Source organism: Streptomyces sp. NPDC002838 (assembly GCF_040295365.1).
In the GTDB taxonomy this organism is placed as follows: Bacteria; Actinomycetota; Actinomycetes; order Streptomycetales; family Streptomycetaceae; genus Streptomyces.
In genome coordinates this window covers 110708-152535 of the sequence record NZ_JBEOVF010000024.1, presented here as the reverse complement: position 1 = coordinate 152535, position 41828 = coordinate 110708, and the positions used below count along the sequence as shown (strand labels likewise).

Genomic DNA, 41828 nt, shown 5'->3' with positions numbered 1-41828 from the left:
CGGCACCAGCCGACGAGGCCCCCGGTGTAGCCGCCGTCGGCCCAGACCAGGGTGATGTCACGGTGCAGGCGGCGCAGCCGCCTCAGCAGGCCCGTTGCGGCGTCCCGGTCGCCGATGTTCGCGGCGGTGACGCAGACGACCAGGAGCAGGCCGAGGCAGTCGGTCACGATGTGCCGCTTGCGCCCGGGCACCTTCTTCCCGCCGTCGTAGCCGCGTGAGGAGGCCGGCACCGTCGCGGCGGCCCGCACCGACTGCGCGTCGATGATCCCCGCCGTGGGCTCGGCCTCACGGCCCTCGCGCTCACGCACCCGTCCGCGCAGCCGGTCGTGGAACTCGGCGATCAGCCCGTGCTCGCGCCGGCGGCGGAAGAAGGCGTAAACCCGGCCCCAGGCGGGGAAGTCCGCGGGCATCGCCCGCCAGGAGATCCCGCCCGCGACCAGATAGCGGATCGCGTCCAGCAGCTGGCGGTGGCAATAGCCCTCGGGCTGCCCGCCTCTGCCCTGGAGCCAGGCCGGCACCGGCAGCAACGGCCGGACCTCCGCCCACTCCGCGTCCGTCATGTCCGACGGATACCGGCGCACCCGATCGGGATGATCGGCCGCGTTGCCGTACACGTGCGCGAGACAATCGCACGACACAGCGGACGAGTTGAAGCGGGCGGGCTCGGGCGCGTACAACAACGACAACAGGGCCTCCGGGAACCGCTCGGAATGGGATCGCACCCCCGAGCTACCAGGAGGCCCTGCCTTCATGCGCGTACCCCTGGAAGATCACCCGACCAGGAACTCCGTTCGATCCACACGTTCCAAGATCGGTTGAGATACGGCTTCTACGCCCTGGAAGCCGACTCCGCGGGCGCGCGGAAGGCGTCGTGGCTGTACTGCTGGGACAAGGCCGGCAACCTCACCTCCCAGGACGGCACCAAGAACGCCTGCCCTGGCGGCACCACCTACACCTACAACGACGCGAGCGAAGTGACCGGCAAGAACGGCACCACTACCGGCTGGTCCTACGACAAGCTCGGCAACGAAACCGCCGGCGCGAGCGCCACCGCCCGAACCAACGAGACGTGGACGGACTACAGCCAGCTCTCCGGGATCACCACCGGCGGCAAGCGCTACGACCTGGTCCACGCGGGCACGGACAACTCCGAGCGCACAAAGCTGGGTTCGACGTGGTTCCACCACACCGCGCTCGGCCTGGCGTCCACGACGACCGACGGCGTCGACACCGGATTCATCCGCGAACCGGCGGGCACGTTGAACTCCATGACGACTGGGGGGAAGTCCTACTACTACCTCACCGACGCCACCGGCAACGTCCTCGGCCTGGCGACGACGCGGGCAAGCGCACCCACACCTACGCCTACGGCCCCACCGGCCTGCCGCGCGGCACCACCACCGAGGCCGTCCCCCAGCCGCACCGCTACACCGGCGCCTATCTGGACCCGTCGGGCCTGTACAAGATGGGGCACCGTTACTACGACCCCACCCTCGGCCGCTTCACCCAGCCCGACCCCTCCGGCCAGGGGAAGAACCCGTACCTTTATGCGGGCGGCGATCCCATCAACAATATCGATCCGTCCGGACTCGGACTCATAGACGCTCTGGGTCTGGTCGGAGATGGCATTACAGGTATCGCTCACCTGGTACAAGGAGATACTCGAGCGCTGTGGGGCGACGTTGCTGGAGTAGTAGTGGGTGGACTTGCTGGGGCTGCGTGCGGAACGGCAGTCGCTGCGTCAGCCCCAGCGACGGTGGGAGGCTCGTTGGGAGCCACCGCTGGATGCTACGCGATTTCATGGAGTGCCGGACAGATTGCCTCCAACGCTGTTAGCGGAGGCTAGAGAGATCGGGATCCTGCGGCGGGGCGTGCCAGCGCCCCGCCGCAGGGCCGAGGAAGAAGGGGATCGTAAATGCCAAAGGTTGGATGGTCGCTGGAACAGCGCGCAGCAGTGAAGAGGTGGATGCTATTTTCCGCCCTTTTCGCGGCAGCTGGAGTAGTTCTGTCAGTATTCCTCATCGTGACAGGAAATTCCGGCGGCTGGGTCGTTCTCGTTATGACGCTATGCATATTCGGGGCCGTCTACTTGTTCGTCAGAAATGCCAAAAATAGGCAGCCCCGGTGACCGCTCGTTTTGGTTGGACGTCGGTATTGTCAGTGCCCAGCTTGTGGTGGAGGCGCTGACGGCGGAAATCGTTAGATCAACAACACCCTGGGCATGCCCAAAGCGGACCAACGTGGTGGGAACGGGCGGCTAGTGCTCTGACCGCATAGGTTCGCCGGGGTGGCGGTTGGATGTGCGGTGACGTCCGATCCAACCGCTGGAGGCGCGGTGGCCGAGCCTGTCCGTGTGCGCAGACTGACTGACCAGGAAGGGCAGCGGCTGCAGCAGATCGTGCGCCGGGGCAGCACCAACTCGGTGCGCTACCGGCGCGCGATGATGTTGTTGGCCTCGGCCGGCGGGAACCGGGTGCCGGTGATCGCCCAGCTGGTGCAGGCCGACGAGGACACCGTGCGCGATGTGATCCACCGGTTCAATGAGATCGGCCTGGCCTGCCTGGACCCTCGGTGGGCGGGAGGCCGTCCCCGCCTGCTCAGTCGTGAAGACGAGGATTTCGTCGCCCAGACGGCCACCACCCGCCCCACCAAGCTCGGCCAGCCTTTCACCCGCTGGTCGCTGCGCAAACTCGTCGCCTACCTGCGGAAAGTCCACGGCCGGGCGATCCGTATCGGCCGCGAGGCGTTACGCGGCCTGCTCGCCCGCCGCGGTGTCACCTTCCAGCTCACCAAGACATGGAAGGAATCCCCCGACCCTGACCGCGAGGCGAAGCTGGACCGGATCGAGGAGGTCCTTGACCGCTTCCCGGACCGGGTGTTCGCCTTCGACGAGTTCGGACCGCTCGGAATCCGGCCCACCGCAGGCTCGGGCTGGGCCGAACGCAAGCACCCCGACCGGGTGCCGGCCGCCTACCACCGCACCCACGGAGTCCGGTATTTCCACGGCTGCTACTCGGTCGGCGACGACCGCCTGTGGGGCGTCAACCGCCGCAAGAAGGGCACCGGAAACACGTTGGCCGCGCTGAAGTCGATCCGCGCCGCACTCCGACGGCGCACCGATCTACGTGATCATGGACAACCTGTCCGCCCACAAGGGCGCCGACATCCGGCGCTGGGCGAGGAAGAACAAGGTCGAGTTGTGCTTCACCCCGACCTACGCCTCGTGGGCGAACCCCATCGAGGCGCACTTCGGACCGCTGAGGCAGTTCACCATCGCCCACTCCCACCACCCCAACCACACCGTGCAGACCCGGGCCCTGCACGCCTACCTGCGCTGGCGCAACGCCAACGCCCGTCACCGCGACGTCCTGGCCGCCGAACGCAAGGAACGTGCCCGCATCCGAAGCGAGAAAGGCATCCGCTACCCGAGAGCACAGATCGGCAGGCGGGCTCCATGCGAGACCGAGCCCTTGTGCCAGGTCGTGCGTGTGCACCAGGGTCTCCACGATCCCCATCGCGGCAAAGCCCTCGGGGTCCGAGACGCCGAAGACGTGATGAGCGCGGGTCTGCGGAGGCGTCGTGCGCACCATGGCGACCAGCAGCGCGCCGCTCGCTTCCAGGACCTGCAGCAGGCCGACGGGCCCCGCCTTGCGGTTCGCGTGAATGGCGTTCGCTGGGCCGCCGGGACGTCGGCTCTCCCATACGAAGGGAACCTCGCCATCCAAGGGCGGTGTTTTGGGGCCCAGTTGCGCAGCGTAGGCGAAGAGGTCGTCGCTGAGGTGCTCAACGGTTTCCCAGCAGTCCCGTTCCAGCGAACCGGCCTTGCCTTCCCACGCGACTGGGGGCGCCTCGCGAAGGACTGCCACGGCGAGTTGCACGGCAAGGTCGAGGTCGTCCGCGGTGACGGGGGGCCCAACGGGACGGGCGGCATCGTGATCACGATGCCGCCCGTCCCGTGTTGTTAATCGTTGCGGCGCCCGGGCAGCCCCGAGCGGTGGTCCGCAGGCGGAAGACAGCCCAGGCACAAGCGGCCCGCGCCTCTACACCCGCTTCGATCCCGAGCCCCGCAGCAGCGAGCCCTCCGCCCTGTCATGGGGAGAGCCGGTACTGTCCATCTGCCTCCAGGCCGGAAAGATCACCGGGCACAGCGTGGCGAGCAGATACACACCGCCAACCGTCAGCAGCGTGGAGGGCAGGCCGGCCGAATCCACGAGGAAGCCCGTGGCCAGTCCGAAGCGAAGTGGTCAGCGTCTGGCGCGCATGGCGAGGCGCACCGCGATGCGGTGTTCACAAGCAGCGCCTCCAACACTTCGCCGGGATGACCACCCGGCACCTCCACGCATTGTCACCTCGGACACCGGTCCTCCGCAACGACGATCCGTTCGCAACGGGCGGCTCGAACAGGCAAACTGGTGATCGCGCCCCGTCGCGGGTCACTATCAACAGCTCATGCTCAAAACGGTGCTGCGCGGCTTGGCCGCCGCCTCCCTCATTGTCCTGCCCCTCACCGTCCCAGCGCCCGCCTACGCGGCCGAGACGCTTCCCCTGAGCGAAGCCGTCGCTGGCCTGCCTCTTGGGACGGAGTCCCGGGACGGCTACGACCGGGACGCCTTCCGCCACTGGAACGCCGGCGCCAACCCGTCCGACGGCTGTAACACGCGCGCGGAAGTCCTGATCTCCGAGGCCGTTTAACCTCCAACTGTCGGCCCCAACTGCCGTCTGACGGGTGGGAGCTGGTGGTCGTACTACGACCAGGTGTGGGTGACGTCAGCCTCCGGTCTGGACATCGACCACATGGTGCCCCTGGCCGAGAGCTGGGACAGCGGTGCGTCGGCGTGGACGGCGCAGCGCCGCGAGGCGTACGCCAACGACCAGGGCGCGGCCGTCAGCCTGGTCGCGGTCACCGCCCGCTCGAATCGGTCCAAGGCAGACCAGGATCCTGCCCAGTGGCTGCCGCCTGCCGGCGACGTGCACTGCCGGTACGCCGCCGAGTGGGTCGCAACGAAGCTCCGCTGGAGCCTTACGACCGATGAAGCCGAGGCGGCAGCCCTGCGCGACGTGGCGGCCGGCTGTCCGGACCAGACCGTGACGTACGAGCCGGTCGCGTAACCGACCTGCTCAACCGGCCGTTTCCGGGCGGCGGAGCCGCTGGTCGGCGCCGGTCGCTGGTGCGGTGACACCAGACAGGGGGCAGTGGCCCGTGTGCGGCATGGCCTTCGAAGGAGCCGATGCCGGCGCATCTTCAGGAACACCTGACCACAGCGGTGGCGCAGTGGCGTGCCCGCCGGCTGATTGAGCGTAGGACGGAAGTTCGCGGGTAGCTGACGTGGGCTGGTCGGGAGCGGCGCAATGCCTGGGGAGGTCGAGCGCCGCTCCCCAAGCGCCCGTCATGACGCTTGCATAGCCAAGAGGCAGTATTCCGGGGGTGCGCTATTCGGTGACCCACCGCCCGGAGATGGGTGTCGGTGCACCGGCCTGCTGAGTGCAGGAGTGGCCAGAAAGTGGCGCGCGGTGACGGCACCACAGCCGCCGTGGATGCGGTGATCTGGTCAACCGGCTTCCGCCCTGCCCTGTCCCACCTTGCCCCGCTGGGCCTGCGCGAAGGACGCGGCCACATCGCCACCCACGGCACCCGCGCTGTGGCTCTGTGCACGAGATCGGGTTCTGGCTCAGGTTCTGTGATCTGGCCACAGTGAGTAACGGTGGGGGCGGTGACAGGTGTTGGCGAAGTCGCCCGAAAAGAATTCTCGGTCCGCGTGCGTGGGCTGACAGTTCGGAGCCGTGGATGACCTTGCAATTCGGTTGAAGGATCTGCTGTTCCCGTCGGTGGCGGACGTGGTGGTGCTGTCGATAGCGGTGAACATCGCGATAGTGCGCGTTGACGTCCAGGGCTCGGCGGTAGGCGCGTCGTGTCCGTTGTGCGGGACATGGTCGGACCACGTTCATGGGTCCTACTGCGGTTTCCTACGGACGTGCCGAGCGGTGGCAGGAGTGTGGTTCTCCGGTTGAGAGTGCGGCGGTTCACCTGCCCGAATGCCTCCTGTGGTCGGCGGACGTTCGTCGAGCAGATACCGGGGCTGACACGTCGCCACGGCCAGCGGACGGAGCGGCTTCGCTCGACGCTGTCCGACATCGGTCTGGCCTTGGCCGGCCGGGCCGGTGCCCGCATGGCCAGGGCGGTCGGAGTCGACGTCAGCCGGAGTACGGTCCTGCGCCTGGTCGACGCACTGCCGGAACCGGAGTCGCCCGCCCCGCGGGTGGTCGGTGTCGACGAGTACGCGACTCGCAAAGGACGGCACTACGGGACCGTCCTGGTGGACGTCGAGACTCGCCAACCGGTCGACCTGCTGCCCGACCGGGAATCGACCAGCCTCGCAGCCTGGCTCGCGAAGCGGCCAGGGATCGAGGTGATCTGCCGGGACCGGGCGCCCTTCTTCGCCGAGGGTGCCACCGTCGGCGCACCCCAGGCAGTCCAGGTCGCCGACCGATGGCACCTGTGGCACAACCTCAGCGAGGCCGCAGAGCGAAGCGTCTCCCAGCACCGCCGCTGCCTGCAGGTACTCGTTCCCACTGCCCCGCAGCCCGACACGGAACCGGCTCCGGCAGCCGAGCCCGCGACCTCGCCGTGGGCGACCAGCAGCCGCTACGCGGATCGCACCAGAGCCCGGCACGCCACGATCCATGCCCTGATCGAGGCCGGGCACAGCCGGCGCTCGATCCAACGCCAGCTCGGCATGACCTACCGCACCGTCCAGCGTTTTGCCGACGCCGCACGGCCGGAAGACCTCTTCACCGGTCAGTGGCAGAACCGGTCCTCGGTCCTGGACGAGTACAAGCCCTACCTCGATGACCGCTGGAGTGAGGGCTGCACCAACGCTTGGAAGCTATGGGAGGAGATCGTCCCCCTTGGCTACCAGGGAAGCTACGGACGCGTCCGGGCCTACCTGCACCTCAAACGGACATCGCCCCGTCCGGTGGCGGCCCGGCCCCCCTCACCCCGCTCAGTCGCCGGATGGATCCTCCGCCGCCCCGAGACCCTCACCGAACCCGAGCAACTCCAGCTCAAGAACATCTCAGCCAACTGCCCCGAGATCGGCGCCCTCACCCGCCACGTCCGGTCGTTCGCGACCATGCTGACCGGGCGCCAAGGCGAACAGCTGCCGGACTGGCTCGACGCCGTCCGACAGGACGACCTCCCCAGCCTCCACACCCTCGCCACAGGACTCGAACGCGACCGGGACGCCGTCATCGCCGGCCTGACCCTGCCCTGGAACTCAGGCGTCGTCGAAGGACACGTCAACAGGATCAAAATGCTCAAGCGCCAGATGTTCGGTCGCGCGGGCTTCGCCCTTCTGCGGAAACGGGTTCTCATGTCCTGATCACCGAACACGCAGGAGGAACTCGATGGCAGCACCGTCTGGAAATGTGCGAGTCTCCTTCTCCCAGATGGCCGATCGAGAAGACTGTGATGACCCGCGACGACGCTCTCAAGCAGCTCAGCCACATCGCGCGCGAGAGGGCATTCGGTAGGCACGTCGGGTCGGACCGGCTCATCCAGGCTGGGTTGAACGCGCTCATCGCCGGAGTCGAGAGTCCCGCGCCATCCCCGCAACTACCTGGCCTTTCTCGGACTGGCCGCCGCCCTCTGCTGCTACAAACGGCTCCTCAGACTGACCATGTAGGACACGGTCTCAGTACCCCTCGACTTCCGCGCCGGTACGGCCGGCCTGTGACCATGATCGACCTCTCGAGGGCGGGACGAAAATAATCGGACAATCACCGTCCGCCAATGGGTAGCTATCCCGTCAGGCGCATGTCAATCGCTCGTCAAGTGCGTGTCGGTAGGGCGTCACCTTAGAGGAGTGAGCGTCCTCTTTCCGGCCGCCATCGGCGCTCCACTGCCGTCCAGGTGCGACGCACCCTTGGGTAAACGGGGAAGCGGCGCCTGTCGCGGGCTTGATCGCTTCCGGCTGTCGGAGACTGAGGGCTGCCACTGTTGCTCATGGCGGACACGGCCGACTCCTGAGGAAGCGGTCCTGGACGACTATGCCGACGGACGATGCCTGATCCTTCAGGACGAAGCTTCTACCGGTGGGCGCACCATGTCACCGGGGTAACTGCAATTCCCTGACATTTCGTCGGGTTCAGGGACGTAAGTAAATCCGAGCTTAAGCCACACTCCGTACAGGTCCCGGTCCCACGCAGACAAGATGATCTCTTGATCGGGCACCCGAGCGAACAACTCATCCACCAAGGCTCGTGCCACTCCCGTTTGACGATGCTCGGGAGAAACGTGGAGCTCATAAAGCCTGACGTAGCCGGGCTCGCCGCCTGCCGCGCGCTGCAGACTGGAGTGAAGCCATCCCATACGCACGCCTTGGTCGGGATCCTCTGCGATCAGGGCGTGCAGCGCCTCCGCCAGGGAGGCGGCCCCCTCCTGCTTCTCGACGGTGACCGTCCAGCCCTCGGTGTTGTTGCTCATCCATTCGACGTCGGCTGGATGAGCGTCACGGACCCTGATCTTCATGCTTCATAGCCTACGACTGCGCCTCTAGTGGGCATCATGGCCGTGTGAGCCTGACCAAGTGGCCGACCTCTCGGGCAATAGCGATCGAGACGCATGTGACTGTCTCGCGCGGGTTCCCGATGCGGCGTTCGTAGTAGTTACGGGACTACGGATCGGCGCCCGCATGGACGTCACCCGCGACAGTGATGCAGCCGTGGCCCGACCACAGGCCGGGATGGCCAGTTCAGCTGCCGGTGGCCAGCCAGTCGATCCGGCCGTAACCGCTCCCGCACTCACGCGACCCGGTCGCGCTGGGAGGGAAAGGCACCCCGGTACTGACGGATGAGCGGGTGCGATCGCAAATCAGGCACACGGACTCCTTCGAGGCACCGACCGCATCGTGCGCGCCAGCGCGTTCGACCTCACGTCGAAGCCGCACCGGAGCGCTCCGGTGCGGCTTCGACGTCTCACGGATCCGGGCAGAGACCCCGCCAGGACGGACCTCGGTGGGGCCTCGCCATATCACCCGCGTATCACACAGCCATCACCAACTGGGCAGACGCTCTCGAACCAAGAGGCTCCGACCTGCAATTTCATGCCCGCAGTGGACTGGCATAGACGCCCCTGGACGGCCCCTACAACCTGTGCCACGTGGTACCGAGCGAGGGGCCGAGGATGAGGACCGGGGCGTCTTCCGGGCCGTCGAAGCGGTACTGGAGGGCAGGGGTCTTCGTCTCACTCACCGCTCCACGCTAACCGCCGTTTCTTACCTTGCCACCTCTGGGCCCCCAGTCCTCACACCTGGCTCCCGCACATCAGCGGGAAACTCTCACACCGCCTTCACTCGGGGCGGGCATCAGGGCCGGAGATCTGAGGTGGAGTTGCGGGGCGGAGATCCGGAGTGGAGATGCGGGGCGGAAATCGGCGCGGTCGGGGATCACAGGTCGTCCGGGGTGCCGAGGCCGGTCAGGGCGCCGACCGGGTCCAGGTCGGGGGTGCCGCGGGGCCACCAGTCGTCGTGGCCCGGCTCGGACTCGTAGGCGTACCACAGGCCGTCGCGGCCCAGGCGGAGCTGGACGTGGCCCTGCGGGTGGGTGAGGCGGTTGCGCCAGGGGCGGAAGGCGGGCAGGTCGGCGGCGAGGAGGAGGGGGCGGGCGCGGTCGAAGCGGCCGGCCGGCGGGTCCCAGGGCTCTTCGAGGACGGCGAGGCCCTCCGGACCGCCCTGGCGCCAGGCGGCGACCGCGCGCGCCAGCTCGGCCGGGGTGCGGCCGGCGGCGGAGGCGAGGGAGGAGTAGAGGGCGCGGCTGCCCGCAGTTAGTCCGGAACCGGGTCGGGCCGCTGCGAGCCGCACCGCGTCCTGCCACAGGGTCAGCTCGCCGACCGGGTCGCGGCCGGTGCCGAGCAGGGCGTGGGCGCGGGCGGCCGCGTCGGTCGCCAGCTGGTCCAGCGCGAAGGGGTCCGGGCCGCCCGGGGCCGCCGGGTACACCGGGGGCTGCTCGGGGTGCGGGGGCATGGGCAGGGGTGCCGGGAGGGGCGGGAGTTGGCGGGTTGCGAGGGCGTCTGTGGCCCGGACGCCGGGCAACTGCGTCGGCCCCTTTTCCTGGGCGGCGCGGGCCGCGCGGGTGGCACTCAGGCGGGACAGGGCGTCGAGCAGGTCGCGTTCGCCGCGGCCGCGCAGCAGGAGCAGGACGAAGGGGTCGGCGTCGAGCAGGCGTGCGGTCTGGTAGCAGAGGGCGGCGGCGTGCTTGCAGGGGTGGCCGCGGTCGGGGCAGCTGCAGTGCGGTTCTAGCTCGCCGGGGCCGGGGAGCAGACGGACTCCGCACTCGGCGAGGGAGTGGGGCATCTCCTTGTCGAGGAGCGCGGCGATGTGCCCGGGACGATCGGCGGCGCTGTCCAGGAACCGCGCCCAGTCGGCGTCGTCGAGTGTGCGCAGCCGGACCTGCACGCGGTAGGGCCTGGGGCGGCTCCCCTGGACGTAGGCGAGGACGAGTCCCGGCGTCACCGTGATGGCGTCCACGTTCCCCTGCTCGGCGTAACTCCGCCCGCGCGCCAGCCGCTTGGCGTCCAACGCGCCCTCCTCCAACGCCGCCACCCACGCGTTCCCCCACCATGTCGCCGCGAACCCCGCGGCTCCCGTCCGGGGAGGGAAGGCGGGGAACGTGCGGCGCAGCTCGCTGTCCCGGCCGGGGGCTGCCATGGAGTGGGGGACGCGGGGGGTTGCGGGTGGGCCGGGGGTGGGGGTGCCGGTGGGAGGAGGTGGCGAGTGCGGGGGCGAGTGGTGGGGCTGGGCCGGGGTGGGACTCGCCGGGCCGGGTTGGCGCGTCCGGGCGGAGACGGGCTCCGGCTCCGCCGCATCGCCCCGGCCCGGCCGGGCCGGTGTGGACTGAGTCGTGCCCTGGTGGGCCGATCGAGCCGATGCCGGCCCCGCCGTGGCGGTCGGCTCGGTGTCGGGTGGGCTGTCTGCCGCGGCTTCGCCGGATGCGGGAATGTCGTCAGTCGAAGTCGGCGTGCCCGGACCGTCGTTGTCGTTCCGGCCCTGTGCCGGGTGCTCCCCGGCAGGATCGATCTCTGACCCGGCCCACCCCTCCCCCGGCAAACCCGCCACGACAGGCATACGGAAGGCACCGCCGATTGAAGGCGGGACGTCAGCCGAACTCGGGCCGTCCGGACCGTCGTTGCCGTCCCCGCCCCCTGCCGGGTACTCCACAGCAGGATCGATCTCTGACCCGGCCCACCCCTCCCCCGGCAAACCCGCCACGACAGGCATACGGAAGGCGTCGGCGAGGAACTGCCGTACGTCACGCGCCCTGGCGTCGGCGGCGTGGCCTCGCGCACGGCCGCTGTCCCCGGAAAGGGGCCGAGCTTGGCGGCGCGGCCGACGCGGGCGCTCTGCTTCCTCTCCCTCGGCGTCCGCCCGATCCCGGTGGCCTTCGCCGCGAGCGGCGCGCAGCGCTTCGCGCGCGACATCCGCGGGCCGCCCGCCCCGCCGGTCGGCTTCGCCGCCCCGTGCCGTCGCACCAGAGCCCGCTGCCTGGCCCACTTGGCCTGCGTTGTCCCTGGGCGTGTCGGCCGATACCTCCCGTACGCCGCCGGAGGCGGCCGCCGACGCGTCCGGACCCGCGTCGCCCGAACCGCCCGGCTCGACGTCGGAATGGCCCGCCTCGCGCGACCGGCCCGACCTGACGTCAGAACAACCCGCCTCACCGAAGCCCGGCGATCCGCCGCCGGGACGACCCACCTCATCCAACCCGTCCGGCCCGCCGCCGGGACGACCCACCTCACCCGACCCGTCCGGCTCGCCGCCGGGAGGACCCGCCTCACCCGACCCAACACCCGGACGACCCGCCTCGCCCCACCCAACGCCATGAGCCGGGCGCTCCCCAACAACCTCGCCGGCGTCCGTGTCAGGCCCCGTGCCGTCGTCGATGCCCGCGTCCGTCCCCCTTCCACGCTCCCGCGCCTCCCGCAGTGCCGCGCGTGCCACGTCGGCCGGTCGTGCCTCGTGTCCCGTGGGCTCCTGGGGTACTGCCCGGTCCGTGCCAGGGGCGTCGGGCGCCCCCGGCCCCCGGCCTCCGCGCTCTCGCGCCTCCCGCAGCGCCCGGCGGGCCTCGTCGGCGGGGCGGGGGGTCACGATGTCCTCCGGAGGGAGACCAGGTCGGCGAGTTCGCGGTCCGTCAGTTCTGTGAGGGCCGACTCGCCGGAGCCGAGGATCGCGTCGGCGAGGGCCCGCTTGGACTCCAGCATCTCGGCGATGCGGTCCTCGACCGTGCCCTCGGTGATCAGGCGGTGGACCTGGACCGGCTGGGTCTGGCCGATGCGGTAGGCGCGGTCGGTGGCCTGTTCCTCGACGGCCGGGTTCCACCAGCGGTCGAAGTGGACGACGTGGCCCGCGCGGGTGAGGTTCAGGCCCGTGCCGGCCGCCTTCAGCGACAGGACGAGGACCGGTGTGGCTCCGCTCTGGAAGCGGTCCACCATGCGTTCACGCTCCGGCACCGGCGTACCGCCGTGCAGGAGGTCCACCGGGACCGCGCGGGCGGCCAGGTGGGAGGTGATCAGGCGGGCCATCCCCACGTACTGCGTGAAGACGAGTGCCGAGCCGTCCTCGGCCAGCAGGGTGTCCAACAGTTCGTCGAGCAGGGCCAGTTTGCCGGAGCGGGCGGCGAGTCGGTCGCCGGCCGTCGGCGGGACGTCCTCCTTCAGGTACAGCGCGGGGTGGTCGCAGATCTGCTTCAGCGCGCCCAGCAGCTTCAGCACCAAGCCCCTGCGGGCCATGCCCTCCGCCGTCTCGATCGTCAGCATCGACTCGCGCACCACCGCCTCGTAGAGCGCGGCCTGTTCGCGGGTGAGCGGGACCGGGTGGTCCGTCTCGGTCTTGGGCGGCAGTTCGGGGACGATGCCGGGATCGGACTTCTTGCGGCGCAGGAGGAAGGGGCGGACCAGGCGGGCGAGCCGGGTCACCGCCTCCTCGTCCTCGCCGTTCTCCACCGCGCGCGCGTGGCGGGCGCGGAAGGACTTCAGGGGGCCCAGGAGTCCGGGTGTCGTCCAGTCGAGGAGCGCCCAGAGTTCGGAGAGGTTGTTCTCGACCGGTGTGCCGGTGAGGGCCACGCGCGCGGGGGACGGGATGGTGCGCAGGGCCTTCGCCGTCGCCGAGTACGGGTTCTTGACGTGCTGTGCCTCGTCGGCGACGACCATGCCCCACGGCTGCTGGGCGAGCGTGGGCGCCGCCGACCGCATGGTGCCGTACGTCGTGAGGACGAAGCCGCCGTCGAGGTCGTCCAGTGTGCGGTCCGGGCCGTGGAAGCGGCGGACGCAGACGCCGGGCGCGAACCGGGTGATCTCGCGCTGCCAGTTGCCGAGCAGGGAGGCCGGGCAGACGACGAGGGTCGGCTCGCTGCGAGCCCGGCGCAGGTGCAGCGCGATGACGGTGATCGTCTTGCCGAGCCCCATGTCGTCGGCCAGGCAGCCGCCGAGACCGAGGGTGGTCATGAGGTCCAGCCAGGCCAGGCCCCGGAGTTGGTAGTCACGCAGGGTGGCGCGCAGGCCGGCTGGTGGCTCGGCGGGCCGCACTCCGGCCGTCAGACGGTCGCGCAAGGTGGCCAGGGCGCCGACGGGGACCGCCTCGACCGTCTCGCCGTCGACCTCCGCGCTGCCGGTGAGAGCGACGGACAGCGCGTCGACCGGGTCGAGCAGGCCCAGTTCGCGCTTGCGGGCCTTGCGGACGAGGGCCGGGTCGACCAGCACCCACTGGTCCCGCAGGCGCACGACCGGGCGGTGGGCCTCGGCGAGCGCGTCCATCTCGGCCTCGCTGAGCGGATCGCCGCCGAGCGCCAGCTGCCAGCGGAACTGGAGCAGTTCCTCGCTCTCGAAGAAACCCGTGCCGTCGGTCGCCGAGCCCGGTGCGGGCCGGACCACCGCGGCCGCGGTCAGGTCCTGTGCCAGGTCACGGGGCCAGTGCACGGCGACTCCGGCAGCGGCGAGCCGCGTCGCCGCGACGCCGAGCAGGTCGCCCAACTCCTCGTCGGACAGGGCCAGTACGTCGGGCACGTCCTGCTCGGAGAGCCGGTCGAGGGGCGGCCAGACGCGGGCCGCACGGCGCACGGCGAGGGCCGCGTCCACACGCGCGCGGGGACCGAACGCCGCGTCCGCGTCACCCGCCCACAGGGCCGCCGCGTCGGCCACGAGGGTGGGGTCGGCGAGGCTGTGCACCTGGACGACGGCCGCGCCCGCGCGGTGCACGCCGTCTTCACCGTCGGCGTCGAAGAGGTCGTGCGCCGCCAGGTCCAGGCGGAGCGAGATCCGCACGCCCGCGTCCATGCCGGCGGCGACCTCCGCGGCCCAGTCGTGTGCGGCGGGCAGCCGCTGGGGCTCACGCGCGGCGAAGGGCTTGCCGGAGGCGTACGGAGCGGCCGGGGTGCGGGGCAGGGTGTCCGCGACCGCGTCCAGGAAGGAGCGCATCAGCGCTTCCGGTTCGGGCAGTCGGAGCGGGCCCGGGCCGGGCAGCGGGACCGCGTGTCCCTCGTACGGCAGGGCGGCCGCGACCGCGCGCAGGTGGGCGATGTCGTCCGGGTCCAGGGGCCCGGCCCGCCAGGCGTCGTGACCGGTGGCCGTCAGACCCGGCAGCAGCCGGCCGCGGGCGGTGAGCCGCAGGGCGTGCAGCGCGGCCGCTCCCCAGCAGGCGGTGGCCGGGTGGGCGGCCGGGTCGCGCCGGGCGCGGACGAGCAGCGGCAGGGCCTGGTCCACGGGGAGCGACAGTGCGGGGGTGGTCCTGCGGCGTACTCCGGCACCATGGTGTCGTACGACAGTGAGCTCGGTGGGAGCGGCGGGCAGCGGTCCGCCTTCCGGGTCCCAGAAGGCCATCCGCCCCTCGCGCGGGACGGGCCCGGGCACGAACACGGCCGCGAGTCGGACGGGGACGGACTCCGCCGCTCCCCCGGTGGGCACCGCTTCCCCGGTGGCGGGCGCTCGTCCGGTCTCGCCCTCCCGCTCGGCCACCGCGGTCCTGTCGCTCATACGTCCTGTCACCTCCCGCCCGTGTGTCGTGTCAGTCGTCTTCGACTCTACGGGCGGGGTCTGACAATCGGCCCCGGCGACCGGCTGGGGCCCGGCGTCTAGGGAACCGTGCGCGAGACGACGTACACCATGGGGTTGGCCGGGTCGGCCAGGTTCACGACGATGTCCTGGGTGGGGGCCGGGTTCTTCTGCCTGTGGGCCAGGCCCGCCCACGGGCCGGGGCCGGTGAACTTCCAGCCGGTGACGCTCCGGTCGCGGGCTCCGATCGTGAGGTCGCCCTGCTCGAGGTCGTCGCGGTTGACGCCCACGCCCGTGAGGAAGGCGTCAAGGCCGGCGTCGGTCGTCCGGAACTGGACGTACAGGCGGCTGGTCTTCCAGTTGTTGGTCTCGTAGTACGCGACCTGGTCGGCCGGGTGCGGGACCGGCACCTGGTAGAGGCGGCGCTGGACCTTGGACGGCCAGGCGGCGGTCAGGCCGGTCGCCGAGTACTTCTTCTGCTTGTCCTTGCCGCTGTCGCGGCTCTGGTTGGCGGAGATCACCAGGTAGCCGGCCGGCACGCCGATGAGCAGCACGATGATGAGCAGGGTGAGCGCCCTGCGGCGGATCATGTGACGCCGGTCCTCGGGTGGCGGCTCGTCCGGGAGCGCGACCTCGCCCGGCAACGAGGCCGTCATGCGGAGTCCTGAGTCGTGCGACGGGCCTCCGCATACCGCGCATAGCGCTCGTAGCGCTCCACCCGGCGTCGGTTGGCGCGGCGGAAGCGGCGGGCGACGAGACGGGCGAGGTCCGCGGCACCGACCATGCCGGCCTCGGGGCCGAGCTGGGCGCGGGCGATACGGGCCTCGGGGCGGTAACCGCGGCCGGTCAGGTTGCGCCGGAAGGCGTCCCGCGCGGGGCCGATGAGCAGGTCGTCGGCGGCCGAGACGCCGCCGCCGATCACGAAGCAGGAGGGGTCGAGGGCGGCGGCCAGGTTGGCGATGCCGACGCCGAGCCACTGGCCGATGTCCTGGAGCAGCTCGATGCACATCGCGTCGCCCTCGCGGGCCAGCTCGGTGATCATCGGGCCGGTGATGTCGCCGATGTTGCCCTTGACGTGCTCGATGATTCCGTAGGCCACCGGGGAGTCGGCCGCGGCGAGCTCGCGCGCCTCCCGGACCAGTGCGTTGCCCGAGCTGTACTGCTCCCAGCAGCCGCGGTTGCCGCACGGGCAGCGGTGGCCGCCGGGGACGACCTGCATGTGGCCGAACTCGCCCGCTACGCCGTACTTGCCGCGCTTGACCTGGCCGTCCTCCAGGATCGCGCCGCCGATGCCGGTGCCCAGCGTGATCATGACGAGGTGGTCCTCGCCGCGTCCGGCGCCGAAGCGCCACTCGGCCCAGGCGGCGGAGTTGGCGTCGTTGTCGACCAGGACGGGGACGGCGAGCCGCCCGGAGATGCGGTCCCGGAGGGGCTCGTTGCGCCAGGACAGGTGGGGCGCGAACAGCACGCGGTTGCGGTCGGCGTCGACCCAGCCGGCCGCGCCGATGCCGACGGCGTGCACGTCGTGCCGGTCGGACAGGTCCAGGACCAGTTCGACGATGGTGTCCTCGACGACCTTGGGGCTCTTGGACTTGTCCGGGGTCTCCGTACGGAGCTTCTCCAGGATGTTGCCGTCGGCGTCGACGACGCCCGCCATCACCTTCGTGCCGCCGATGTCGATGCCGACCGTCGGCACGCGGGGTGCGGTCAGATGCGAGCGGCGCTCCCTTGTGCCCACCGTGCGGAGCGCTGGCGCGCGGCGGGAGCCGATGGGGGCGCTGAAGTTGCCGTAGGTGCTCATCAAGGCCCGATTCTGCCTCACGCTCACGCTGGGTGCCGAACAGGGGAGCAAAGAGGCGGTTACTGCAATTTGCCGGATGCGCGTGTGTTTGGGGCTGGTCGCGCCCACGCGGCGGAGCCGCCCATCGATACAGCCCCGCGCCCCTTGGGTCCACTGCGGCGCGGGTGGGTCGCAATGTCCTGACAATGGGATGAATGCGACCTCGCCACAGAAGGCCTCAAGGCCGTACGAGCAGCTGGAACTCGAAGGAGTAGCGGGACGGGCGGTAGGTATGGGTGCCGTACTCGACCGCGCGGCCGGTGTCGTCGAAGGTCGTGCGCTGCATGGTGAGCAGCGGGGCACCCTCCTCCTCGGCGAGCCGCTCGGCCTCTACGGCGGTGGCCGCACGGGCGCCGATGGACTGGCGGGCGCTGTGCAGCGTGATCCCCGCGGCGCGCATCATGCGGTACAGGCCGGTGGACTCCAGCTGCTCGGTGTCCAGGTCGAGCAGTCCGGGCGGCAGATAGTTGCACAGGTACGCCATCGGCTCGCCGTGGGCGAGACGCAGCCGCTCCACGCGGTGTACGTCGCTGTCCTCGGAGACGCCGAGCGCGGCCGCGATCTCGGCGGGCGCCGGGACGAGCGTGTTGACGAGGACCTTGGTGGCGGGGCGCTGGCCGGCCGCCTCCAGGTCGTCGTAGAGGCTGCTGAGTTCCAGCGGGCGCTTGACCTGGCTGTGCACGACCTGCGTGCCGACGCCGCGGCGGCGCACGAGCAGGCCCTTGTCGACGAGCGACTGGATGGCCTGGCGGACGGTGGGCCGGGACAGGCCGAGCCGGGCGGCGAGTTCGATCTCGTTGCCCAGCAGGCTGCCGGGGGTGAGCGCGCCGTGCTCGATCGCCGCTTCGAGCTGCTGGGACAGCTGGAAGTACAACGGCACCGGGCTACCCCGGTCCACACTGAGCTCGAGCGTCACGGTCGGGTCCACTTCTGGTTTCGGCACGGGCTGAGCGTAGCTCCGTGACGGGTTGACGGGAAGTTGTGTAGTTCGGTTGTCCGGACATATACATTGACAGCGTGCCTGGTCCGGCCGCAGTTTGGTCCCATGCGCATCGGAGTCATCGGTACGGGCCGCATCGGCACCATCCATGCGAACACCCTCAGTCGGCACCGTGAGGTCGGCTCCCTGATCCTCACGGACGCGGACCCCGCGCGGGCCCAGGAACTCGCACACCGGCTGGGGGAGACGGCGGCGCCGGGGGTGGACGAGATCTACACGTGGGGCGTCGACGCCGTGGTGATCACGACGGCGACGTCGGCGCACGCCGAACTGATCGGTCGGGCAGCACGCTCGGGGCTTCCGGTGTTCTGCGAGAAGCCGATCGCCCTCGACCTGCCGGGCACGCTGCACGCGCTCGCCGAGGTCGACGCGGCCGGCACCGTCCTGCAAATGGGGTTCCAGCGCCGCTTCGACGCGGGCTACACGGGCGCGCGCGAGGCGGTGCGGTCGGGGCGGCTCGGGCGGCTGCACACCGTGCGGGCGCTGACCTCGGACCAGGCTCCGCCGTCGGCCGCCCGCCTGGCGCTGTCCGGGGGCCTGTACCGGGACACCCTGATCCACGACTTCGACATCCTGCGCTGGGTGACCGGGCACGAGATCGTCGACGTGTACGCGGCCGGGTCCGACGCCGGGCCGGCGACGTTCCGCGAGGCGGGCGACGTCGACACGGGCGCGGCGCTGCTCACCCTCGACGACGGCACGCTCGCCACGGTCACGGCGACGCGGCTGAACGGGGCGGGCTACGACGTCCGTATGGAGCTGGCCGGGGAGCTGGACCAGATCGTCGTCGGCCTGGACGACCGTACGCCGATCGCGTCCACCGAGCCGACGGGGCCGCCGGCGGCGGACAAGCCGTGGACGGGCTTCCTGGAGCGGTTCGGGCCTGCCTACGAGACTGAGCTGGCCGCCTTTGTGGAGGTCGTGCGGGGTGAGCGGGCCAACCCGTGCGACGGGCGGGAGGCGCTGCAGGCGCTGCGGATCGCCGAGGCCTGTGAGGTGTCGCGGCGCGAGCGAAGACCAGTGCACCTCGCGGAGATTCCCGGTGGCAGCGGCGCTGCCGCCCTGTGAAGGGGCTCCGCCCCCTGGACCCCCGCCCCATGCGCACCCACCACCCGACTCGGTGGGGCAAAAGGTGCCCACTTCGCACCGCCTCGGTCGGCCGAGAGGTGGACGCCGAAAACCCACCGCCGGCCTACCAGCGCACCGGCAAGCTCCGCAGCCCCCGTATCAGCATGCCCGGGAGCCAGTCGCCGGGTGGGCCGTCGAGGGTGAGGGCGGGGGCGCGCTCCAGCAGGGAGCGGATCGCGGTGCGTGCTTCGAGGCGGGCCAGCGGGGCGCCGAGGCAGTAGTGGATGCCGTGGCCGAAGGCGACGTGGCCGCGGGTGTCGCGGCGGATGTCGAAGCGGTCCGGGGCGGGATAGCGGGCCGCGTCGCGGTCGGCCGCGGTGAGGCCGATCATCACCGGGTCACCCTTCTCGACGGGGGTGCCGGCGATCTCCAGGGGCTCGGCGGCGTACCGGAAGGTCGCGTTCTCCACCGGGCCCTCGTAGCGCAGCATCTCCTCCACCGCGCCGTCGACGAGGGCCATGTCCGCGCGCAGGGCGGCGAGTTGGTCGGGGTGGGTGAGCAGGGTGTGGACGCCGTTGGTGATGAGGTTGACGGTCGTCTCGTGACCGGCGATCAGCAGGACGAAGGCCATGCCGCGCAGTTCCCGCGCGGAGAGCCGGTCGCCGTCCTCGGCGGTCGTGCGGACCAGGTCGCCGAGCAGGTCGTCGCTCGGTCCGGCGCACCGCTTGTCCTCGATCAGCTCGGTGAGGTATTCGGCGAGCCGCACGACGGCGTCGTAATTGCTCTGGGAGCTGGTGGGTGCGACCACTTCCGTCGACAGCTTCCGGAACTCCGTGCGGTCCATCTCCGGTACGCCGAGCAGCTCACAGATCACGGTGATCGGCAGCTGGTAGGCGAACGACTCGACCAGGTCGGCGCGGCCGAGCGGCAGCATCGCGTCGAGCAGGTCGTCGGTGATCTCCTGGATCCTCGGTCGCAGCGCCTCCACCCTGCGCATGGTGAAGGCGCGGGAGACGAGCCCGCGCAGACGGGTGTGCTCGGGCGGGTCGGTGAGCAGCAGATAGCGGCCGATCAGCTCCTCGTCGAGGAACGTCACTCCGATCCTGCTGCCGTCCTTGGACAGCCGGGGATCGGCGAGCGCCGCACGCGCCTCCGCGTACCCGACGACGAGCCAGGTCCAGTAGCCGTCGTCGGAGCCGGGCGGCCGCACGCGGTGCACCGGGCCGAGGGCGCGCAGCTTCGCGTACACGGGATGCGGGTCCGTGCGGAACGCGTCGCCGAACTCCTCGAGATCGATCACCTCTGCCATGCCATTCCCCCTCGCCCGGCCCCTTCGCACCGACAACGGCTGGGAGCGCCGATCAGTGCCCGCCCAGGGCCTGTCCGGCGGATCAGGTCGCAGGAAGGCAACGGCGACTGATCAGGGCAGGTGAGCCCCGCGTCTGCGGCATGATCCGCCGGACAGACCCCAGCGGCCGCGTCACCAGCCTGTCCGGACAACACACCTAGCGCCCGTCCTCCTCCGCTTCCTCCAGAAGTCCCGCGTCGTACACCAACAGGGCGATCTGCACCCGGTTGTTGAGGTCGAGCTTGGCCAGGATGCGGGAGACGTGGGTCTTGACCGTGGCCACGCTCATGAACAGGGTGGCGGCGATCTCGGCGTTGGACGGGCCCCGGCCGACCGCGACGGCGACCTCGCGTTCGCGGTCGTTGAGCGTGGCGATGCGGGCACGCGCGCGCGTGCGGCGCGTGTCGGCGGCGGTGCCGGCCGCGTGTTCCATCAACTGGCGCGTGACCGCGGGCGACAGGACGGGGTCACCGGCCGCGACCCGGCGCACCGCGTCGAGGATTTCGGCGGGCGGGGTGTCCTTCAGGACGAATCCGGCGGCGCCCGCGCGCAGGGCGCGCAGCACCTGTTCGTCCGCGTGGAAGGTGGTCAGCACCACGACCTGTGGCGCATCGGCCCGGCCGCGCAGCCGCTCGGTGGCGGTCAGGCCGTCCACCGACGGCATCCGGATGTCCATCAGGACGACGTCGGGGCGGGTGCGGTCGACGAGCGCCTCGACCTGGTCGCCGTCGCCGGCCTCGCCGACGATCCGGATGTCGTCGGCGCCGCCCAGCATCAGGGCCAGGCCGGCCCGAACCAGCGGGTCGTCGTCGACGAGGAGCACTCTGATCGCGGTCATGGGCCCTACGTAATCACGGTAGTGCGGCCCGAGTTGGCGGACCGCGGCTGGTCACGGAGTGGCGGACGGTGTCGGGGCAGTTGCTCGCGGGGCAGTGGATGACGCCGAGGGCCGGCTGATGCCGACGGCAGTCGGCGCGAGTTCAGTCGGCACGGGTTCGGTCTGCAGGCGTCCCCCAGGGCAGCCAGGCCCGTACCCGGAACCCGCCGTCCTGGTCCGGCCCGTGCTCCAGTCGGCCCCCGGCCAGCGTGGCCCGTTCGGCCAGTCCGATCAGGCCCTGCCCGGAGCCGGGGACGTGGGGCACCTCGCCGTCGGGCGGAGGGTTGCGCACGGACACGGTCAGGCCCTCGCCCGGGGCGCCGGTGACGGACACCGTGACCTCCGCGCCGGGGGCGTGCTTGCGGGCGTTGGTGAGGCCTTCCTGGGCGATGCGGTAGGCGGTGCGGCCGACCGAGGCGGGGACGGCGGCGGGGTCGGTGACGCGGCTGTCCAGGGTGACCTTCATGCCGGCCGCGCGGGACTCGGCGGCCAGCCCGTCCAGCGCGGCGAGCGTCGGCTGAGGGCGGCCCGCGTCTTCGGGCTCGGCCGCGCGCAGGACGCCGATGATCTCCCGCAGGTCCTGCAGGGCCTCGTGCGCGCTCTCCCGGATGACGCCGGCCGCCCGGGCGACCTCCTCACGGGGCGCGTCCGGCCGGAACTCCAGGGCGCCCGCGTGCACGCTCAGCAGGGTCAGCCGGTGCGCGAGCACGTCGTGCATCTCACGGGCGATGGCCTCGCGGGCGAGCCGCTGCGCCTGCTCCGCGCGCAGCCGCGCCTCCGTCTCGGCGCGCCGGGTCCGGTCGCGCAGACTCAGCACGAGCTGCCGCTTGGACCGTACGAACATGCCCCATCCGACCAGCGCCGCGATCAGCGGCACGAACAAGATGACCGAGGCGGCGTACGGCAGGTCGGGGTCGGGGCGCATCCAGAAGTAGACCGGGACCGTCGCCATGTTGATGCCGCCCACCCAGGCCACGTATCGGAAGGGGCGGTGCACGGCCAGCGTGAACAGGGCGATCACGCACGCGCCGCCCGCGGTGTCCGAGATCATCCCGACGGGGATCGTCGCCACGGCCAGCCCGACCGGCCAGCGGCGGCGCAGCCACACCGCTGCACAGGCGAGCGCACCGAGCCACTGGTCCACGACGGCGAGGGCGTGCGGCACGTGCGGGTTGTCGGTCACGGCGTCCGCGCCGACCAGGCCGACGAGAACGGCCAGCAGGAAACAGGAGAAGTCGACGATCCAGTCGCGCGCGGTGCGCCGGGGCCGCCGTCCGGGCCGCCCGGCGTCGGGGTCGAGCTCGTGGAGCACGGCGGACGGAAACAGCCACCGGGGCCCCGCGAACGTCGGCGGAACCTGCGCCGGCTTGTCTCCACTCACGGTCGACAAATCTACGCAGTGTCGGCCCGCGGCACCTCCATGCGGGCGACATCACCGACCAAAGTCGCACAGCCGCAGACTTTCGGCGCTGCCGGCCGGGAGGGATCAAGGACTTCCGTCGGACGTGCCTCGCCCCGCGGCCGATGTCTGCGGGGGGTCCGCGGGGCGAGGGTGTTTCCCATGAAGCAGTTTCTGGAGCTCCTCGGCTTCCTCGCCCTGGTGCAGGGCGCGATGGGCCTGATCCACGAGTTCACCGACTGGCACATCGGCCTCGTCCAGCGGATCGGCTTCCTCGACGGCTACGAGATCTACGCCAGCGTCACCCTGATCGTGCTGGCGATCGCGCTGTTCGCCGTGGCCGAGAGCCAACAGTCCGGCTGAGTTCAGAAGTCCGGCTGAGTTCGACCGGGCCTCCGGCCGCGCCCGCCCGTCGTGGGGATACCGAGCCCAAGGTTAACTTCCCGAAAACTCCTCGGACTTGACGGGAAACTATCCGGACTTGACATTGACATGCCACTATCTACGCGCGTCATCATGGCGTCATGAGATTCCCCCCACGAATCACTCGCATCGGCGCCGCGGCCGCCGTCCTGTCCGCCCTCCTTGTGGGCGGCACCGTCACCGCCAACGCCGCGGACACCTCCGTCACGGCGGTCGGCAGCATCTGTCACAGCGACCTGCCCTCCCAGGCGTACGACACCCTCGACCTGATCGCGTCGGGCGGACCCTTCCCCTACCCGCAGGACGGCACCGTCTTCCAGAACCGGGAAGGCATCCTGCCCAGCCAATCCTCGGGCTACTACCACGAGTACACGGTCAAGACCCCCGGCTCCTCCACGCGCGGTGCCCGCCGCATCGTCACCGGTGAGGAATACCAGGAGGACTACTACACCGCGGACCACTACGCGTCGTTCGACCTCATCGACTACGACTGCTGAGGTTCTGAGCGCACTGCCCGACCGGTTGGAGGTCCACTCCGCGTTCAACCGGGCCTCCAGCTCCCCGCGGCGGCGAGCGGCGCGAACGCCGGCCTCGACAGGGCGGCCTTCGCACGGATCTCGCGGTCGCCCAGGAACCCGGCTTCCCTTGCGCAAGGGGACGAAGCGCTCAGCACTTGCGCGACCCGTCTCCTGCCATGACCCTCGCCCCGCGGACCCCCCACGCATCGGCCGCGGGGCGAGACATGTTCAACCGCCGCCGCAATCCCGGTGGTTACACCTCAGGTCACCCCGGACGGTGGCCCGTTGCCGAGCGGCAACAGGCCACGGGGGAAGCTCCGAGATCGGGGACGGGTCAGAACATGGTGTTGTCGTTGGCGGACTCGGCCGGCACGTCCTGCATGACGTCCCAGTGCTCGATGATCTTCCCCTGCTTGTTGACGCGGAAGATGTCCACGACGGACTGGCCCCTGTCCTCGGGGTTGAGGCGGTAGTGGGCGTGGATGGCGACGTAGTCCTTCTCGGCGATGACACGCTTGCGCTCCACGATCAGGTTCGGGAACTGCCGGAAGAAGTTGGTGAACTGCTCGCGCAGGCCGGCCGAGCCGTTGGGGATGGTGGGGTTGTGCTGGTAGTACTCGGGCGCGAGGTACTTGACCGCGTCGGGGTTCTTGTCGACGAGGAGTGTGTCGAAGTAGCGGGTGGCGATCTTCTCGCTGAAGGGGGTCTTCCAGCGGGGGCCGCTGGGCTGGTTGGTGCGCGGGTTGCTGACCGTGCCGAACATGTCGTTGCCGTTGACGCTGGTTTCCGGCACGTCCTGGCCCGTGTCCCAGTGCTCGGCGATCATGCCCCTCTTGTCGAAGCGGAAGATGTCGACCAGGGCCACGCCGCGGGTGCCGGGCTCGTAGACCGGGTTGGAGTGCACCAGGACCAGGTCGCCCTGGGCAAGGACACGCTGGACGTTGTACTTGTGGTCCGGGTAGCGGGCGTGCCAGTCGCGGATGAAGTTCTTGATGGCCTCCCGGCCGTCCGGGGCCGCCGCGTTGTGCTGGATGTAGTCGCTGCGGATGTACTGGTCCGCGACCTTGAGGTTGCCCTCCTCGAAGAGCTGGGTGAGGACGTGGACGGCGACGCGCTTGTTGCGCTCCTGGATGGCGGGGCTCGTGTGCCGGACGTCGACGGCGGTCAGGCCGCCGTGGGACGGCGCGGAGGCGGTGGCGGCGGGGGCGAAGCCGGCCACGGCCGCGACGCTCGCCGTGGCCAGCACAGCGGCGACGGTCTTCCGGGCGATCGGAGTGGTGCTGAGCATGACGGTGTTCTCCAGTGCTGTGGATTGAAGAGGAGGGTGGACGTACTCGGTGGATCAGGCGCGGCTGAAGGCGAGGAGGAACTCGATGGTTCCCTCGTCCTCCACCGCGATCCCGCCGAAGTTCGGTGCGTCGATGCCGTAGTCGGCGAAGGTGACCGGGATGGAGCCGTTCGCGCGGAAGCCGTCGGCGGTGCGCTGTGCGTCGAGCTCGAAGGAGACGGAGTTGGTCTCGCCGTGGACGGTCAGCTCGCCCGTGGCCTCCGCGCTGACCTGCCGGCCCACCTCCGGCACCGAGCCGAAGTCGACGGGCTCGGTCAGCTCGAACGTGGCCTCCGGGTACTCGTCGGTGTTCATGACCCGGCCGCGGAACTGGCCGTCACGCTGGTCGGAGTCGCTCTTCACCGAGGCCAGGTCGACGGTGAAGGTTCCGCTGACGGCCCGGTTGCCCTCGATCTCCAGCTCTCCGGTGACCTGCTCGGTGCGGCCCACGGCCGTGACGTTCTGGCCGAAGAGGACCTCGTCGACGCGGTAACCGGCCTGCGAGCCGCTGCCCACGCGCCACGCCCCGTCGACGCCCTCCCCCGCCTGCTCACCGGAACCGGAGGAGCCGCCGGACGCGTCCGACGATCCCGGAGGGCTGTCGAGCGAGAGAGCGGCCGGTGGCTCGTCCTGGATGTAGTTGATGTAGACGTACGGGCCTGCCGTGCCCAGTACGGCGGCGGTGGCCACACCGGCGATGAGCCAGCGCTTCCAGTGCCTGCGGATGCTGCCTGCCATGGCCTCTCCCAATGTGTTTGAGCATTTCAACTGAAGTTTCAAGTATTTGCTGATACGTCACCCCGGAACCGGGGTGCGGTGTGCCCTTCGGGCGGAACCAGTCAGGCGAGAAGCTGCTCGGAGACCTTCCAGAGCCGCTCGGCCGCTTCCGGGTCCAGGGCGTGCGGCGCGACCCCGGTGTTGGTCCCCGGCTGGTGCAGGGGAGCCTCGTCGCAGTCCTCGAAGTAGCGGCCGCTGACGCCGTCGAGCACGGGTGACGAGGCCAGCAGCACCGAGGTCGCGGCGCCCTGTTCCACCGTCTTGAAGGACATCTCGGGCAGGGGCGTTCCTTCGCCGATGAGGGCCTGGAGGTGGGTCATGAACAGCGCCATCTCCGCCTCGCCCATGTAGCGCCCGAGGTTGGTCTGGATCCCGCCGGGCATCAGCGCGTTGGCCGTGATGCCGTCGTCGGACCAGCGCCGGGCGGCCTCGACCGCGAACAGCACGTTGGCCGTCTTGGACTGCCCGTACGCCAGCCACGGGTCGTAGGGCCGCTCGGTGAAGTGAAGGTCGTCGAAGACGACCGGCGAGAACAGGTGCCCGCTGGAGCTCACCGACACCACGCGGGCGCCGCCGGCTGCCGCGAGGGCGCCGTGCAGCCCGGTGGCGAGGGCGAAGTGCCCGAGGTGGTTGGTGGCGAACTGCAGCTCCCAGCCCCGGGACGTCCGGGTCTCGGGGCTCGCCATGATCCCGGCGTTGTTGACGAGGATGTGCAGCGGACCCTGCCATGCGGCCGTGAAGTCGCGGACGGACGCCGGATCGGACAGGTCCAGCGCGGCGACCCGCACGCCCTCGTTGCCCGTGATGGCCCGGATGTCCTCGGCGGTGCGGCGACCGGCGTCGATGTTGCGCACGGCCAGGGTGACCTCCGCGCCGGCCCCGGCCAGCGCACGGGCGGTCTCCACACCGATGCCGGACGCGGCGCCCGTGACGACCGCGCGGCGGCCCGTGAGATCGACGTCCGCGATGACCTCGGCGGCCGTGGACCGGGCGGTGAACGACGTGGTGAGGCGCGTCCTCGTGGCCATGTTCGCAGTACTCCCTGTTTGCTACGCTCGGAACCGGAGGTGCCTCCGAATTGACTAAGACTTTAAACGGAGGCACCTCCGGTTGTCCAGGAGGAAGGAATGCTGTGACCGGCAACACACGCGGACTGCGTGCCGACGCGCGACGCAACCGGCAACGCCTGCTCGATGTCGCCGTACGCGCCTTCTCCGAGCGGGGAACGGACGCGTCGCTCGAAGCCATCGCCAAAGAGGCCGGTGTGGGCATCGGTACGCTCTACCGGCACTTCCCCACCCGTGAGGTGCTGCTGGAGGCCGCTTACCGCAACGAAGTCGCCCGGGTCTGCGACAGCGCCACGGAACTGCTCGCCGAGTTCCCGCCCGACAAGGCGATGCGGCTGTGGATGGACCAGTTCTTCGACTACCTGGCCACCAAGCAGGGCATGGCGGACGCGCTGCGAGCTGTCATCTCTTCCGGCGCGGATCCGTTCGCCGAGAGCCTGGACCGGATCAGTACGGCCATCAGCACGCTGCTGGACGCCGGGGCCGAAGCGGGTGTCCTGCGCTCGGACGTGGACCCCCTGGACGTCGGATTCGCCCTCGGCGGCGTCCTGCTGATCACCAGCGACAAAGGGCTGCGCGACCGGGCGGGCCGCATGCTCGACCTGCTCTTCGACGGGCTCCGCTACCACCCCGGCTGACATGTGCAGAGGCGGGGATCCGGCATCGGCCCTGACTCCGGCCGGCGGACCGGAGCTGTGGGCCCCGCATCAGATGTGGCCATCAGCGCGCTGCAACAGAGCAGATCCCGGGCGGACGGAGGACTGGCCGCGGCATCCGCCTGCCGGGTCGGCGCCGCCGCATTCGGACACCGTCGGTGGTGTCGGGCCGGTCGCCTCGCGAGGTGCGGCCGGCCCGACGGTTGTCAGTCAGCGGTCTGGACCGGGTCGGCCGTCACCTTGCGCAGCAACGGCCTGCTGGCGCCGATCGCCGCGAGCATCGCCAGCGTGCCGGCGACCACGCAGACGGCCAGTTGCAGAGCGCCGGAGGCGTTCATCGTGCTGTCGGCCGCCTCGTTGACCTGGAAGGCGCCGTAGACGCCCATCGCGGTGGTGCCGCCCGCCAGGACGGCCAGGGGGAGGGCCGTCTCACGGGTCCGGGCCCGGTCCAACATCTTCAGCGGAGTGCCGGCCAGCCGCAGCAGACCGTGGACGCGGCGCCGGTCGAGGACGTTCGCGGCGGTGGTCAGGCCGGCGGAGGCGGCCGCGACCAGGAAGCTCATGGCCAGGGTGGCGGTGCTGACCACGCCGAGCCGGTCCACGGCCACGTTGTCGTAGGCGTTCGTGTAGTCCTGGGTGAACGGCAGCCTGCCCGCTCCGAGAGGTGCCAGCGCGGTGACGGCGGCGTCGAGCTGGTCCTCGCCACCGGAGACGCGGGCGATCAGGCCCAGGTTGCCGCGTGGCGGGGTGTCGAATTCGTCCTCGGAGGGCATGGTGACGGTGGCGGTGACGCCCGCTTACGCAGGAGTGTGCGGGCTTCGGTGGCGGCGCGCTGGGTGGCCGCGGAGTCCGCGGTCAGCACCGCGACCTGGCCGTGCTGGTCGGGGCCGCTGAGGGCCAGCCGGCTGACGGAGAAGAACCCGGCGACGAAGCCGGCCAGGACCAGACCGCTGACGGTGCGCCAGGCGCCGTTCGGGTCGTCGCTGAGCCGGCGTGCCGCCAGCAGGGTCGCCGGCCGGCGGGCGAAGCGGCCCACGGTCCGGCCCAGCCGGTCCACGACCCACGGGCCGAAGAGCCAGAACGCGCCGTGGAACAGCGCCAGCAGGGCGATCAGCTGCCGGGTGCCGAGCTGGCTGCCCTGCGTGACTTCTTCACGAGGCCGAAACCGGCCAGGACCGTGCTCATGATCGTGTTCCCGCTCCTTCTCAGCGCTCGAACGTCCAGGTGACGGACTTCGCGCCGGCCTTGACCACGCGGACCGGGATCGAGACGGCCTTGCCGTCGCTGTCCTTGCCGGTGCACTTGAGGGTGGCTCCGGCCACCGCCTTCAGCCCCGTCGGGCAGGTCACGCCGGTGACCTTCTCCCCGACCCAGGGCAGCGGGTGGTACTTGCTCTGGGTGCGGGTCGCGACGATGTTCGCCGAGAGGGCCTTGTGGCCGTCCACCGTCACCGTGCTGTACTCGTCCAGGGAGGTGTTCGACTCGGTCCCGGCGAGCAGATAGGTGCCGAGACCGCCCAGAGCGACCACGGCGGTGGCGCCGCCGACGACGCCGACGAGGAACCTGCGCTGCATCACGTACTCCTGATGTCCGAGGGGAGGAAGTGGCTCCACTCTGGCCCGCGAGCCCGGGCGCACGCCTCGGCCGAACGGCCACAGCGGGCCACGCCCCGTGGCCGGGTTCCTCGGCCGTTCGGCCGATCCTCGGCGCCGACGGCTCCCCTACGGTGATCGCATGAGATCCGTTTCTCCCCGGGGCTGCGCCCGGGGCTTCGGCGTCGGTGCCCTGCTCGCGGTGAGTCTCCTCAACTTCGCCTCAGTGGATTCCGAGGGGTACGACATCCGGCCGAGCACCGCCGTGCTCGCCGTCGGCCTCGCCGCCCTCCTGTGGCCGGCCGGCCGGCGGCCCGCGTGGCTCACCCCGCAGGTTCGCACCACGGTGCCCGCCGTCGTGTCCCTGGCCTGCACGGTCGGGATCACTCTGACCGGCGAGCTGCGTGCTTTCGGCCCCGGCGAGATCACGGTCCTGCTGTGCCTGCTGTTCATCGCCGTGCGGCACTGCCCTCCGTCCTCGGCCGTGGTGTGCGGCGCGCTCGACGCGATCGCCGGGCTCGCCCTGCCCGTGGGCTACTTCCGGTCGCTGAAGGACGAAACACTGGGGTACCTGGTGATCGGCCTGCTCCTGATCGGCCTGGTCGGCGGGCTCGCGGGCTACCTGCGCTCGCTGGACTTCCGGCGGACGGTCGCGGTGGCCGAGACCCGCCGTGGCGAGCGCGTGGCGATCGCCGCCGACCTGCATGACTTCGTCGCCCACCACGTCACCGGGATCCTCGTGCAGACGCAGGTGGCGCGCATGATGGCCGCCTCCCGCACCGACGAACTCGACCCGGTCCTGGCCGGTATCGAACGCGCCGCCACCGAGGCGCTGGCGTCCATGCGCCGCACGGTGGGCGTGCTGCGCGACACCGGACCGGAGGCGGCCGACCGCCGGCCGGTGGGCGATCTCGCGGGCATCTCCGGCCTGATCGAAGGTTTCGCGAGCCCGGTCCAGAAGGTCACGCTCCACCGCGACCCGTCCGTCACCGACGACCTCCCGCACGAGGTGCAGGCGGCCGCCTTCCGGGTCGTCCAGGAGGCCCTGACCAACATCCGGCGGCACGCGGGCGACGCCACGGAGATCAGCGTCGGCCTGCGGTGCGAGGACCACCGTCTGGCGGTCACCGTGGCGGACGACGGCCGCGGCGGCAGCCAGCTCCCGGCCGCCGCGCGCGGCGGCGGCTTCGGCCTCGTCGGCCTGAAGGAACGCGTCACCGCTCTGGGCGGAACCCTGCACGCCGGGCCCCGGGCCGGCCACGGCTGGGAGGTCGGTGCGGCCTTCCCGCTGCGCAAGCCGATCTGACACGACCGGCCGGTCACGGCCGCACGGGCGTCGGGGGACGTCCTCCACCGGCACAGTCCGCCGCGCGCGGGCTCCCGGCGGCCCCATGAGGAACGTCAGCTGAGGAACGTCAGCTTGCGGGGAGCTCGTAGGAGCCGTACTCCGGGCGGCCCGCCAGGTCGTACGACTGGATGGAGACGCCGGCCGGGGTGATACGTCCGCCGGTGTGCCGGAAGGCGGTCGGCGGCGCACCCTCGGCGAACAGGCGGCGGCCGGCTCCCAGCACGACCGGGAAGGTCAGCAGATGGACGGTGTCGATCAGGTCGAGCGCCAGCAGGGACTGGGCCAGGGCGCCGCTGCCGTGCACCTGGAGTTCGCCGTCGGTGCGCTCCTTGAGGGCGGTGACCTCCTTGGCCAGGTCGCCGCCGATCACCGTGGTGTTGGACCAGTCCGGATCGGTGAGGGTGGTGGAGGCGACGTACTTCGGCAGGGCGTTGAGGTTCGAGGCGACCGGGTCGGCCGGGTCGGTGATCTTGGGCCAGTACGACGCGAAGATCTGGTACGTACGGCGGCCGAGGAGGAAGGCTCCGACGCGGCCGAACACCTCGTTGATGAACCGGCCGAAGTCGTCGTCGCCGTACGGAACGCTCCAGCCGCCCTGCTCGAAGCCGTCACGGGTGTCCTCCCTGGGGCCGCCGGGGGCCTGGTAGACGCCGTCGAGGGTGACGAAGGAGGTGAGGACGAGCTTGCCCATGAGGATGCCTTCTCTCTGGTGGTGGGGTCTGCTGTCATCAGGGCAGACCCCATCGGCACCCGCAACTCATCGGTGGGCCGTTCGGATAGACCTGCGTGTGTCGAGAACAGGCCGCCGGAGGGCGGAGTTCCGGTCGCCGGAGCTCGGTGTCCGTTCGCCGCCAGCGTGTCGGAGCGCCGACCGCTGGGATGGATCCATGACGACTTCGCATGTATCCCATGGATCCCGGGGATCCGATGGATTCCTGAACGGCAAGGTGGCCCTCGTGACCGGCGGCAGCCGCGGTATCGGCGCGGCGACGGCGGTGCGGCTGGCGCGGGAGGGGGCCGATGTGGCCCTTACGTACGTGAACGGCAAGGAGGCGGCCGAGGACGTCGTACGGGCCGTGGAGGCGCTGGGGCGTCGGGCGGTGGCCCTGCGCGCGGACTCCGCGGACGCGGTGGAGGCTGCGGGGGCGGTGGCGCGTACGGCGGAGGCGCTCGGAGGGCGTCTCGACGTGCTGGTGAACAACGTGGGCGTGGGCCTTCTCGGGCCCCTGGAGAGCCTTTCGCTCAGCGATGTGGACCGGGTGCTCGCCGTGAACGTGCGCGGAGTGTTTCTGGCCTCTCAGGCGGCTGCCGCGCGGATGGGGGCGGGTGGGCGGATCATCACCGTCGGTACGTGTATGACCCAGCGTGTGCCGGGGCCCGGTGGGGTGCTCTACGCGATGAGCAAGTCGGCGCTGGTCGGGTTGACGAAGGCGTTGGCCAGGGAGCTGGGGGTGCGGGGGATCACGGCGAACATCGTGCATCCGGGGCCGACCGACACGGATATGAATCCGGCGGACGGGCCGTATGCGGCGGGGCAGGTGGCGATGACGGCGTTGGGGCGGTTCGGGACGGCGGAGGAGGTGGCGGGGATGGTGGTGCATCTGGCGGGGGCGGAGTATGTGACGGGGGCGGAGTTCTCGGTGGACGGGGGGCATGCGGCCTGATGCCGGGAGGTGTTCTTCGCCCCCGCCGCCCCTACCCTTCCCATCTCCAGGGGCACCGCCCCTTCGACCCCGCCAGGGGCACCGCACCTTCGACCCCGGCGGGGGCACCGCCCCTGATCCCCGGCGGGGGCACCGCCCCTGAACCCCGGCGGGGGCACCGCCCCTGAACCCCCGCAGGGCCCCTCCCGCGCACCCCGCTGGGGGCTGCCGCCCTCAGACCCCCGCTTCGGCCCGAAGGGGCCTCGTCCTCAAGCGCCGGACGGGCTGGGGTTGCCGTGACCGGCGTCGAAAGCAGGACTCGGGACAGGGGGCTGCGCAGTCAGGCCCGGTCAGCGCCGTCTTCGCCTCTCAGCCGCCCAGTTCCTGATGCCGTGCCGTCAGGCTCGACGTGCCCTCCTGCGTCAGCGAGCCGAACAGGCGCAGGCGGGAGATGCCGCCGTCGGGATAGATGTCCACGCGCGCGTGCGTGCCGACGGCGGGGGTCGGCAGGACGAAACGGTGGTTGGTGTCGGGCTGGAGGCGGGTGCGCGGGAGGATCTCCGTCCACGCGCCGTCTTCGCCGTCCTTCACCGAGACCGACGCCCAGCCCGCACTGTTGCCCTTCAGGTACGCCGTGTCGATCTCGATCGCGCGGATCTTGGACTGGGCCACGAGCCGGTAGCGGATCCAGTCGTTGCCCTGGTCGCGGCGGCGGCGCGTCTCCCAGCCGTCGTCCATCTTCCGGGAGCGGCCCGGCTGGATGGTGTTGGTGGCCGGTGAGTAGAAGCGGTTGGAGGCGTCCTCGGCCTTGCCGCCGTTCTCCAGGGCGACCACGTCGAAGGTGCCGAGGACCTCCAGCCATGCGGAGTCCGGGACGACCTCGCCGTACACCCGCAGGCGCGCGATGCCGCCGTCCGGGTGCTGGTTGACCCGCAGGTGCGTGAAGCGCTGTTCGACCGACACCGCGAAGCCGTTCGCCGCGTGGCCGCCGACCGGGGTGCGCGGGAGAAGCGTCGTCCACTTCACGTCGTCCCCGAGCAGTTCCTCGGGCGACGGGGAGCCCGGCACCGAGGTGCCCTCGATCGACACGGCCTGCGGGTAGTTGCCGCGGAAGTGGGCCGTGTCGACGACGATCCCGCGGACGACGCCCGGCGCGCCGAGACGGATCAGCGCCCAGTCGTGGTCCTCGGAGGTCGGCCACGGGTGGTCGGCACAGGCGCCTCGGCGCCGCCTCGTCTCCCAGCCGTCCATGACCTTGCCCTTGTGGCCGAAGTGCTCGGGGTCGAACTCGGCCCGCCCCGGTACCAGCAGGTTCTCTCGCTGCGCGAAGAACTCGTCGTTGGCGGCGATGACTCCGGCGCCGAGCTGCCGGTCGGCGAGGTTGGCGTACGGGGTGAAGGGGAAGTCGGCGGTGCGGTAGTCCGCGTACGGGTCGCCGCCTCCGTAGGGATCCGCGTCGCCGGTGAAGCGAGCCAAGGGAGATCCATGCTGTGCCGTCACGGTGATCAGGGGGTCCTTTCGGGAGTCTGCCGCTGCGGGTGCGGGCGGAGGGATCAGGGGGTCCGGGTGAGCAGGTGGCCCTTCGGTTCGGTGAACTCGCCGTCCGTGACGATGCGTTGGCCGCGCAGCCAGGTCGACTTCACGACGCCGTACAGGGTCCGGCCCGCGTACGCCGTGACGCGGTTGCGGTGCTGGAGGGCCGCCGGGTCCACGGTGAACGTCTCCTCGGGCGCGAGGACCGCGAAGTCGGCGTCGCGGCCCGCCTCGATGGCGCCCTTGCGGGCATCGAGGCCCACCAGCCGTGCCGTACGGGACGACATCCAGCGGACCACGTCCTCCAGGCCGTGGCCGCGTCTGCGGGCTTCCGTCCACACCGCCGCGAGGCTCAGCTGGAGTCCGGAGATGCCGCCCCACGCCGTCGCAAAGTCATCCGTCTTCAGGTCGGCCGTGGACGGCGAGTGGTCGGTGACCACGCAGTCGATCGTGCCGTCCGCCAGTGCCTGCCAGAGCAGGTCCTGGTTGACGGCCTCGCGGATGGGCGGGCAGCACTTGAACTCGCTGGCGCCGTCCGGGACCTCCTCGGCCGTCAGGGTCAGGTAGTGGGGGCAGGTCTCGACCGTGATCCGTACGCCCTCCGCCTTGGCCTCGGCGATCAGCGGCAGCGCGTCACTGGACGACAGGTGCAGCACGTGCACGCGCGCGCCGAGCCGCTTCGCCTGCGCGATGAGGTTCGCGATCGCCGTGTCCTCGGCGTCGCGCGGGCGGCTGGCGAGGAAGTCGGCGTACTTCGGGCCGTGGTGCCGCGGGGCGGCGTCGAGGTGGTGCGGGTCCTCGGCGTGCACGATCAGCAGGCCGCCGAAGGAGGCGATCTCGGCGAGGGACTGGGCGAGCCGGTCCTGGTCGAGGTGCGGGAACTCGTCCACGCCGGACGGCGACAGGAACGCCTTGAAGCCGAAGACTCCGGCCTCGTGCAGTGGGCGCAGGTCCTTGATGTTGTCGGGCAGGGCGCCGCCCCAGAAGCCGACGTCGATGTGCGCCTTGTCGGCGGCGACCTCCTGCTTCGTACGGAGGTGGTCGACCGTCGTCGTCGGCGGAAGGGAGTTGAGCGGCATGTCGACGAGCGTGGTGATGCCGCCGGCGGCCGCGGCGCGGGTGGCGGTCCAGAAGCCCTCCCACTCGGTGCGGCCGGGGTCGTTGACGTGCACGTGGGTGTCGACCAGGCCGGGCAGCAGGACGTGATCGCCGACGTCCTCCAGGCGGGCGCCCGGCGGTACCTCGGCGTCGTACGGGAGTACGGCCGTGATCGTGCCCCCCGCGACCGCGACCGAGGCGGCACGCGTCCCGTCGGGGGTGATGACGCGCGTCGAGCGCAGCACCAGTTCTACGTCGGACACCCGAACCCCTCTCGCCGCGCCTCTGCGGCCGTTTACTTCCATGTAACGGAATTCAACGTTCTGTTGAAGGAGTCTTCACTCCCGCTCCCGCGCCGTCAAGGGCGACTTCCTCCTCGACCTCTCAAGGCTCCCGCTCTGGACGTTTCCACAAGACGGAATTAGAATTCCGATAATCAGAACGTAGCTACGCACAAGCAGGGAGTCAACCGACCGGCGGGTAGGCTTCTGCTCTTCCCGTCAGTCCCGAAAGGAACGCCGTGCCGACGTCCAGCGCCAGCACCACCGACTCCGCCAAGTCTCCCGCCAGTGGTGGCGTCCAGTCCCTCGAGCGCGCCTTCGATCTGCTCGAGCGGATGGCGGACGCGGGCGGCGAGGTCGGCCTGAGCGAGCTCTCCACGAGCAGCGGGCTGCCGCTGCCCACCATCCACCGCCTCATGCGCACGCTGGTGGCCTGCGGGTACGTACGCCAGCAGGCCAACCGGCGGTACGCGCTCGGCCCGCGCCTGATCCGCCTCGGCGAGTCCGCCTCCCGGCTGCTCGGCACCTGGGCGCGCCCCTACCTCGCCCGCCTGGTCGAGGAGACCGGCGAGACGGCGAACATGGCACTGCTGGACGGGGACGAGATCGTCTACGTGGCGCAGGTGCCGTCCAAGCACTCGATGCGCATGTTCACCGAGGTCGGCCGGCGTGTGCTGCCGCACTCCACGGGCGTCGGCAAGGCCCTGCTGGCCAACACCCCGGACAGCGAGGTGCGCGCCCTGCTCGCCCGCACCGGCATGCCGGCCGCGACGGACAAGACGATCACCACGCCGGAGGGTTTCCTCGCGGCCCTGGAGGACGTACGGCGCCGGGGGTACGCGATCGACGACAACGAGCAGGAGATCGGCGTGCGCTGCCTCGCCGTCTCCGTGCCCGAATCCCCCACCGCCGCCGCCATTTCGATCTCGGGCCCGGCGGGCCGGGTGACCGAGGCGGCCACGGAGAAGATCGTGCCGGTACTGCAGCAGGTGGCGGCGGAGCTGTCGGCGGCACTGGCGAGCTCGGGCGGCCCGACCTCCTGAAGCCGCGCCCTCACGCGAGCGGCCCCCCGGCCTCACGGACCGGGGGGCCGCAGCCGTTTGCTCAGCGGCGCGGCGGCTCGCCGAACAGTTCCACTGCCCGGCGGACCTCCGACAGGCCACCCGCCAGCGCGCTGACGGAGCCGATCGCGCCGGCGATCAGCAGGAGGGAGCGGCGTAGTCGAGCGACCTCGGGGGTGCCGTCGGTCGTCATGGCGGCGAGGGCGGCGAGCTCGTCCTCCGCGATCACGCGATCATGGAAATCGGCCGGGTGAGCGGCGAGTTCGCGCCGCAGCCGGGACACGGCGGTCCGCAGTTCCGCCACTCTCGGGTCCTCGTCGCTGCCGGTCACCGGTCGTCTCTGTCCCAAGCTCCGCAACACAGCACTCCCCCCTCGCAACGCCGTTGTGCGCCGTCACGTCGTGATCCCGCCGAGCGCCCCCGCCGTGCTGGTCGGGCGCCGGGGACGCGGGCATTAAACGCCACCCGATGCGCCGGGCGCCACAGTGCGGACCGAAATTCAGCCCAGGGAAATCCCATCGTCGGCGAGTGGTCAGGTGTACGAGGTCAGGTATGCAAGGACGTATGACGCACAGGGATGACGAGGTCGCCGGGCTGCTCCTGGCGGCCGGAGGCGGCCGGAGGCTCGGCGGGCGGCCCAAGGCGCTGCTCGAACACCGGGGGCGGCCCCTCGTGGAGCACGCGGTCGGGGTACTGCGTGCGGCGGGATGCGGGCGCGTCCACGTGGTCCTGGGGGCGCGGGCCGCCGCCGTACGGGAGCGGGCGGAGCTGTCCGGGTGCGTGCTGGTGGAGAACCCGGAGTGGACCGACGGCATGGGTTCCTCGCTGCGGGCCGGGCTCGATTCGCTGGCCGGCACGGGCGCGCGGGCGGCGCTCGTCTCGCTCGTCGACCAGCCCGGCATCGGCCCGGAGGCGGTGGCCCGCGTCCGAGCCGCGTACCGGGACGAGACCTCCCTGGTCTCGGCCGCGTACGACGGCGTACGCGGGCACCCGGTCCTCTTCGGGGCGGCCCACTGGGCCGGCATCGCCGCGACTGCGACCGGAGACCGTGGGGCACGCGCTTACCTGAAGACGCACGAGGAGGAGATGACGCTGGTCGAGTGCGGGGACGTGGCACGGCCGTACGACATCGACACGCCGGAGGACCTCGCCCACCTCGAGTGACACCTGGAGTGAGCGGGGTGGCACTGAGCGCCACTTCCCTCGACTCGGAGAATCTCGACATCAACAAACCATTGAACTTCCACCATAAGGAAACTACTATCCACTGATCAGAAGCACCCGTCTGCTCCACGGGCGCTCCCCATCGCATCCGGGAAGACTGGCACCCGGTGCCGAAGCTCGTCAGCTCGTCCGTAGCTCGCTGAAGGAAGTGACAGCTCATGTCCGCACCAGCGCCGTCCCCGCTGGCCATCGTCGACGCCGAGCCCCTGCCCCGGCAGGAGGAGGTCCTCACCGAAGCGGCCCTCGCCTTCGTGGCCGAGCTGCACCGCCGCTTCACGCCCCGGCGTGACGAGCTCCTCGCCCGCCGCGCCGAGCGCCGCGCCGAGATCGCCCGCACCTCCACCCTCGACTTCCTCCCGGAGACCGCCGCCATCCGCGCGGACGACTCCTGGAAGGTCGCCCCGTCTCCCGAGGCCCTGAACGACCGCCGGGTAGAGATCACCGGCCCCACCGACCGCAAGATGACCATCAACGCCCTGAACTCGGGCGCCAAGGTCTGGCTCGCGGACTTCGAGGACGCCTCGGCGCCGACCTGGGAGAACGTGGTCCTCGGTCAGCTCAACCTGATCGACGCCTACACCCGGAACATCGACTTCACCGACCCGGTGTCCGGCAAGTCGTACGCCCTGAAAGCCGATGAGGACCTCGCGACCGTCGTCATGCGCCCGCGCGGGTGGCATCTCAACGAGCGTCACCTCCAGGTGGACGGCCAGCAGGTCCCGGGCGGCCTCGTCGACTTCGGCCTGTACTTCTTCCACAACGCCCAGCGCCTGCTCGACCTCGGCAAGGGCCCGTACTTCTACCTCCCGAAGACGGAGTCGCACCTGGAGGCCCGCCTCTGGAACGACGTGTTCGTCTTCGCGCAGGACTACGTCGGCATCCCGCAGGGCACCATCCGCGCGACCGTGCTGATCGAGACGATCACGGCCGCGTACGAGATGGAGGAGATCCTCTACGAACTCCGCGACCACGCCTCCGGTCTGAACGCCGGCCGCTGGGACTACCTGTTCTCCATCGTCAAGAACTTCCGTGACGGCGGAGCCAAGTTCGTCCTCCCGGACCGCAACGCGGTGACGATGACGGCCCCGTTCATGCGGGCGTACACCGAACTCCTCGTCCGCACCTGTCACAAGCGCGGAGCGCACGCGATCGGCGGCATGGCGGCGTTCATCCCCTCACGCCGCGACGCGGAGGTCAACAAGGTCGCCTTCGAGAAGGTCCGCGCCGACAAGGACCGCGAGGCGAACGACGGTTTCGACGGCTCCTGGGTCGCCCACCCCGACCTGGTCCCGATCGCCATGGAGTCCTTCGACCGGGTCCTGGGCGACAAGCCGAACCAGAAGGACCGGCTGCGCGAGGACGTCGACGTCAAGGCGGCCGACCTGATCGCGATCGACTCACTGGACGCAAAGCCGACGTACAACGGTCTCGTCAACGCCGTCCAGGTCGGCATCCGTTACATCGAGGCCTGGCTGCGCGGCCTCGGCGCGGTCGCCATCTTCAACCTGATGGAGGACGCGGCGACCGCCGAGATCTCCCGCTCGCAGATCTGGCAGTGGATCAACGCGGGCGTGGAGTTCGAGAACGGCGAGAAGGCGACGCCGGAGCTGGCCCGCAAGGTCGCCGCGGAGGAGCTCCGGAACATCCGCGCCGAGCTGGGCGAGGAGGCCTTCGCCGCCGGTCACTGGCAGCAGGCCCACGACCTGCTCCTGGAGGTCGCGCTCGACGAGGACTACGCGGACTTCCTGACGCTGCCGGCGTACGAGCAGCTGCAAGGCTGAGGCCTCACTTGTCCGAGTGGCCCAGGGACTTCCCCGGGGCCACTCGGTCGCGTACGGCCCGCTTCACGGCCGTGGGCTCCGGGAAGCCCTGCTCGCGGCGGTCCCAGACCACCTCGTCGTTCACGCGGACGACGAAGACGCCGCCCTTGCCGGGCTTCAGGGACAGCTCCGTGAGCTCGGTCTCGAAGGTCGTCAGGAGCTCCTGGGCCAGCCAGGCGGCACGCGGCAGCCAGCGGCACTGCGTGCAGTACTCGATCTCGACCCGCTGAACATCCGGCTGAGCTGTCATCCGAGGTGTACCGCCCCATCCTGTTCCGCGGCCGGTTTGCCGTGCAGGTCGGGGACCCGCTTGAGCCAGTTCGGCCGGCCTTGCTGTGTGCGCGCCGCCCGGAGGGCCTCCTCGGCGGCGAGTTCCTCCCGGGTGGGGAAGTCGGTGGGGAGCCAGGCCGCGGAGGCCCGCACGCGCGCCTGGAGGTGGTTCACGTACGCGTCCCGGGCCTCGTCGGGCGTGGCGAAGCCCGGCTCGTCGGCGAGCCAGGCGTCCGGGACCTCGGCTGTGATCTCGCGCAGCAGCTCCTCGGTGACCTTCGGCGCCAGCTCGGCGTCGGCGGCGCGTACGTCGGGCGCGTAGTGGCCGAGGGCGTGGTGGCGGAAGTCGTAGGACTTCCCGGGGTCCGTGCCGTCCCAGCGGTGGTGGAAGACGAGAGCGGCGCCGTGGTCGATCAGCCACAGGCGCGGGGGGACGGTCCCGAACGTCGGCCAGATCATGAGGTTGGAGCTGTGCACCGTACGGTCCACGTTGACCGTGAGGGCGTCGAGCCAGACGATCCGGCCGGCCTCCAGCGGATCCGCGGGGAAGATCTTGGCGACCTCCGGGGTGAAGTCCTTCGCGCCCGGCAGGTAGTCCATACCCAGGTTGACTCCCGCGCTGGCGCCATGGAGATCCCGCACCTCCTGGTGGGGCTCGTGCTCGGCGATCGACGGATCGAAGTGGACGAGGACCAGCTCGGGGAACCGCAGCCCGAGGGCGCGTGCCAGCTCGCCGACGATCACTTCGGCGACCAGCGCCTTGCGGCCCTGCGCGGAGCCGGTGAACTTCACGACATAGGTACCCAGGTCGTCGGCCTCGACGATTCCGGGGACGGAGCCGCCGGACCGCAGGGGCTCGATGTAGCGGGTTGCGGTGACTTCCCTCAGCATTTTCTCAGACCACCCGCCTCATTGACCTTGCAATCCATGGTCGACCTCGGAGGCGTCAAACAGCGGGAATCGCCCGTCATCAGCCCTGGGGAGAATCTGGGGAGTTTGGACTGGCATGCAGATCTCCCTGCCTCCCCAGCAGTCCGTCAATGGCCGTCCGCCCCTTGCCTCCGGCCTCCGGCATGAAGTGAGCATAGTAACCGAGGGTGATCGCCGGCGAGGAGTGCCCGAGCCACCGCGGGTCCGGCCAGCAACGACCCGGCCAACGTCAGCCCGAGCAGGGCCGGGACGAGCCGGTACGGAGGATCACGCCGGAAACCTACGGCACCGCTGGGGCCGCTCGACGCGGGCCTACTTTATTCGGTTGCCGCTCCCCGTGTCCGCCCCTCACCATGGGCGAGACACCGGGAGCTGCCCGGTGCTCCACGAGAGGAGGCGCGACCGTGACTACGACTGTCCTCGGCCTGCCCGCAGACCGCCTCTCTCTCGCCTCATGGAGCACCTCCAGCGATGTCTCACGACGATCTCTCGCAGCACCCTCAGCACCCGGCATTTCCTGACGACTTCATCACCGACCCCTACCGCTACGTCCCGCCGCCGGACGACCTGGGCGACGTCGATGACCGGTTCGTCTTCGACTTCCGTTCCTACGACGACCTCGAGGACGGCCAGCGCTGGTCGACCTGGCTCAGCGTCGAACCCCTCTGCCGAGGCCCCGAGCCGCTCCCGGACTGGGTGGTGACCTCGCAGGGCGCGATCGACACCGAGCTCGGCGTCCTCAAGACCGGCAAGGAGGCCGACGTCCACCTCGTCGAGCGCGCCGACCCGCTCGACCCCGCCGCCGGCGTGGTCATGGCGGCCAAGCGGTACCGCTCTCCCGAGCACCGGACCTTCCACCGCTCCGCGTCCTACACCGAGGGCCGCTCGATGAAGCGCTCACGTGACGAGCGGGCCCTCAAGCGGAAGAGCACCTTCGGCCGGCAGGTCGCGGCCGGCGAGTGGGCGGTGTCCGAGTGGGGTGCGCTGGTGCGGCTCTGGGACCTCGGGCTGCCGGTTCCCTACCCGGTCCAGATCGACGGCACCGAGATCCTGATGGAGTGGATCACCGTCCTCGACGAGGACGGCGCCGTCGAGACCGCGCCCCGGCTCGCCCAGGCTCGCCCCTCACTCGAGCTGCTGGCGGCGTACTTCGAGCAGCTCACCGATGCGCTCGCGACGATGGTGCAGAACGGCGTCGTGCACGGCGACCTCTCGGCGTACAACATCCTGGCGGCGGGCGAGCGGCTGGTCATCATCGACCTGCCACAGATCGTCGACCTGGTCGGCAACCTCAACGGGATGAACTTCCTCCAGCGCGACTGCGCCAACATCTGCCGCTGGTTCCGCTCGCGGGGCCTCGAGGTCGACGAGCACGCGCTGTTCGCGGAGCTGATGGCGCACGCCTTCTGAACCGGGCGGCTAGTAGGGCTCCGTTAGGTGTGAGTGGGTCTTGCTCGTTCGCGCTGGTGGGAGGTCCTGGATGGCGTTCAGGACCTGGTAGAGCGTCAAGCCGGCGTGGGTGCTTTGAGGGAGAGGCGCTGTTCGGTGAGGAAGGCGTGGGCGACGGTGATGAGGGTGACGTGGTGGTGCCAGCCGGGCCAGGATCGGCCTCCTTCGAAGTGGTCCAGGCCCAGGCCATGTTTGAGTTCCCGGTAGTCGTGCTCGATGCGCCAGCGGATCTTTGCCAGGCGAAC

General features: G+C 70.8%; 32 protein-coding genes and 8 pseudogenes (1 of these 40 cut by a window edge). 16 read left to right on the top strand and 24 right to left on the bottom strand.

All coding sequences use genetic code 11. The annotated features are described in order from the left end of the window. The coding region (locus ABT063_RS28430) for an IS5 family transposase (protein ID WP_351062031.1) at positions 1–722 on the bottom strand (722 nt) is incomplete at its 3' end. 149 nt (positions 723–871) lie between these two features. Here ABT063_RS28430 and ABT063_RS28425 point away from each other — a divergent pair. Next, positions 872–1846 (top strand): RHS repeat-associated core domain-containing protein, encoded by a 975-nt coding sequence (locus tag ABT063_RS28425; RefSeq protein ID WP_502990901.1) that lies wholly within the window; start codon positions 872–874, stop codon positions 1844–1846. 489 nt (positions 1847–2335) lie between these two features. Continuing rightward, a pseudogene (locus ABT063_RS28420) lies at positions 2336–3425 on the top strand (IS630 family transposase); the annotation flags it as partial. On the opposite strand, the pseudogene ABT063_RS28415 reads toward ABT063_RS28420, so the two are convergent. Continuing rightward, positions 3423–3878, bottom strand: a pseudogene (locus ABT063_RS28415) (maleylpyruvate isomerase N-terminal domain-containing protein); the annotation flags it as partial. The pseudogenes ABT063_RS28420 and ABT063_RS28415 overlap by 3 nt on opposite strands. 571 nt (positions 3879–4449) lie before the next feature. Between ABT063_RS28415 and ABT063_RS28410 the strand changes: the two are divergent. The 4 pseudogenes from ABT063_RS28410 to ABT063_RS52310 all read left to right on the top strand — a co-directional run. Next, a pseudogene (locus tag ABT063_RS28410) lies at positions 4450–5109 on the top strand (HNH endonuclease family protein). 404 nt (positions 5110–5513) lie between these two features. After that, a pseudogene (locus ABT063_RS52315) lies at positions 5514–5642 on the top strand (pyridine nucleotide-disulfide oxidoreductase); the annotation flags it as partial. Between the two features lie 139 nt (positions 5643–5781). Continuing rightward, a pseudogene (locus tag ABT063_RS28405) lies at positions 5782–7379 on the top strand (ISL3 family transposase). Between the two features lie 192 nt (positions 7380–7571). Beyond that, positions 7572–7682: pseudogene (locus tag ABT063_RS52310) on the top strand (IS5/IS1182 family transposase); the annotation flags it as partial. A 389-nt stretch (positions 7683–8071) separates the two neighbouring features. On the opposite strand, the gene ABT063_RS28400 reads toward ABT063_RS52310, so the two are convergent. The 6 genes and pseudogenes from ABT063_RS28400 to ABT063_RS28375 form a co-directional block, all read right to left on the bottom strand. Then, positions 8072–8527: a GNAT family N-acetyltransferase gene (locus tag ABT063_RS28400; protein ID WP_351062027.1), complete on the bottom strand. Its 456-nt coding sequence runs from the start codon at positions 8525–8527 to the stop codon at positions 8072–8074. Positions 8528–9443: 916 nt separating this feature from the next. Further along, positions 9444–10763 (bottom strand): annotated as a pseudogene (locus tag ABT063_RS28395) (SWIM zinc finger family protein); the annotation flags it as partial. Positions 10764–12133: 1370 nt separating this feature from the next. Further along, the gene (locus ABT063_RS28390; RefSeq protein ID WP_351062025.1) at positions 12134–15016 is read right to left on the bottom strand and encodes an SCO1167/SCO6262 family helicase; all 2883 of its coding nucleotides are present in this window, start codon (positions 15014–15016) and stop codon (positions 12134–12136) included. Positions 15017–15114: 98 nt separating this feature from the next. Continuing rightward, positions 15115–15690, bottom strand: a complete 576-nt coding sequence (locus ABT063_RS28385) for a sugar kinase (protein WP_351062023.1) — start codon at positions 15688–15690, stop codon at positions 15115–15117. Beyond that, positions 15687–16835: an ROK family glucokinase gene (locus ABT063_RS28380; RefSeq protein ID WP_351062021.1), complete on the bottom strand. Its 1149-nt coding sequence runs from the start codon at positions 16833–16835 to the stop codon at positions 15687–15689. The genes ABT063_RS28385 and ABT063_RS28380 overlap by 4 nt, the downstream gene beginning before the upstream one ends. 217 nt (positions 16836–17052) lie before the next feature. Further along, positions 17053–17790 (bottom strand): GntR family transcriptional regulator, encoded by a 738-nt coding sequence (locus ABT063_RS28375; protein WP_351062041.1) that lies wholly within the window; start codon positions 17788–17790, stop codon positions 17053–17055. A 129-nt stretch (positions 17791–17919) separates the two neighbouring features. Here ABT063_RS28375 and ABT063_RS28370 point away from each other — a divergent pair, with 129 nt between their 5' ends. Next, the gene (locus tag ABT063_RS28370; RefSeq protein ID WP_351062019.1) at positions 17920–18942 is read left to right on the top strand and encodes a Gfo/Idh/MocA family protein; all 1023 of its coding nucleotides are present in this window, start codon (positions 17920–17922) and stop codon (positions 18940–18942) included. Between the two features lie 124 nt (positions 18943–19066). Here the strand turns inward: ABT063_RS28370 and ABT063_RS28365 are convergent, their stop codons facing one another. The 3 genes from ABT063_RS28365 to ABT063_RS28355 form a co-directional block, all read right to left on the bottom strand. Beyond that, the gene (locus tag ABT063_RS28365; protein ID WP_351062017.1) at positions 19067–20251 is read right to left on the bottom strand and encodes a cytochrome P450 family protein; all 1185 of its coding nucleotides are present in this window, start codon (positions 20249–20251) and stop codon (positions 19067–19069) included. A 196-nt stretch (positions 20252–20447) separates the two neighbouring features. Further along, on the bottom strand, positions 20448–21128 hold the full coding sequence (locus ABT063_RS28360; protein ID WP_351062015.1) for a response regulator transcription factor: 681 nt from the start codon (positions 21126–21128) through the stop codon (positions 20448–20450). Positions 21129–21270: 142 nt separating this feature from the next. Then, positions 21271–22557, bottom strand: coding sequence for a sensor histidine kinase (locus tag ABT063_RS28355; RefSeq protein WP_351062014.1), 1287 nt, complete (start codon positions 22555–22557; stop codon positions 21271–21273). A 171-nt stretch (positions 22558–22728) separates the two neighbouring features. Between ABT063_RS28355 and ABT063_RS28350 the strand changes: the two genes are divergently transcribed. Both ABT063_RS28350 and ABT063_RS28345 read left to right on the top strand, forming a co-directional pair. Then, positions 22729–22929, top strand: a complete 201-nt coding sequence (locus ABT063_RS28350) for a hypothetical protein (RefSeq protein ID WP_351062012.1) — start codon at positions 22729–22731, stop codon at positions 22927–22929. Between the two features lie 161 nt (positions 22930–23090). Beyond that, positions 23091–23486 (top strand): guanyl-specific ribonuclease, encoded by a 396-nt coding sequence (locus tag ABT063_RS28345; protein WP_095748804.1) that lies wholly within the window; start codon positions 23091–23093, stop codon positions 23484–23486. A 355-nt stretch (positions 23487–23841) separates the two neighbouring features. Here the strand turns inward: ABT063_RS28345 and ABT063_RS28340 are convergent, their stop codons facing one another. The 3 genes from ABT063_RS28340 to ABT063_RS28330 all read right to left on the bottom strand — a co-directional run bounded on the left by ABT063_RS28340 (position 23842) and on the right by ABT063_RS28330 (position 26639). Then, positions 23842–24795 (bottom strand): nuclear transport factor 2 family protein, encoded by a 954-nt coding sequence (locus ABT063_RS28340; RefSeq protein ID WP_351062010.1) that lies wholly within the window; start codon positions 24793–24795, stop codon positions 23842–23844. A gap of 54 nt (positions 24796–24849) precedes the next feature. Continuing rightward, positions 24850–25572, bottom strand: coding sequence for a YceI family protein (locus tag ABT063_RS28335; RefSeq protein ID WP_351062008.1), 723 nt, complete (start codon positions 25570–25572; stop codon positions 24850–24852). Between the two features lie 101 nt (positions 25573–25673). Beyond that, positions 25674–26639, bottom strand: coding sequence for an SDR family NAD(P)-dependent oxidoreductase (locus ABT063_RS28330; RefSeq protein ID WP_351062006.1), 966 nt, complete (start codon positions 26637–26639; stop codon positions 25674–25676). Positions 26640–26743: 104 nt separating this feature from the next. Between ABT063_RS28330 and ABT063_RS28325 the strand changes: the two genes are divergently transcribed. Beyond that, positions 26744–27316 (top strand): TetR/AcrR family transcriptional regulator, encoded by a 573-nt coding sequence (locus ABT063_RS28325; RefSeq protein WP_351062005.1) that lies wholly within the window; start codon positions 26744–26746, stop codon positions 27314–27316. 224 nt (positions 27317–27540) lie between these two features. On the opposite strand, the gene ABT063_RS28320 is transcribed toward ABT063_RS28325, so the two are convergent. The 3 genes from ABT063_RS28320 to ABT063_RS28310 form a co-directional block, all read right to left on the bottom strand. Further along, positions 27541–28107 (bottom strand): ABC transporter permease family protein, encoded by a 567-nt coding sequence (locus ABT063_RS28320; RefSeq protein WP_351062003.1) that lies wholly within the window; start codon positions 28105–28107, stop codon positions 27541–27543. Next, the gene (locus ABT063_RS28315; protein ID WP_351062002.1) at positions 28056–28391 is read right to left on the bottom strand and encodes a hypothetical protein; all 336 of its coding nucleotides are present in this window, start codon (positions 28389–28391) and stop codon (positions 28056–28058) included. The genes ABT063_RS28320 and ABT063_RS28315 overlap by 52 nt, the downstream gene beginning before the upstream one ends. 148 nt (positions 28392–28539) lie before the next feature. Beyond that, a complete protein-coding gene (locus tag ABT063_RS28310) occupies positions 28540–28908 on the bottom strand; it encodes a DUF4333 domain-containing protein (RefSeq protein ID WP_351062000.1) in 369 nt (122 codons plus the stop codon). A 160-nt stretch (positions 28909–29068) separates the two neighbouring features. On the opposite strand from ABT063_RS28310, the gene ABT063_RS28305 reads away from it, so the two are divergent. Next, positions 29069–30232: a sensor histidine kinase gene (locus tag ABT063_RS28305; RefSeq protein WP_351061998.1), complete on the top strand. Its 1164-nt coding sequence runs from the start codon at positions 29069–29071 to the stop codon at positions 30230–30232. Between the two features lie 109 nt (positions 30233–30341). Here ABT063_RS28305 and ABT063_RS28300 read toward each other — a convergent pair whose 3' ends face one another. Further along, positions 30342–30965, bottom strand: coding sequence for a dihydrofolate reductase family protein (locus ABT063_RS28300; protein ID WP_351061997.1), 624 nt, complete (start codon positions 30963–30965; stop codon positions 30342–30344). Between the two features lie 196 nt (positions 30966–31161). Here ABT063_RS28300 and ABT063_RS28295 point away from each other — a divergent pair, with 196 nt between their 5' ends. After that, complete coding sequence (locus ABT063_RS28295) at positions 31162–31938, top strand: SDR family oxidoreductase (RefSeq protein WP_351061995.1); 777 nt, start codon at positions 31162–31164, stop codon at positions 31936–31938. A 348-nt stretch (positions 31939–32286) separates the two neighbouring features. Here ABT063_RS28295 and alc read toward each other — a convergent pair whose 3' ends face one another. Together alc and allB are read right to left on the bottom strand one after the other, a co-directional pair. After that, a complete protein-coding gene (gene alc / locus ABT063_RS28290; RefSeq protein ID WP_351061993.1) occupies positions 32287–33417 on the bottom strand; it encodes an allantoicase in 1131 nt (376 codons plus the stop codon). Between the two features lie 53 nt (positions 33418–33470). Beyond that, positions 33471–34811, bottom strand: coding sequence for an allantoinase AllB (gene allB / locus ABT063_RS28285; RefSeq protein ID WP_351061992.1), 1341 nt, complete (start codon positions 34809–34811; stop codon positions 33471–33473). A gap of 257 nt (positions 34812–35068) precedes the next feature. Here allB and ABT063_RS28280 point away from each other — a divergent pair, with 257 nt between their 5' ends. Further along, positions 35069–35872, top strand: coding sequence for an IclR family transcriptional regulator (locus tag ABT063_RS28280; protein ID WP_351061990.1), 804 nt, complete (start codon positions 35069–35071; stop codon positions 35870–35872). A gap of 61 nt (positions 35873–35933) precedes the next feature. On the opposite strand, the gene ABT063_RS28275 is transcribed toward ABT063_RS28280, so the two are convergent. After that, the gene (locus ABT063_RS28275) at positions 35934–36221 is read right to left on the bottom strand and encodes a DUF5955 family protein (RefSeq protein WP_351061988.1); all 288 of its coding nucleotides are present in this window, start codon (positions 36219–36221) and stop codon (positions 35934–35936) included. Positions 36222–36454: 233 nt separating this feature from the next. Between ABT063_RS28275 and ABT063_RS28270 the strand changes: the two genes are divergently transcribed. Beyond that, positions 36455–37054, top strand: a complete 600-nt coding sequence (locus ABT063_RS28270; RefSeq protein WP_351061986.1) for a nucleotidyltransferase family protein — start codon at positions 36455–36457, stop codon at positions 37052–37054. 218 nt (positions 37055–37272) lie between these two features. Continuing rightward, the gene (aceB, locus tag ABT063_RS28265; RefSeq protein WP_351061984.1) at positions 37273–38895 is read left to right on the top strand and encodes a malate synthase A; all 1623 of its coding nucleotides are present in this window, start codon (positions 37273–37275) and stop codon (positions 38893–38895) included. Positions 38896–38899: 4 nt separating this feature from the next. On the opposite strand, the gene ABT063_RS28260 is transcribed toward aceB, so the two are convergent. Then, positions 38900–39184 (bottom strand): Rdx family protein, encoded by a 285-nt coding sequence (locus ABT063_RS28260; protein WP_351061982.1) that lies wholly within the window; start codon positions 39182–39184, stop codon positions 38900–38902. Continuing rightward, the gene (locus tag ABT063_RS28255; RefSeq protein WP_351061980.1) at positions 39181–40095 is read right to left on the bottom strand and encodes a HipA family kinase; all 915 of its coding nucleotides are present in this window, start codon (positions 40093–40095) and stop codon (positions 39181–39183) included. Before ABT063_RS28255 ends, ABT063_RS28260 begins: the two co-directional genes overlap by 4 nt. Positions 40096–40605: 510 nt before the next feature. Between ABT063_RS28255 and ABT063_RS28245 the strand changes: the two genes are divergently transcribed. Beyond that, entirely contained in the window at positions 40606–41544 is a 939-nt protein-coding gene (locus tag ABT063_RS28245; RefSeq protein ID WP_351061979.1) for a serine protein kinase RIO, read from the top strand. 95 nt (positions 41545–41639) lie between these two features. Here the strand turns inward: ABT063_RS28245 and ABT063_RS28240 are convergent. Next, a pseudogene (locus ABT063_RS28240) lies at positions 41640–41828 on the bottom strand (transposase); its annotated part runs 283 nt beyond the window's last position; the annotation flags it as partial.

Bases quoted from the DNA above. Each gene is read 5' to 3' on its own strand.
- ABT063_RS28295 (WP_351061995.1), top strand. From the start codon at position 31,162: ATGACGACTTCGCATGTATCCCATGGATCCCGGGGATCCGATGGATTC.
- ABT063_RS28255 (WP_351061980.1), bottom strand. From the start codon at position 40,095: ATGCTGAGGGAAGTCACCGCAACCCGCTACATCGAGCCCCTGCGGTCC.
- ABT063_RS28385 (WP_351062023.1), bottom strand. From the start codon at position 15,690: ATGACGGCCTCGTTGCCGGGCGAGGTCGCGCTCCCGGACGAGCCGCCA.
- ABT063_RS28400 (WP_351062027.1), bottom strand. From the start codon at position 8,527: ATGAAGATCAGGGTCCGTGACGCTCATCCAGCCGACGTCGAATGGATG.
- ABT063_RS28260 (WP_351061982.1), bottom strand. From the start codon at position 39,184: ATGACAGCTCAGCCGGATGTTCAGCGGGTCGAGATCGAGTACTGCACG.
- ABT063_RS28350 (WP_351062012.1), top strand. From the start codon at position 22,729: ATGAAGCAGTTTCTGGAGCTCCTCGGCTTCCTCGCCCTGGTGCAGGGC.
- ABT063_RS28245 (WP_351061979.1), top strand. From the start codon at position 40,606: ATGTCTCACGACGATCTCTCGCAGCACCCTCAGCACCCGGCATTTCCT.
- ABT063_RS28340 (WP_351062010.1), bottom strand. From the start codon at position 24,795: ATGCTCAGCACCACTCCGATCGCCCGGAAGACCGTCGCCGCTGTGCTG.
- ABT063_RS28270 (WP_351061986.1), top strand. From the start codon at position 36,455: ATGACGCACAGGGATGACGAGGTCGCCGGGCTGCTCCTGGCGGCCGGA.
- ABT063_RS28370 (WP_351062019.1), top strand. From the start codon at position 17,920: ATGCGCATCGGAGTCATCGGTACGGGCCGCATCGGCACCATCCATGCG.
- aceB (WP_351061984.1), top strand. From the start codon at position 37,273: ATGTCCGCACCAGCGCCGTCCCCGCTGGCCATCGTCGACGCCGAGCCC.
- ABT063_RS28390 (WP_351062025.1), bottom strand. From the start codon at position 15,016: ATGAGCGACAGGACCGCGGTGGCCGAGCGGGAGGGCGAGACCGGACGA.
- ABT063_RS28310 (WP_351062000.1), bottom strand. From the start codon at position 28,908: ATGCAGCGCAGGTTCCTCGTCGGCGTCGTCGGCGGCGCCACCGCCGTG.
- ABT063_RS28330 (WP_351062006.1), bottom strand. From the start codon at position 26,639: ATGGCCACGAGGACGCGCCTCACCACGTCGTTCACCGCCCGGTCCACG.
- ABT063_RS28300 (WP_351061997.1), bottom strand. From the start codon at position 30,965: ATGGGCAAGCTCGTCCTCACCTCCTTCGTCACCCTCGACGGCGTCTAC.
- ABT063_RS28360 (WP_351062015.1), bottom strand. From the start codon at position 21,128: ATGACCGCGATCAGAGTGCTCCTCGTCGACGACGACCCGCTGGTTCGG.
- ABT063_RS28345 (WP_095748804.1), top strand. From the start codon at position 23,091: ATGAGATTCCCCCCACGAATCACTCGCATCGGCGCCGCGGCCGCCGTC.
- ABT063_RS28335 (WP_351062008.1), bottom strand. From the start codon at position 25,572: ATGGCAGGCAGCATCCGCAGGCACTGGAAGCGCTGGCTCATCGCCGGT.
- ABT063_RS28320 (WP_351062003.1), bottom strand. From the start codon at position 28,107: ATGCCCTCCGAGGACGAATTCGACACCCCGCCACGCGGCAACCTGGGC.
- ABT063_RS28365 (WP_351062017.1), bottom strand. From the start codon at position 20,251: ATGGCAGAGGTGATCGATCTCGAGGAGTTCGGCGACGCGTTCCGCACG.
- ABT063_RS28305 (WP_351061998.1), top strand. From the start codon at position 29,069: ATGAGATCCGTTTCTCCCCGGGGCTGCGCCCGGGGCTTCGGCGTCGGT.
- ABT063_RS28380 (WP_351062021.1), bottom strand. From the start codon at position 16,835: ATGAGCACCTACGGCAACTTCAGCGCCCCCATCGGCTCCCGCCGCGCG.